Annotated in this window: 60 protein-coding genes (2 of these 60 running past the window's edge); 24 read left to right on the top strand and 36 right to left on the bottom strand. The window is 65.5% G+C overall.

Features of this window, described 5'->3' with window-relative positions:
* On the top strand, window positions 1-291 hold the 3' portion of the coding sequence (locus J0H39_11945) for an AzlD domain-containing protein (protein MBN9497458.1). It extends 12 nt beyond the left edge of the window; the window shows 291 of its 303 coding nt (coding positions 13-303); its start codon lies beyond the left edge, outside the window; the stop codon is at window positions 289-291.
* Here J0H39_11945 and J0H39_11950 read toward each other — a convergent pair.
* Entirely contained in the window at window positions 288-1103 is an 816-nt protein-coding gene (locus J0H39_11950; protein MBN9497459.1) for a hypothetical protein, read from the bottom strand. The two genes, J0H39_11945 and J0H39_11950, sit on opposite strands and share 4 nt — an antisense overlap.
* Before the next feature lie 158 nt (window positions 1104-1261).
* Between J0H39_11950 and phaC the strand changes: the two genes are divergently transcribed.
* From phaC to J0H39_11975, 5 genes are all read left to right on the top strand, one after another.
* Window positions 1262-3052, top strand: coding sequence for a class I poly(R)-hydroxyalkanoic acid synthase (phaC, locus tag J0H39_11955; protein ID MBN9497460.1), 1791 nt, complete (start codon window positions 1262-1264; stop codon window positions 3050-3052).
* A gap of 136 nt (window positions 3053-3188) precedes the next feature.
* Complete coding sequence (locus J0H39_11960; protein ID MBN9497461.1) at window positions 3189-5171, top strand: DUF1800 family protein; 1983 nt, start codon at window positions 3189-3191, stop codon at window positions 5169-5171.
* 14 nt (window positions 5172-5185) lie between these two features.
* A complete protein-coding gene (locus J0H39_11965; protein ID MBN9497462.1) occupies window positions 5186-6481 on the top strand; it encodes a DUF1501 domain-containing protein in 1296 nt (431 codons plus the stop codon).
* 36 nt (window positions 6482-6517) lie between these two features.
* Window positions 6518-7549, top strand: a complete 1032-nt coding sequence (locus J0H39_11970; protein MBN9497463.1) for an aspartate-semialdehyde dehydrogenase — start codon at window positions 6518-6520, stop codon at window positions 7547-7549.
* Window positions 7550-7594: 45 nt separating this feature from the next.
* Window positions 7595-8083 carry a hypothetical protein gene (locus J0H39_11975; protein ID MBN9497464.1) on the top strand — a complete coding sequence of 163 codons (489 nt, stop codon included), beginning with the start codon at window positions 7595-7597 and terminating at the stop codon, window positions 8081-8083.
* Here J0H39_11975 and J0H39_11980 read toward each other — a convergent pair.
* The 6 genes from J0H39_11980 to J0H39_12005 all read right to left on the bottom strand — a co-directional run bounded on the left by J0H39_11980 (window position 8080) and on the right by J0H39_12005 (window position 11700).
* Window positions 8080-8589, bottom strand: a complete 510-nt coding sequence (locus J0H39_11980) for a gamma carbonic anhydrase family protein (GenBank protein ID MBN9497465.1) — start codon at window positions 8587-8589, stop codon at window positions 8080-8082. The genes J0H39_11975 and J0H39_11980 overlap by 4 nt on opposite strands.
* Window position 8590: 1 nt before the next feature.
* Window positions 8591-9526 carry an N-acetyl-gamma-glutamyl-phosphate reductase gene (gene argC, locus J0H39_11985; protein ID MBN9497466.1) on the bottom strand — a complete coding sequence of 312 codons (936 nt, stop codon included), beginning with the start codon at window positions 9524-9526 and terminating at the stop codon, window positions 8591-8593.
* 30 nt (window positions 9527-9556) lie between these two features.
* Window positions 9557-10045: a GNAT family N-acetyltransferase gene (locus J0H39_11990; GenBank protein ID MBN9497467.1), complete on the bottom strand. Its 489-nt coding sequence runs from the start codon at window positions 10043-10045 to the stop codon at window positions 9557-9559.
* 71 nt (window positions 10046-10116) lie between these two features.
* A complete protein-coding gene (gene rpsI, locus J0H39_11995; protein ID MBN9497468.1) occupies window positions 10117-10566 on the bottom strand; it encodes a 30S ribosomal protein S9 in 450 nt (149 codons plus the stop codon).
* A gap of 74 nt (window positions 10567-10640) precedes the next feature.
* Window positions 10641-11111 carry a 50S ribosomal protein L13 gene (gene rplM / locus J0H39_12000; protein ID MBN9497469.1) on the bottom strand — a complete coding sequence of 157 codons (471 nt, stop codon included), beginning with the start codon at window positions 11109-11111 and terminating at the stop codon, window positions 10641-10643.
* A gap of 130 nt (window positions 11112-11241) precedes the next feature.
* Complete coding sequence (locus J0H39_12005; protein MBN9497470.1) at window positions 11242-11700, bottom strand: PaaI family thioesterase; 459 nt, start codon at window positions 11698-11700, stop codon at window positions 11242-11244.
* 80 nt (window positions 11701-11780) lie between these two features.
* Between J0H39_12005 and J0H39_12010 the strand changes: the two genes are divergently transcribed.
* Both J0H39_12010 and J0H39_12015 read left to right on the top strand, forming a co-directional pair.
* Window positions 11781-12575 carry an enoyl-CoA hydratase gene (locus J0H39_12010; GenBank protein MBN9497471.1) on the top strand — a complete coding sequence of 265 codons (795 nt, stop codon included), beginning with the start codon at window positions 11781-11783 and terminating at the stop codon, window positions 12573-12575.
* Between the two features lies 1 nt (window position 12576).
* The gene (locus J0H39_12015; protein MBN9497472.1) at window positions 12577-13068 is read left to right on the top strand and encodes a CoA-binding protein; all 492 of its coding nucleotides are present in this window, start codon (window positions 12577-12579) and stop codon (window positions 13066-13068) included.
* Window position 13069: 1 nt separating this feature from the next.
* Here J0H39_12015 and alaS read toward each other — a convergent pair whose 3' ends face one another.
* The 10 genes from alaS to J0H39_12065 form a co-directional block, all read right to left on the bottom strand.
* Window positions 13070-15736, bottom strand: coding sequence for an alanine--tRNA ligase (gene alaS / locus J0H39_12020; protein ID MBN9497473.1), 2667 nt, complete (start codon window positions 15734-15736; stop codon window positions 13070-13072).
* 257 nt (window positions 15737-15993) lie between these two features.
* Window positions 15994-17016: a recombinase RecA gene (gene recA / locus J0H39_12025; GenBank protein ID MBN9497474.1), complete on the bottom strand. Its 1023-nt coding sequence runs from the start codon at window positions 17014-17016 to the stop codon at window positions 15994-15996.
* A 384-nt stretch (window positions 17017-17400) separates the two neighbouring features.
* Window positions 17401-20658 carry a hypothetical protein gene (locus tag J0H39_12030; protein ID MBN9497475.1) on the bottom strand — a complete coding sequence of 1086 codons (3258 nt, stop codon included), beginning with the start codon at window positions 20656-20658 and terminating at the stop codon, window positions 17401-17403.
* Window positions 20659-20775: 117 nt separating this feature from the next.
* A complete protein-coding gene (locus tag J0H39_12035; GenBank protein MBN9497476.1) occupies window positions 20776-21396 on the bottom strand; it encodes a protein phosphatase CheZ in 621 nt (206 codons plus the stop codon).
* Window positions 21397-21420: 24 nt separating this feature from the next.
* Window positions 21421-21807 (bottom strand): response regulator, encoded by a 387-nt coding sequence (locus tag J0H39_12040; protein ID MBN9497477.1) that lies wholly within the window; start codon window positions 21805-21807, stop codon window positions 21421-21423.
* Between the two features lie 148 nt (window positions 21808-21955).
* Entirely contained in the window at window positions 21956-22660 is a 705-nt protein-coding gene (locus J0H39_12045; protein MBN9497478.1) for a hypothetical protein, read from the bottom strand.
* A complete protein-coding gene (locus J0H39_12050; protein MBN9497479.1) occupies window positions 22660-23283 on the bottom strand; it encodes a hypothetical protein in 624 nt (207 codons plus the stop codon). The genes J0H39_12045 and J0H39_12050 overlap by 1 nt, the downstream gene beginning before the upstream one ends.
* Complete coding sequence (gene fliM, locus J0H39_12055; GenBank protein MBN9497480.1) at window positions 23283-24350, bottom strand: flagellar motor switch protein FliM; 1068 nt, start codon at window positions 24348-24350, stop codon at window positions 23283-23285. Before fliM ends, J0H39_12050 begins: the two co-directional genes overlap by 1 nt.
* Window positions 24351-24360: 10 nt before the next feature.
* Window positions 24361-24903 carry a flagellar basal body-associated FliL family protein gene (locus tag J0H39_12060; protein MBN9497481.1) on the bottom strand — a complete coding sequence of 181 codons (543 nt, stop codon included), beginning with the start codon at window positions 24901-24903 and terminating at the stop codon, window positions 24361-24363.
* 171 nt (window positions 24904-25074) lie between these two features.
* Complete coding sequence (locus J0H39_12065; protein ID MBN9497482.1) at window positions 25075-25581, bottom strand: flagellar basal body-associated FliL family protein; 507 nt, start codon at window positions 25579-25581, stop codon at window positions 25075-25077.
* A 114-nt stretch (window positions 25582-25695) separates the two neighbouring features.
* Between J0H39_12065 and dctP the strand changes: the two genes are divergently transcribed.
* The 3 genes from dctP to J0H39_12080 are packed head-to-tail and all read left to right on the top strand — an operon-like array spanning window position 25696 to window position 28527.
* Entirely contained in the window at window positions 25696-26751 is a 1056-nt protein-coding gene (gene dctP, locus J0H39_12070; GenBank protein ID MBN9497483.1) for a TRAP transporter substrate-binding protein DctP, read from the top strand.
* The gene (locus J0H39_12075; GenBank protein ID MBN9497484.1) at window positions 26732-27217 is read left to right on the top strand and encodes a TRAP transporter small permease; all 486 of its coding nucleotides are present in this window, start codon (window positions 26732-26734) and stop codon (window positions 27215-27217) included. The genes dctP and J0H39_12075 overlap by 20 nt, the downstream gene beginning before the upstream one ends.
* Entirely contained in the window at window positions 27214-28527 is a 1314-nt protein-coding gene (locus tag J0H39_12080; protein MBN9497485.1) for a TRAP transporter large permease subunit, read from the top strand. The genes J0H39_12075 and J0H39_12080 overlap by 4 nt, the downstream gene beginning before the upstream one ends.
* Here the strand turns inward: J0H39_12080 and J0H39_12085 are convergent.
* The 13 genes from J0H39_12085 to J0H39_12145 form a co-directional block, all read right to left on the bottom strand.
* Complete coding sequence (locus tag J0H39_12085) at window positions 28511-29719, bottom strand: MFS transporter (GenBank protein ID MBN9497486.1); 1209 nt, start codon at window positions 29717-29719, stop codon at window positions 28511-28513. The genes J0H39_12080 and J0H39_12085 overlap by 17 nt on opposite strands.
* An 8-nt stretch (window positions 29720-29727) precedes the next feature.
* Entirely contained in the window at window positions 29728-30141 is a 414-nt protein-coding gene (locus J0H39_12090; protein MBN9497487.1) for a hypothetical protein, read from the bottom strand.
* Between the two features lie 21 nt (window positions 30142-30162).
* Window positions 30163-31107: a thiamine-phosphate kinase gene (gene thiL / locus J0H39_12095; protein ID MBN9497488.1), complete on the bottom strand. Its 945-nt coding sequence runs from the start codon at window positions 31105-31107 to the stop codon at window positions 30163-30165.
* A gap of 6 nt (window positions 31108-31113) precedes the next feature.
* The gene (gene nusB / locus J0H39_12100) at window positions 31114-31599 is read right to left on the bottom strand and encodes a transcription antitermination factor NusB (GenBank protein ID MBN9497489.1); all 486 of its coding nucleotides are present in this window, start codon (window positions 31597-31599) and stop codon (window positions 31114-31116) included.
* The gene (locus tag J0H39_12105; protein MBN9497490.1) at window positions 31596-32102 is read right to left on the bottom strand and encodes a 6,7-dimethyl-8-ribityllumazine synthase; all 507 of its coding nucleotides are present in this window, start codon (window positions 32100-32102) and stop codon (window positions 31596-31598) included. The genes nusB and J0H39_12105 overlap by 4 nt, the downstream gene beginning before the upstream one ends.
* On the bottom strand, window positions 32102-33175 hold the full coding sequence (ribB, locus tag J0H39_12110; GenBank protein ID MBN9497491.1) for a 3,4-dihydroxy-2-butanone-4-phosphate synthase: 1074 nt from the start codon (window positions 33173-33175) through the stop codon (window positions 32102-32104). The genes J0H39_12105 and ribB overlap by 1 nt, the downstream gene beginning before the upstream one ends.
* Window positions 33176-33294: 119 nt before the next feature.
* Window positions 33295-33903: a riboflavin synthase gene (locus J0H39_12115; GenBank protein ID MBN9497492.1), complete on the bottom strand. Its 609-nt coding sequence runs from the start codon at window positions 33901-33903 to the stop codon at window positions 33295-33297.
* Window positions 33904-33913: 10 nt separating this feature from the next.
* Entirely contained in the window at window positions 33914-34993 is a 1080-nt protein-coding gene (gene ribD, locus J0H39_12120; protein MBN9497493.1) for a bifunctional diaminohydroxyphosphoribosylaminopyrimidine deaminase/5-amino-6-(5-phosphoribosylamino)uracil reductase RibD, read from the bottom strand.
* Window positions 34994-35012: 19 nt separating this feature from the next.
* Window positions 35013-35480: a transcriptional repressor NrdR gene (gene nrdR, locus J0H39_12125; protein ID MBN9497494.1), complete on the bottom strand. Its 468-nt coding sequence runs from the start codon at window positions 35478-35480 to the stop codon at window positions 35013-35015.
* A 27-nt stretch (window positions 35481-35507) separates the two neighbouring features.
* Window positions 35508-36812, bottom strand: a complete 1305-nt coding sequence (locus J0H39_12130; protein ID MBN9497495.1) for a serine hydroxymethyltransferase — start codon at window positions 36810-36812, stop codon at window positions 35508-35510.
* Between the two features lie 15 nt (window positions 36813-36827).
* The gene (gene rpiB, locus J0H39_12135; protein MBN9497496.1) at window positions 36828-37259 is read right to left on the bottom strand and encodes a ribose 5-phosphate isomerase B; all 432 of its coding nucleotides are present in this window, start codon (window positions 37257-37259) and stop codon (window positions 36828-36830) included.
* Between the two features lie 79 nt (window positions 37260-37338).
* A complete protein-coding gene (locus J0H39_12140) occupies window positions 37339-37536 on the bottom strand; it encodes a hypothetical protein (GenBank protein MBN9497497.1) in 198 nt (65 codons plus the stop codon).
* On the bottom strand, window positions 37533-38417 hold the full coding sequence (locus J0H39_12145; GenBank protein ID MBN9497498.1) for a hypothetical protein: 885 nt from the start codon (window positions 38415-38417) through the stop codon (window positions 37533-37535). The genes J0H39_12140 and J0H39_12145 overlap by 4 nt, the downstream gene beginning before the upstream one ends.
* An 89-nt stretch (window positions 38418-38506) precedes the next feature.
* Here J0H39_12145 and J0H39_12150 point away from each other — a divergent pair, with 89 nt between their 5' ends.
* The 6 genes from J0H39_12150 (at window position 38507) to J0H39_12175 (ending at window position 42503) form a co-directional block, all read left to right on the top strand.
* Window positions 38507-39250, top strand: a complete 744-nt coding sequence (locus J0H39_12150; GenBank protein ID MBN9497499.1) for a class I SAM-dependent methyltransferase — start codon at window positions 38507-38509, stop codon at window positions 39248-39250.
* Window positions 39251-39316: 66 nt separating this feature from the next.
* Window positions 39317-39757, top strand: coding sequence for an acyl-CoA thioesterase (locus J0H39_12155; protein MBN9497500.1), 441 nt, complete (start codon window positions 39317-39319; stop codon window positions 39755-39757).
* Window positions 39754-40158, top strand: a complete 405-nt coding sequence (locus J0H39_12160) for a RidA family protein (protein ID MBN9497501.1) — start codon at window positions 39754-39756, stop codon at window positions 40156-40158. Before J0H39_12155 ends, J0H39_12160 begins: the two co-directional genes overlap by 4 nt.
* A gap of 41 nt (window positions 40159-40199) precedes the next feature.
* Complete coding sequence (locus tag J0H39_12165; GenBank protein ID MBN9497502.1) at window positions 40200-41402, top strand: acyl-CoA dehydrogenase; 1203 nt, start codon at window positions 40200-40202, stop codon at window positions 41400-41402.
* Window positions 41403-41421: 19 nt separating this feature from the next.
* Window positions 41422-41775 carry a CidA/LrgA family protein gene (locus J0H39_12170; GenBank protein ID MBN9497503.1) on the top strand — a complete coding sequence of 118 codons (354 nt, stop codon included), beginning with the start codon at window positions 41422-41424 and terminating at the stop codon, window positions 41773-41775.
* Complete coding sequence (locus tag J0H39_12175; protein MBN9497504.1) at window positions 41772-42503, top strand: LrgB family protein; 732 nt, start codon at window positions 41772-41774, stop codon at window positions 42501-42503. Before J0H39_12170 ends, J0H39_12175 begins: the two co-directional genes overlap by 4 nt.
* On the opposite strand, the gene J0H39_12180 is transcribed toward J0H39_12175, so the two are convergent.
* The 3 genes from J0H39_12180 to J0H39_12190 form a co-directional block, all read right to left on the bottom strand.
* On the bottom strand, window positions 42481-42975 hold the full coding sequence (locus J0H39_12180) for a winged helix DNA-binding protein (GenBank protein ID MBN9497505.1): 495 nt from the start codon (window positions 42973-42975) through the stop codon (window positions 42481-42483). The two genes, J0H39_12175 and J0H39_12180, sit on opposite strands and share 23 nt — an antisense overlap.
* Before the next feature lie 68 nt (window positions 42976-43043).
* Window positions 43044-43922: a 3-hydroxyisobutyrate dehydrogenase gene (mmsB, locus tag J0H39_12185; protein ID MBN9497506.1), complete on the bottom strand. Its 879-nt coding sequence runs from the start codon at window positions 43920-43922 to the stop codon at window positions 43044-43046.
* 22 nt (window positions 43923-43944) lie between these two features.
* Complete coding sequence (locus J0H39_12190; protein MBN9497507.1) at window positions 43945-45012, bottom strand: enoyl-CoA hydratase/isomerase family protein; 1068 nt, start codon at window positions 45010-45012, stop codon at window positions 43945-43947.
* A gap of 68 nt (window positions 45013-45080) precedes the next feature.
* Here J0H39_12190 and hemB point away from each other — a divergent pair, with 68 nt between their 5' ends.
* Complete coding sequence (hemB, locus tag J0H39_12195) at window positions 45081-46076, top strand: porphobilinogen synthase (GenBank protein MBN9497508.1); 996 nt, start codon at window positions 45081-45083, stop codon at window positions 46074-46076.
* A gap of 91 nt (window positions 46077-46167) precedes the next feature.
* Here hemB and J0H39_12200 read toward each other — a convergent pair whose 3' ends face one another.
* The 3 genes from J0H39_12200 to J0H39_12210 are packed head-to-tail and all read right to left on the bottom strand — an operon-like array spanning window position 46168 to window position 48632.
* Window positions 46168-47064, bottom strand: a complete 897-nt coding sequence (locus J0H39_12200; GenBank protein ID MBN9497509.1) for an alpha/beta fold hydrolase — start codon at window positions 47062-47064, stop codon at window positions 46168-46170.
* On the bottom strand, window positions 47061-47762 hold the full coding sequence (locus tag J0H39_12205; GenBank protein ID MBN9497510.1) for a rhomboid family intramembrane serine protease: 702 nt from the start codon (window positions 47760-47762) through the stop codon (window positions 47061-47063). The genes J0H39_12200 and J0H39_12205 overlap by 4 nt, the downstream gene beginning before the upstream one ends.
* Before the next feature lie 12 nt (window positions 47763-47774).
* Window positions 47775-48632, bottom strand: a complete 858-nt coding sequence (locus J0H39_12210) for an alpha/beta hydrolase (GenBank protein ID MBN9497511.1) — start codon at window positions 48630-48632, stop codon at window positions 47775-47777.
* A gap of 89 nt (window positions 48633-48721) precedes the next feature.
* Between J0H39_12210 and J0H39_12215 the strand changes: the two genes are divergently transcribed.
* The 6 genes from J0H39_12215 to J0H39_12240 all read left to right on the top strand — a co-directional run.
* Complete coding sequence (locus J0H39_12215; protein ID MBN9497512.1) at window positions 48722-49591, top strand: DMT family transporter; 870 nt, start codon at window positions 48722-48724, stop codon at window positions 49589-49591.
* Entirely contained in the window at window positions 49588-50466 is an 879-nt protein-coding gene (locus tag J0H39_12220; GenBank protein MBN9497513.1) for a DMT family transporter, read from the top strand. Before J0H39_12215 ends, J0H39_12220 begins: the two co-directional genes overlap by 4 nt.
* Window positions 50467-50511: 45 nt before the next feature.
* Complete coding sequence (locus tag J0H39_12225) at window positions 50512-52872, top strand: penicillin acylase family protein (protein ID MBN9497514.1); 2361 nt, start codon at window positions 50512-50514, stop codon at window positions 52870-52872.
* Window positions 52873-53014: 142 nt separating this feature from the next.
* A complete protein-coding gene (locus J0H39_12230) occupies window positions 53015-54076 on the top strand; it encodes an OmpA family protein (GenBank protein ID MBN9497515.1) in 1062 nt (353 codons plus the stop codon).
* A gap of 62 nt (window positions 54077-54138) precedes the next feature.
* Entirely contained in the window at window positions 54139-54615 is a 477-nt protein-coding gene (locus tag J0H39_12235) for an RDD family protein (GenBank protein MBN9497516.1), read from the top strand.
* Window positions 54612-55030, top strand: partial view of an arginyltransferase gene (locus J0H39_12240; protein MBN9497517.1) — the 5' portion only. Its footprint extends 337 nt past the window's final position; only the first 419 of its 756 coding nucleotides appear in the window; it begins with the start codon at window positions 54612-54614; the stop codon falls past the right edge of the window. The genes J0H39_12235 and J0H39_12240 overlap by 4 nt, the downstream gene beginning before the upstream one ends.

The raw sequence follows: 55030 nt of genomic DNA on the forward strand, positions 1-55030 counted from the left end.
GAATTCCTGCCCGCACTGGCGGCGATGGCGGCGGCGTCGCTGTTCTGCCGCGTGGGCGGCTATATGCTGATGCGCTTCATTCCGGTGACGCCGCGCGTCGAAGCGGCGTTGAAGGGCACGCCGCTCGCCGTGATGATCGGCATCGTCGCGCCGGTCGCGATGAAGGGCAATATCCCGGAGTTGATCGCGCTCGCGGCCGTGGCGCTGGCGATGCGCTTCGCGCGCGACGACATGATCGCCGCGATGATCGGCGTTTTCGTCGTCGCCATCGGGCGCTGGTTGGTGGGCTAATACTCGACCGAAATGCGGGCCGCGCGCAGCCAGCCTTGATCGACGACGATGCGCGAGCGATCGAGGCCGAGCGTTTCAAGCTCGATCGCGATCGCCGCCATGCGCCGCGACGTCAGGCTTTGATCGACGGGCGATAGCGACATGTTCGTCGCGGGCGTCACGCGCACGATGCCATTGCGCGATTGCGCCGCAATCACCGCCGCGCGCAGATCGTTCTTGGCCTGCGCGGTCAATTGAACCGTGCCTTCAACGAAATCGACGCTGCCCACGATGGCGCCGGTCGATGGTGTTGCGCGCGCCGAGGGCGCGGCCGCGATTTGCGGCGGCGTGACTTGGGCGGGGGCGACTGGCGGCGGGACGACCACAGGGGCCGGTGCCACGCTCGGCCGGAGAACCGGTGCGACGGCTTGCGGTGCGGGCGCAGGTACGGCGACCGGTGCCGGGGCCGGCGGCACAACGACAGGGACCGGGGCCGCGACGGGTGCGGGCGCCGTCGGCGCTTCGATCGCGGCCGCAATCGCCGGCGGCTCGGGCGGGCGGGCACCGGGATCAAGGACCGGATCGATCGCGCGCAGCTTGGCGTCGAACTCCAGGGCGGCGTCGCGCTGCTGTTCCAGGCTGCGAACTTCGGCCGCGCGCGCCTCCTGCCCGCCGCGCGGCGGGCGCACCGGGAACGTGCCGAGATTGGGATAAGGCGTGTTACCGGGGTCGGGCGCATCGACCGCTTCGCGCCGTTCGGGCACCGGCGTGCCGGTCACCGACGCGATCCCGTCGCCCACCGCGCGCCCCGCGGCGACCACATTGCGCGTCACGACCTGGTCGGATCCGCACCCCGCCAGGAACGTAACCCCCAGCAAAATCGACGCGAATCGGGTTTTAGGAGATTGAAACATTCCCCGAGTTATAATCAGATCAAGCTCAAGACGCTAGTGCAGGGCCCGAAGCCGGGGCCAAGCGGGAGAACACGCCGATGGCCGACAAACCCGATCGCGACGCAAAACTTCCCGATCCGGTCGAGATGTCGAAGATGATGACCGACATCGCCGAGCGCAGCCAGCGCGTGGTGACCGATTTCCTGTCGCGGCAAAGCCCGCTCGCGTTCGGCAATCCCGATCCGCTGAATCTCGGTCAGGCGTTCTTCGACATGACCGCGCGGATGATGCAGAACCCCGCGAAGCTGGTGCAGGCGCAGATCACGCTGTGGCAGGACTACATGTCCTTGTGGCAGTCGACGACGCGCAAGATGCTGGGCGAGCAATCGGAACCCGTCGCCACGCCCAACGCCGACGACCGGCGCTTCAAAGACGCGCTGTGGGACGAGAACTACGTCTTCGATTTCATCAAGCAGTCGTATCTGCTGTCGGCGCGCTGGCTGCAAAGCCGCGTGCGCGAGGTCGACGGGCTGGACGACAAAACGGCGCGCAAGGTGGATTTCTACACGCGCCAATTCGTCGACGCGATGGCGCCGTCGAATTTCGCGATGACCAATCCCGAGGTGCTGCGCGAGACGCTGGAAAGCGGCGGCGAGAATCTCGTGAAGGGTTTGCAGAACCTGCTCGCGGATTTGGAGCGCGGCCACGGCAAGCTGCAAATCCGCATGACGGATATGGACGCGTTCCGCGTCGGCGAGAATATCGGCGTGACGCCGGGGGCGGTCGTCTTCCGCAACGATCTGATGGAATTGATCCAGTACACGCCGACGACCGAGACGGTGGCCAAGACGCCGCTGCTGATCGTCCCGCCCTGGATCAACAAGTTCTACATCCTGGATCTGCGCGAGAAGAACAGCTTCATCAAATGGGCGGTGGGCCAAGGCCACACGGTGTTCGTCGTGTCCTGGGTCAATCCCGATTCCGAACTCGCCGAGAAAAGCTTCGACGACTACATGGTCGAAGGGCCGCTCGCCGCGATGGACGCGATCGAGAAGGCGACGGGCGAGCGCGAGATCAATCTGATCGGCTATTGCCTGGGCGGCACGCTGACCGCGTGCACCCTCGCCTATCTCGCGGCGAAGGGCGAGAAGCGCGTCGCGTCGGCGACGTTCTTCACCACGATGGTCGATTTCGCGGAAGCGGGCGAATTGTCGGTGTTCATCGACGAGGAGCAACTCGCCGCCCTCGAGGAGAAGATGAACGAGCGCGGCTTCCTCGACGGGGCCGACATGGCGAACACGTTCAACATGCTGCGCGCCAACGACCTGATCTGGTCGTTCGTCGTGAACAATTATCTGCTGGGCAAGGAGCCCTTCCCGTTCGACCTGCTCTACTGGAATTCCGATTCCACGCGCATGCCGGCGGCGATGCATTCCTTCTATCTGCGCCAGATGTATCAGGAGAACCGGCTGTCGCGCGGCAAGATCAAGCTGCTCGGCACCAAGATCGACCTGACCAAGATCGATCTGCCGGTGTTCATCCTGTCGACGCGCGAAGATCACATCGCGCCGTGGAAATCGACCTATCTCGCCACGCAGCTTTACACGGGGCCGACGAAATTCTGCCTCGCCGCGTCGGGCCATATCGCGGGCGTGGTCAATCCGCCCGCGTCGGGCAAATACGGCCATTGGGTCAACGACAAGCTGCCCAAGCGGGCCGAGCAGTGGCTCGAAACCGCCACGCAGCGCCAAGGCTCGTGGTGGCCGACATGGGACGAATGGGTGAAAGCCTATGCCGGCGAACAGATCCCGGCGCGCAAACCCGGCGACGGCGCCTTGAAAGTCCTGGGTCCCGCCCCCGGCACCTATGTGAAGGTGAAGGCGCAATAACAAACGAGATGCGTGTAATCCAATCCGAAATATGCTAGTGGAATCCGAAAGGCGCCCCGCGACGTAATGTGGCGCCGCCAGCGGAGTCCAGAATGCCCTCGCCATTGGCCGAGGGCATTTGCATTCGGAGGCTTGAATGGCGCGGTTTTGGGCAGGGTTGGGTTTTTCGGTCACACTTCTTGCGACGGGCGCGGCCAGCGCCTTGACACTGGAAGATTCCCGCCATCTTTTGAGCCGCACCGGCTTTGGCGCCACGGCCGCGGAAATTGCGGAACTCGCCCCGCTCGACCGCGCACAGGCCGTCGACCTGTTGCTTTCGCGCATGCGCCGCGAACCGTCGGTGCCGCCGCCCGAATTCCTGTCCAAGCCCTGGCCCGCCTATCGCGACTGGCCGAAGATGACGCAGGAGGATCGCGACAAATTCATCCCCGCGCGAAGGCAGGAGCTGCAGCAGCTCAAAGCCTGGTGGTACGCCGAAATGATCTCGACGCCATCGCCGCTGACCGAGCGGATGACGCTGTTCTGGCATAACCACTTCGTCTCGGCGTTCGAAGCGGTGACCTATAACGTGCATCGCATGGCGGATCAGAACGCGCTGTTCCGCCGCGAAGCGGGCGGCAATTTCGCCGTGCTGGTCTACGAGATTCTGCGCGAGCCGATCATGCTGCGCTATCTCGACAACAACACCAACCGCAAAGGCCGCCCGAACGAAAACCTCGCGCGCGAATTGCTGGAGCTGTTCACGCTGGGCGAAGGCCATTACAGCGAGCGCGACATCAAGGAAATCGCGCGCGCGTTGACCGGCCGCGGCATCGAGGTGACGACGGATTTCGGCTATCGCTTCTTCCGCGGCAATTTCGACGACGGCACGAAGGAATTCCTGGGCCGCAAGGGCCAGTTCGACGCCGACGACGTCGCGCGCATCGTTCTCGAACAGAAGCGCACGGCACAATTCATCGCCGAGAAGATGTGGCGCGAATTCGTCTCGCCGCAATTGCCGCCGGAAGCCGAAATCGAACGCGTCGCCGCCGCGATGCGCGGTTCCCGCTACGAGATCCGCCCCGCCTTGCGCGCGCTGTTCACGTCGAACGCGTTCTGGGCCAAGGAAAATCGCGGCGCCATCGTCAAATCGCCCGCCGTGCTGATCGCCGGCCTGCATCGCGATCTGGGCTTGCCGGTCGTCGATCTGCAAGCCTTGCCGGTCTACGGCAAGCGTCTGGGCCAGGATTTGTTCGAGCCGCCGAACGTCAAAGGCTGGCCCGGCGACACGATCTGGATCACGCCCGCGTTGCTGGTGAACCGCAACGACGTGCTCACGCGCCTGCTCGCCAATCGCGATCTGGTGCCGTCGTCCAAAGGCCGGGCGCTCGCCGTGCGCGTCGCGGGCGATGCGTGGCAAGGCCCGCCGCGCATGGTCGTCACGGTCGACGATGGCGCCTTGAAGGAAACGCGCGACATCGAGTTCGCCAACGATTCGGAGAAATTCGGCGCGCTGGCCGACCGCACCGACTGGGCCTGGGGCGTGGTGCGCTTGCCCTATGACGGGCCGGTTTCGAAGGTGAAGATCGAATTCGTCAACGACGGCGCGGCCCCGGTCGTCAATGGCGTGCGCAAGGGCGACCGCAATCTGTTCGTCGACTGGATCGAGATCGACGGCGAAACATTCCCCGCGATCGCCGCGCAACAGACCTTGAACAATCCCCAATGCGGCAAGGCGCGCGCGGGCGATCTTTATTGCGGCGGCAAGCTCGAATTCGATCTCGCCGACATGCGCAAATCGGGCGTGTCCTACACCGATCAGCTCGCCGCCGGCGGGATGATGGGCGGCGAAATGATGATGATGGCCACGCCCGCGTCCACGCGCCCCGCCCCCGCGATGCAGATGATGAACGCCAACGAGCGTCCGTCGCAAGCCGCCATGGCCGGGATCGCGCGCGCGCGGCGCAACGTCTATCTCGATGCCGGGGCGTGGCGCGCGTCGTTGCCCGCGCCCTGGCGCGACGCGGGCCAAACATGGCGCGCCCTCGCCCCGCTCCCGCCGGTTGCCGGGCCCCTGCCCGCCGATTTCGAAGCGGCGTTGCGCGCCGTTGTGCTCGACCCCGTCTATCAGGTTCAGTGAGGAAGGAGTTCCCTATGGATCGCCGTCATTTCCTCTCCGCCGGTTCGTCCTTCGCGCTCGCGGGTTTTCTGGGCGCCTGCGCCGATCAGGGCCAACGCCCCGCAACCGGTGGCGCCCCGACCGCCGCCGCCGCGGCGAACAACGCGCCGCGCGCGGCCGTGCCGCGTTCGACCGGTGCGGCCGGTGCGGTCGACAAACGCATTCTGCTGATGGTCGAGCTGCATGGCGGCAATGACGGACTCAACACCGTCATTCCGATCGAGCAGCCGGCCTATAAGCGCTTGCGGCCGGGTCTCGCGATCGATCGTGCCGCCGCTCTCGACATCGATCACGGCTTCGCGCTGCATCCCGCGTTGAAGCCGATCGCCGAGATCTACGATCGCGGCGAGCTCGCCATTGTGAACGGCGTGGGCTACCCGAAGCCCAACCGTTCGCATTTCCGCTCGATCGAGATTTGGGAACAGGCGACGGCGAGCGACCAGTACGGCAGCGAAGGCTGGCTGGCGCAGGCGCTGCGCGAACATCCGATCTGGTCGAAGCGCGGCGGCGACGCCGATGCGCTGGCGATCGGTCAGGGCAATATCGGCCCGCTCGCCGGGATCGACGTGCGCCTCGTCACGATGCGCGACCCGCGCCAATTCCTCGCGCAGTCCGAACGCTTGCGCGCCATGCCGGCGAACGCGGCTCCCACCGCGGCGCTGGCGCATGTCGTGCGCACGCAAAACGAGGCGGTCGCCGCGGCCGATGCCGTGCGCCGCAAGCAAACCGGCCGCGAGCGTTTCAACCGCAACTTCGCGGGCGACCAATTCAACCGCGCGCTCGCCACGACCGCCGATCTGATCGCCGATGGCGTCGACGTGCCGGTGTGGAAGGTGCAACTCGCCGGCTTCGACACCCATGCCGATCAGCTCGGCCGTCATCAGCGTTTGATGACGCAACTCGCCCAAGGCCTGTCGGGCTTCCGCAAATCGATGATCGATCTGGGCCGCTGGAACGACGTGCTGATCGTCACCTATTCCGAATTCGGCCGGCGCGCGGCCGAGAACCTGTCGCGCGGGACCGATCATGGCGCGGCGGCGCCGTTGTTCGCGATGGGCGGTTCGGTCGAGGGTGGGTTCAAGGGCACGGCGCCCGATCTGGAGAAATTGGTCGAGGGCGACGTGGACGCCACGACCGATTTCCGGTCGATCTACGCCGGTATCGTCGCCGATTGGTGGGCCCAGCCCGCCAATTTCCTGGCCAAGCAAGGGCATACGCCGCTGCGCCTCGCCCGCGCGCGCTCTGGTGTTGCGCCGCAAAAAGCCGTATAAGGACGTCCCCTTTTTTATAGGAAGGAGACGGGGACAATGAGCGACGTACGCGGCTACTCGGTCGCGATCGTCGGCGCCACGGGCGCCGTCGGGATCGAGATGGTGAAGGTTCTCCACGATCGGAAGTTTCCGGTCGCGGCGCTGAAACTTCTTGCCTCCGCGCGCTCGGCGTCCAAAAAAGTCACGACGCCCTATGGCGAGAAAACGATCGAGGAATTCTCGCTCGCCGCCACGAAGGGCGTGGACTTCGCGCTGCTCGCCGTCTCGGGCGAATTCGCCAAGGAATGGGCGCCCAAGATCGCGGCGCAGGGCACGACCGTCATCGACAATTCGTCGGCCTGGCGCTACGACCCCGCGATTCCGCTGGTGGTGCCGGAAATCAACGCGGCGGCCGCGCAAGGCCATCGCCTGATCGCCAATCCGAACTGCACGACCGCGATCCTGGTCATGCCGCTCGCCCCGCTGCACAAGGCGTTCGGGCTGAAGAAGGTCATCGTGTCGACCTATCAGGCCGCGTCGGGTGCGGGTGCCGAAGGCATGGCGGAGCTCGAGGACGGGTATCGCGCCTGGGCGCAGGGCGGGAAGATCGAGAACAAGGTCTTCGCGCATCCCCTGCCCTTCAACGTGATCCCGCATATCGATAGCTTCCAGGAGAACGGCTACACGAAGGAAGAGATGAAGGTCGTGTGGGAGACCCGCAAGATCATGGGCATCCCCGATCTGCTGGCGAGCTGCACGGCCGTGCGCATCCCGACCTCGCGCACGCATTCCGAAGCGGTGACGATCGAAACCGAGAAGCCCGTGACGGTGGAAGCCGCGCGCGCGGCGCTCGCGAACGTCCCCGGCGTGAAGCTGGTCGACGATCCGGCGAACAAGCTCTACCCGATGCCGGTGACGGCGACGGGCAAATACGACGTCGAGGTCGGCCGTATCCGCCAAAGCCTCGTTTTCGGTTCGCACGGTCTGGACTTCTTCTGTGCTGGCGATCAGTTGTTGAAGGGCGCCGCCCTCAACGCCGTCCAGATCGCCGAATGCGTGCTGCCGGGCTTCAAGAAGCAAGCCGCCTAAGCACGCCATATTGACGCCACAGCGCCGGCGCATAGTCTTGCGGCTATGCGCCGGTTTCTTTTTGCCCTGATTTTGTCTTTCGCCGCGTCCGGCACTTCCGCGCAGGACGCCAACACGCTCGTCCAGCGCGATCTGGGCGAACCGCTCGCTTTGCTGACGCAAGATGCCGGTCGCTCGGCGGTCGAGCGCCAATTCGGCACCGCCTATGCGCGCGATTGGTGGAATGCGACGGGTACGATTCTCGACGACGCCAAGCGCTGGGCCGCGTATCTCGGCGAACAGGGCCCGGCTTGTGCCGCGATCCGCGAGCGCGAGGGCGATGCCTCGTCCGCCTGGGTCACCTGCCAGACCGGCATGAAAGAAGCGGCCGACGCGCTCGCCGCCAATCTCGCCCAACTCGAAACCGCTTTGCCGGAATGGGAGCGCATGGTGCGCCAGATCGATACGGCGAACACGGCCGTCTCGCCGCGCGTCGATCGGGCCCTCGCCGCGATCCGCGCCATCCGCGCGCGCCTCGCCGATCCGGGCTACTAGGCTTTGCGATATTCCCGGCCGAGACCGACGTAACGGCGCATTGCCGTTTCGGCCCCTTCGAGTTCGGCCGGCGTCACGTTGCGGAAGAACTTGGCCGGGCTGCCGGCCCAAAGTTCGCCGGTCTTCACGCGTTTGCCGGGTGTGACCAGCGCACCGGCGGCAACCCAGCCGCCTTTTTCGACGACCACGCCGTCCATCACGCAGGCCTTCATGCCGATGAAGGCGTCGTCCTCGACGACGCAGCCGTGCAGCAGGGCGAGGTGCCCGATCGTCACGCGGTCGCCGATATAAGTGCCGTATTTCTCGTACGAGCAATGGATGATCGTGCCGTCCTGCACGTTCGTGTCGGCGCCGATGCGGATCTCATGCACGTCGCCGCGCACGACGACGCCGTACCAGATCGTCGCGCGTGCGCCGATTTCCACGTTGCCGATCACGCGCGCCGTATCGGCGACGAAGGCCGAGCCATCGATCTTCGGCGTCCAGTCGCGATACTTGATCGTCACGTCAGGCGAGGCCCAGCATCGTGCGGATATTCTGGACGGCCGCGCCCGAGGCACCCTTGCCCAGATTATCGAGCTTGGCGACCAGCACGGCGTGGCCGCGCTTGTCGTTGCCGAACACGCGCAGTTCCAGATTATTCGTGTCGTTCAGCGATTCCGCTTCGATCTTGCCGTTGGCTTCGGCCGGAACGACCTTCACGTATTCCGCACCCGCGTAATACTTGGCAAGGATCGCTTCGAGATCCTTGGCCGTCGGCTTGCCGCCCAACGTGTCCAGGTGCAGCGGAACGCTGACCAGCATGCCCTGGCGGAAATTGCCGACCGACGGCACGAAGATTGGCCGCCGCGTCAGACCCGTATAGGCGACGAGTTCGGGCACGTGCTTGTGCTCGAGGCCCAGGCCGTAAAGCTCGAAATTCGGCGCGGTGCCGGCATCGTAGGCTTCGATCATCGACTTGCCGCCGCCCGAATAGCCCGACACGGCGTTGACCGTTAGCGGATAATCCTTCGCGATCACGCCCGCATCGACCAGCGGCCGGATCAGCGCGATGGCGCCGGTCGGATAGCAGCCGGGATTGGCGACGCGCGTTGCCGCCGCCACGGCGGCTTTGTGACCGGGCGAAAGTTCCGGGAAACCATAGACCCAGCCGGGGGCCACGCGATGCGCGGTCGACGCGTCGACGATGCGCGGGCCCTTCTCGCAAAGCGAGTCGATCAGCGCGACCGATTCCTTCGCCGCGTCGTCGGGCAGGCACAGCACGACGAGATCGACCGATTCGAACATCGCCTTGCGCGCGGCGGGATCCTTGCGCAACGCCGGATCGATCTGGCGCAGCGTCACACCGCCCAAAGCTTCCAAACGCTGGCGGATGCCGAGGCCGGTCGTGCCGGCTTCGCCGTCGATGAAGATGGTCCGCGTGGTGGTCGTGCTGCCGTCCATTTCCGTCGCTCCTTATGGGCGGATGATAACCTAAAGATCGATCCGGTAAAAATGCGTGTCGACTTTCATGCGCGGAAATTCCGGCGGCAACTCGGCGGCGGCGATCTCGCGAAAGCCGTTGCGTTCGTAAAAACGCCTTGCCGCCTTGAGGTTTTCGACGGTGCCGAGCCGGATCGTCGAAATCCCTGCGCGCCGCGCATGGGCGATCAGCCTGTCGAGCAGGGATTGCGCGACCCCGAATTCGCGCCCGCGCCGGTCGGCGCGCACGAACATTTTGCGGATGACGCCTTGCCCCGGCGGCGCTTCCAGCAAGCCGATTGAGCCGATCGGCGCGCCGTCCGGATCGCGTGCGACCCAAAACTCCCCCGCCCCTTTGCGGAAGAAGGCATCGGGGGCCAGCAGATCGGGTTGGCCTTCGAAAGTGACGCCCACGCCGAACTCGCCGTTTTGAATGGCGAGAATCATCGCGGCGAGCGCGTCGCGATCCTTCGCTTCGTATGGGCCGATGTCGAACGCCATGCGTATCCCCGAAAAAACGAAGGGCGCCGTTTCCGGCGCCCTTCGCAGTCGATCCAATCTTCGGAAGCGGATTAGCGCTTCGAGAACTGGTGGCTGCGGCGCGCCTTGTGGCGGCCGTACTTCTTACGCTCGACCACGCGGCTGTCGCGGGTGAGGAAGCCGTGGCTCTTCAGCACGGGGCGCAGCTCGGGTTCGTAATACGTCATGGCCTTCGAGATGCCGTGACGAACCGCACCCGCTTGGCCCGACAGACCGCCGCCGGCGACCGTGCACCAAATATCGAACTGGCCGGCGCGGTTGGAGACCTGGAACGGCTGGTTGATCATCATGCGCAGGGCCGGACGCGCGAAATACACGGTCAGCTCGCGGCCGTTGACGATCATCTTGCCGGTGCCGGACTTGATCCAGACGCGGGCGACGGCGTTCTTACGCTTGCCGGTCGCATAGGCGCGGCCGAACTTGTCGCGCTGCGGCGCGGCCGGGGTCGTGGAAGTCTGCACGGCGGCCGAAGCGGCGGCCATGGACAAATCGGCGAGCGTGCGGCTCGCGGTCTTCGGCTTGGCGGCCTTCTCGGTCGAACGGGGTTCGGCCATGTTCAGGCGCTCCTCTTGTTCTTCGGGTTCAGCGCGGCGAAGTCGATCGTCTTCGGGTTCTGGGCCGCGTGCGGATGATCGGTGCCGGCATAGACCTTCAAGTGGGTCAGCTGGCGGCGGGCGAGCGGGCTGTCCTTCTTGAGCATACGCTCGACGGCGCGCACGATCAGACGCTCGGGATGCTGCGACGACAGCGTGTTTTTCGCCGAGATCTCCTTGATGCCGCCCGGATGGCCGGTGTGCCAGTGGAACACCTTCTGGTCCATCTTGCGGCCCGTGAGGCGGACTTTCTCCGCGTTCACGACGACGACGAAGTCGCCGAGATCGAGATGGGGCGAGAAGCTGGGCTTGTGCTTGCCCTTGAGGCGAAGCGCAATGAACGACGCCAGACGGCCCAGCACGACGCCTTCGGCGTCGACCAGGATCCAGCTCTTGCTCTTTTGCGCCTCGGCGACGGTCAGATTCGGCGTCATCGGGGTTTCCAAAAATCAGAGTGAGGGCCCGGCGCAAACCGGGTCCGAAGGTCGCGGGAATATGCTGATCGCGACGCGCAGCGTCAACGCGAAAGACGCAAGCTATTTCAATAGGTTTGCAGATGCCGTATTATTTTACCGCACGCGAACGCGCTGATTTACCGGATTTATCGGCGACGGGTGGAATCGAATAGGTTCCCGTCACATGCGCGACCGGCTCGCGCTCGCCCTTCGAATAGATCGCGACTTCCATCACCGCCAGACGCTTGCCGAGTTTCAAAATACGCCCGTCGGCGATCAGATCCTTCGGGGCGGGCTTGCGCAGAAAGTTGATGTTGAGATTGGTCGTGACCGCCAGCTCGACGCGGCCGATCAGGCTCAGCACCACCACGTACATCGTGAAATCGGCGAGCGCCATCATCGTGGGCCCCGAAATCGTGCCGCCGGGCCGCACGAAATCGGGCTTATACGGCATACGTACAATTGCCTGTCCCGCCTTCAACTTGTCGATCTTCGGCGACAAAGATGCGGCCACCGGCAGCGAGTCCGCGACGATGTCGAAGATTTCGGTTTTGGTGATGCGGCTCATGCGACCCAGGGCGTCGTGCGACGCGCTTGCGTTGGCGTTTCGACGCGCCCAAATTGCCGTAAATAGACGCGGAGGAACAGATGCCCGATTCCGCTCTCGAAACGCCGGTTTTGCTGCGCAGCGACAAAAACGGCGCCGCGACCCTCACCCTCAACCGGCCCGATGCGCGTAACGCCCTGTCGGTGGCGTTGATGACCGCGCTGGAAGACGCGTTCGCGAAACTTGGCGCCGACAAATCGGTGAAGGTGATCGTGCTCGCCGGGGCCGGTCCCGCCTTCTGCGCGGGCCACGACCTGAAAGAGGTGCGCGCCAATCCGCACCGCGAATTCTACGAAGCCCTGTTCGCGCAATGCTCGCGGCTGATGACGGCGATCGTACATTGCCCCAAGCCCGTCATCGCGCGCGTGCATGGCGTGGCGACCGCCGCGGGTTGCCAATTGGTCGCAAGCTGCGATCTGGCCGTCGCCGCGTCCGATACGCGCTTCGCGACACCGGGTGTCAATATCGGCTTGTTCTGCTCGACGCCGATGGTGGCGCTGTCGCGCAACGTGGGCCGCAAGGCGGCGATGGAAATGCTGCTGACCGGCGATATGATTTCGGCCGAACGCGCCGTCGCGATCGGCCTGATCAACCGCGCGGTGGTCAAGGCCGAGCTGTGCGACACGGTCGATCGGCTGGCGGCGCTGATCGCAAGCAAATCGCCGCTGACGCTGAAGATCGGCAAGGAAGCCTTCTATCGCCAGGCGGAGATGAGCCTCGACGACGCCTACGCCTATGCCAGCCGCACGATGACGGAGAACATGCTCGCCCGCGACGCGGAGGAAGGCATCGACGCCTTCATCCAGAAGCGCCCGCCGGTGTGGGAAGGACGCTGAAATGGACCATAGCGATTACGCCGATTCCTATATCCGCGAGATCCTGCGCGACACGAAGACCATCGCGATGGTCGGCGCTTCGACCAATTGGGCGCGGCCCAGCTTCTTTGCGATGAAGTATCTCCAGGCCAAGGGCTTTCGCGTTATCCCCGTCAATCCGGGGGCCGCCGGTCAGGATTTGCTGGGCGAGAAAGTCTACGCGACGCTCAAGGACATTCCGGTGAAGATCGACATGGTCGACGTGTTCCGCGCGTCCGAGCATGTCGGGCCGATCTCCGACGAAGCGATCGCGATCGGCGCCAAGGTGCTGTGGCTTCAGTTGGGCGTCGTCAACGAGGACGCCGCGCGCAAAGCCGAAGCGGCCGGAATCAAAGTCGTGATGAATCGCTGCCCCAAGATCGAGTTCGGCCGTTTGTCGGGCGAACTCTCCTGGGGCGGCATCAATTCCGGCGTCATCACGGCCAAGCGGCCGCGCGTCGAACGCCGGGTTTGACTTAAGCCGCCGCCTTCGCGGCGAGCGCCGCTTTGATCGCAGCGAGCGCCGCGTCCGCCTTGTCCGCGTCCGGCCCGCCGCCTTGCGCCATGTCGGGGCGCCCACCGCCGCCCTTCCCGCCCAACTCGGCGACGCCGATCTTCACGAGATCGACCGCGCTGACGGTCTTGGCGAGATCTTCGGTCACCGCGACGACGATCGAGGCTTTGCCTTCGTCGATCGCGACCAGCGCGATGACGCCCGAGCCGATCTGTTTCTTGATCTCGTCGGCCGTGGCTTTGAGTTCGCGCGCGGGCGTGTTGTCGAGCTTGCGGCCCGCCCAGTTGAAGGCGCCGACCTTTTCCGGACCCGCCGCCGAAGCGCCGCCGCCGCCGACCGCAAGGGCACGGCGCGCTTCGGACAATTCGCGCTCCAGCTTGCGCTTGTCTTCGATGAGCGCGCCGACGCGCGCGGGCAATTCGGCGGGCGACGCCTTGGCGATCATCGCGGCTTCGAGCAGCAGATCGGATTGCTGGGCGAGATAGGCGCGAGCCCCTTCGCCCGTCACCGCTTCGATCCGGCGCACGCCGGCGGCGACGGCCCCTTCCGACACGATCTTGAACAGGCCGATATCACCCGTGCGGCGCACATGCGTGCCGCCGCAAAGCTCGGTCGAGAAAGGTTGGGCCTCGAGATTGCCGCGCGCATAGCCCATCGAGACGACGCGCACTTCCTCGCCGTATTTCTCGCCGAACAGCGCGAGCGCCCCCGCTTCGACGGCGGCGTCGGGCGTCATCAGACGCGTGGTGACATCCTGGTTTTCCAGGATGCGCTTGTTCACGTCGTCCTCGACCGCGTGGATATCGTCGAGCGACAGCGGCGTGGGCTGCGAGATATCGAAGCGCAGACGATCGGGCGACACCAGCGAGCCCTTCTGCGTGACGTGGTCGCCCAGACGGCGGCGCAGCGCTTCGTGCAGAAGATGCGTCGCCGAGTGGTTGGCGCGCGTACGGTCGCGGCGCGCCACATCGATGCGCAGTTCGGCGAAATCGCCGACCTTGATCGTGCCGCGCGTCACTTCGCCGATATGGACATGGACGTCGCCGGCTTCCTTCTGCGTGTCCGAAATCGCGATCTCGGCGCCGCCCGCGGTGAAGATCGCACCCGCATCACCGGTCTGGCCGCCGCTTTCGCCGTAAAACGGGGTCTGGTTGAAGACGAGTTGCACCTTCGTGCCGGCCGATGCGCTGTCGATCGGCTTGCCGTCGGCGACGATGGCGACGAGCTGGCCTTCGGCCGCTTCGGTTTCGTAGCCGAGGAATTCGGTGGCGCCGACCTTCTCGCGTGTTTCGAGCCAGATGCGGTCGCCGGCCTGTTCGCCCGAGCCCGCCCAGGATTTGCGCGCTTCGTCCTTGGCCTTGGCCATCGCCGCGTCGAAACCGGCGGTATCGACGGCGATGCCGCGCGCGCGCAGCACGTCCTGCGTGAGGTCGAGCGGGAAGCCGTAGGTGTCGTAAAGCTTGAACGCGACATCGCCCGCGAGCGAGCCGCCCTTCGTCAGACCCGACGTGCTTTCGTCGAGCAGCTTCAAGCCGCGATCGAGTGTGGCCTTGAAGCGCGTCTCCTCCAGCTTCAGCGTTTCGGTGATCAGTGCCTGGGCGCGCAGCAATTCGGGATAGGCCTGGCCCATCAGATCCGCGAGCGTGGGCACGAGGCGGAACATCAGCGGGTCCTTGCACCCGATGATGTGCGCATGGCGCATCGCGCGGCGCATGATCCGACGCAGCACGTAGCCGCGGCCTTCGTTGGATGGCAACACGCCATCCGCGATCAGGAAGCAGGCCGACCGCAGATGGTCCGCGATCACGCGATGCGACACCGCATGCGGGCCGTCGGCCGCGACGTTCGACGCGGCGGCCGAGGCTTCGATGATCCGGCGCATCAGGTCGATGTCGTAATTGTCGTGCTTGCCTTGCAGCACGGCCGTGATGCGCTCCAGCCCCATGCCCGTATCGATCGAGGGCTTGGGCAGCGGCACGCGATCGCCGGGGCCGCGCTGCTCGAACTGCATGAACACGAGATTCCAAATCTCGATGAATCGGTCGCCGTCGGCGTCCGCCGAGCCCGGCGGGCCGCCCGGGATCTTGGCGCCGTGATCGTAGAAGATCTCCGAGCAGGGCCCGCAGGGGCCTGTATCGCCCATCGCCCAGAAATTGTCGGAGGTCGGGATGCGGATGATCTTCTCGTCCGGCAGGCCGGCGATCTTGCGCCAATGGCCGGCGGCTTCGTCGTCGGTGTGATAGACGGTGACGAGCAGCTTTTCCTTCGGCAGCCCGTATTCCTTGGTGATCAGGTTCCACGCGAGTTCGATCGCGCGTTCCTTGAAATAATCGCCGAAGGAGAAATTCCCCAACATCTCAAAGAACGTGTGATGGCGCGCGGTGTAGCCGACGTTCTCGAGATCGTTGTGCTTGCCGCCGGCGCGCACGCATTTCTGCGAGGTCGCGGCCGTGGAATAGGCGCGCTTCTCGGCGCCCGTGAACACGTTCTTGAACTGCACCATGCCCGCATTGGTGAACATCAACGTGGGATCGTTGCGCGGCACCAGCGGCGAGGACGCGACCACCTGGTGGCCGTTCTTCGCGTAATAATCGAGGAAGGTTTTACGGACGTCGCTGGCGGAGGTCATGGGGCGGCGGCACTCGGAATAGCTGCGGGACCGCCACATTTAACGGTCGCACCCGCCCCCGTCAAACCCCCGGGGCCGGGCCTAACCCCCGGCGCATAAACGAAAACCGGGCCGGCGGGGCGCACCACATGGGATTTACCGCCCGGCCGACCCGGTATGGGGCCCGGACCGTCCCCCGGGATCGGAAAGATCAGGGGACGTGCGGGGCCAAATTCATCGGAAACGGGAAGTCCGCGCCGGCGAACCGACGGTGGGGATCAGTTATCCCCGCCGCCCGATTCCACCATCATCGCGGTGGCGACGAGACCCGAATTGGCGCGGATGGCCTTTTCGATCGCGTCGGCGACTTCCGGATGTTCCTTGAGGTAGTTGCGCGCGTTTTCGCGCCCCTGCCCGATCCGGTCGCCGTCATAGGAGAACCAGGCGCCCGATTTCTCGACCACGCCGGCTTTGACGCCGAGATCGATGATCTCGCCCATCTTCGACACGCCTTCGCCGTACATGATGTCGAATTCGACGACCTTGAACGGCGGGGCCATCTTGTTCTTCACGACCTTGACGCGCGTCTGGTTGCCCACGACCTCGTCCTTGTCCTTCAGAGCGCCGATGCGGCGGATGTCGAGACGCACCGAGGCGTAGAATTTGAGCGCGTTGCCGCCCGTCGTCGTCTCGGGGTTGCCGAACATCACGCCGATCTTCATCCGGATCTGGTTGATGAAAATGACCAGCGTGTTGGAGCGCGAAATCGAACCGGTGAGCTTGCGCAACGCCTGGCTCATCAGGCGCGCATGCAGGCCCATATGGCTGTCGCCCATTTCGCCTTCGAGCTCGGCGCGCGGCACCAGGGCGGCGACGGAGTCGACGACCAGCACATCGAGCGCGCCGGAGCGAACCAGCGTATCGGCGATCTCGAGGGCCTGTTCGCCGGCGTCGGGCTGCGAGATCAGCAGATTGTCGACGTCGCAGCCGAGCTTGCGGGCATAGGCCGGGTCGAGCGCATGTTCGGCGTCCACGAAGGCGCAAGTACCGCCGGCCTTTTGGGCCTCGGCGATGGCATGGAGGGCGAGCGTCGTCTTGCCCGAGCTTTCCGGCCCGTAGATCTCGACGATGCGCCCCTTGGGCAAGCCGCCGATGCCGAGCGCGATATCGAGCGACAGCGAACCCGTCGAAATGACTTCCGCCTGCACCGCATCGCGGCTGCCGAGCTTCATGATCGAGCCCTTGCCGAAGGCGCGCTCGATCTGACCCAGGGCGGCTTCCAACGCCTTGTTCTTATCCATGTTGTCCTTAGTGTCCTTGCTGTCTTTTTCGGCGCCGTCCCGGGAGGCGGCGCGCAACGCGGTGGCTGAAGACATGTACTCTCTCCTTATGGCAGGCCGGGTGCGCGGGCGAAATCCCCACGGGACCGGCTTGGTTGACCATTGTCGAAGTAACGTCGCCTGAAATACGGCCCGGACCGGGGCCCTGTTTTGTTCCCTTAGTGGTTCCGGCGCAAAACCCATTGGTCCCGCGCCGTGAATCGAACTGTACCAGACTTGTTCTCATCCGCAAGCGAAAAGTGAACATCCGGGAACGGGCGTTCTGTGGATAGCTCGAAAGCCCCCTGCCCGGCCGCCCTAGATCGGCACCGGTTGCGCCGTTTCAAATACGACTCGGGAAGAAATTCAGCTCGACGCCGGGCGTTGCGGCGCCGGGCCCGACAGGCGCTGGCGATAGCCCTGCATGAAGCTTTCGAACGGCGCCAGCGAGGAAACGCGCGCCGCGATCGACGCGATATCGGGTGTGGCGCCCGCCCGATCGGCGGTCAGCACGCGAAAGACTTCGGCGTAAGGCGAGCGGCCCATTGCCGCGCCGAAACGATCGCGCAACCGCGCCGTGCCCGCATCGTCGCCGGCCAGCGCCAGCGCCACCGCGAGATGCAGCGCCTGACGCGCGCGGTTATCGGCGAGTTGCGCGTTGCCCGACGGCGGTTCGCCGACCAGACGATCGAAGGCTTGGGCGGCGGCGGGCCAGGCGCGCGTGCGCATCGCGATTTCGGCGCGCAGCAAGTCTGCGTCGGCCCCCGTATCGCCGTTCATGCGCGCGAGCGCTTCGTCGGGCCGGCCGAGATCGGCCAATGCCCGCGCGGCGAGGCGCGCGCGTTCGCGCTGCAACTCGGGCGATTGCGCGGGCTCGGATGCGTCGATCGCGTCGAGCGCCAGCTGCGGCTTGCGGTCGAGCAACCGGATCGCGGCCAAGCGCGTGCCGACTTGCGCACGCGTTTCGCCGGTCACGCGGTTGCGGACCTGATAGTCGAGCAGCCCGCCGGCACGGTCGAGCAGATCGACGGAGACGAGACGTTCGGCGAGCTTGCGCACCATCTCGTCGCCCTCGGGCCCTTGCGGCACGAGATCGCGATAATCCTCGAACAAGCCGATCGCGGCGACGGGGGTGAGCTTGTCGGCCCCGCCTTCCAGGAACAGCTTCTTGAACTCGGCCGAAATATCGCCGGGCAGTTGATCGCGCCCGCGCGCCTCGGGGAAACGTTGCGCCGCGTCGCGCAGCGTGGCCGTACCGCCGCGGAAATCGCCGGCGGCGAGTTGCGCGCGACCCAATCGGCGCTGGATGTCGAATTCCAATTCGTCGCCGCGCCAGGCGAAGCGCAAACGCTCCAACGCCGCGACCGTTTCCTCGGGCGTCATCTCGCCCTTGCGCGACTGGACTTCGATACGCGCAAGCTCGGCCTGAACGCGCGCCTTGGTGACGGTGCCGAAATCGAGCTCGCGCCACGCGGCCAACGCCGCGCGTTCGTCGCCGCGCTCCAGCGCGATGCGGCCCTTGAGATAATCGGCGCGCGCCTTGTCGCCGACCGAAGGCTGGTTGGCGAGCACGCGATCGAGCCGGCGTTCGGCGGGATCGAGTTCGCCCGCGACGATGCGCGCCTCGGTCATCGCCAGGCCCAGCTTGTTGGCGAAGAAGCGCGGGAAGCGTTCGGACACGTCGGCCGCGCGATCGAATTGCATGATCGCGGCTTGCGGATCGTTCTGCGCCATGGCGAGCGTGCCGCGCCACAACGCGCCCTCGGCCTCGGTATCGAGGCTCGAATGGTTGAGCCAACGCGCGGCCTCGTCGAGATTGCCGGAGAACAATTCGCCGATGCCGCGCATCAGGCGGATCTGCGGCCCGTCGAGCAATTGCGGGCGTTCCTCGCCGATCAGACGCAATTCGGCGTTGGCTTCCTGGAACAGCGCGTTGGCGAACAGGAAACGCGCGAGTTCCAAACGGGCGGCGTTGCGCGGATCGCCTTCGCGCGAATTGGCGACGGCGCGCTGCAATTGCGCGCGATCTTCGTTGAACTTGCCGGGCGTGCGCGCCCAGGCGGCGTAGTCGATCAAAGCCGCATTGCGCAGCTGCGCCGCGCCCGGCATGCCGGGCGCGGTTGGCGCCGTGACAAACAGCCCGCGCGTCGAGGCGACTTCGACGCCCGTCCCCAGCGGGCGCACCGACACGCTGTCGTCGTCGGGACGCACGACCGCCCCTTGCGCGGACGCCAAAATCTGGAACTGCGCGAAGCGGCGCATCTCGGCAAGGCCGACACCCGCCACCGCTGTCGGCACGATCGCAAGCTCGTCGCCGATTTCCGGATCGCGCAAGCGCAGCACGTTCGACGCCCCCGGCAATTCGATCGCCACGCGCGCATCGGCGGGCTGGTCGGGATTGCGGATGACGATCGACAACGGCGTTTCGGGCCGGCGCGGCAAGCGGCCGAGTTCGACGACCCAGGCCGTGCCGTCGCGACGCACCAACGCGTTGGCACCGCCGCGCGGCGCCAAACGCAGCACCGTGCCTTCGCTTTGCAACTGGTCGACATCGCCGACCAAATCGCGCGTCTCGGCATCCGCACGCAAAGGCGCGAGATCGATCGCCGTGCGCTTGTCGAACGCGATCCACAAATGCGTGCCGCGCCCGAACACGGCGGCCCCCACGGGTTCGCCGAAATTGAATCGCAGGACGGAGAAATTCTCCTCCCGCTGCACTTCCACGCCCACGCGGCCCGACAGGCTGCCCGTCGGCACCGAAGGCTGGTTGAGGCCCAAAGCCTGCGCTTGCTGCGCGAGTGCGGGGAAATCCGGCACGGTGTTGCGGGGGCCCCCGGTTAACGGTGCGCCCGGCGTGATCGGCGAAGCGGCACCTTGCGCCGCCGGCGGCGCCGGGGCCTGACCAGCGGGTTGTGCGGCTTGCTGCGGCACCTGCATTTGCTGGCCGGTCGGCCGATCGGCGGCGACCGAACCGTCGCGCACGAGATCGAGCACCAAGCGGGGCCCCGCGCGCAGATGGCGCAGACCGACATTCTCGTTCATCGCCAGTGTCAGCGTCGTGCGATCGCCATCGCGCGCCACGCGCGCCGACGACACGGAATTGCGCATCGATTGCTGCAAACGGTTGGTGTCGATGCCCACCGGCGCGCCGAAGGTGATCGTCGCGTTGCGGCCTTGCTGTTCGACGCGGAAATCGACGTCCTCGGGCCAATCGACGATCGCGCGATCGAAACCGTCCTGCTGGCTGTAGCGGATATTGAGCGCACGCGCGGGCGCGCCGTTCGTCGCTGGCGTCGCGGCCGGTGCGGGCGGCGGCGCGACTTGGGCCGCCGCCGGCGCGGCCGGGGTCGCCGGCGTCGCGGGGGCGGCTTGCGGCGTGGGCGCCGGTGCGAGGGGAACAACGGGTGTTGCGGGCGCCGTGGCCCACGGTACGCCGGGCGATGCCGGTGCTGCGAACGGCGCCGCTTGGGTGGGTGTCACTTCCGGGGCCGGGGCCGGCGGCGGCGACGCGGGGAAATTCTGCCACGGCCGGGTTTGCGCGACGCCCTCGAACGCCAAAGCCCCGGTCAGCGCGATCGCTGCCAGGGTCGCCGTCGAAACCTGAATCCGCTTGCCAAAGCCCATTTAAATCGCCAGCCCGGGTCGTTGCGACTCGAGAGCCAGAGTGTACCTTAAATCCGAGTCGGGGTCGCCTAACTAATTGAGATTCAAACGAACAGAAAACATATCCACAAGGCGAATTCAGCTATCGCCGAACAATGCGTCGATCGCGGCTTGGTCTTGCGCCGCCCCGGCCAATTGGGGCCCATTCAGCAACGCCGCCTCCCCCGTTTTGACGGGGGCGGCCGACGGGGCGGCTTGCGCGTCCAGCACGATGCCGAACGCCTCCATCAGCCCCAGCACGGTTTTGTCGACGTCCTTCAAAACGCCGACGACCTTGGCGATGCGCTGACCGGTAATGTCCTGGAAATTGCAGGCTTCGTAGATGCGCGTAACGCTGTCGCGGATCGCGTCGCCCTGTGCGGCGGCCACTTCACCCGCGATCTTTTCGATCCCTTCGACCGCATCCAAAATCGAATGCGTCGCATCCTCCGTCGCGGCGACAACGGCGCTCAGCTCGTCCGTCGCCCCCGGCAGATCGCGCAGGCGCATGTCGTTGGCCTGCAACGCCGCCAGATCGCGGCGCGCGTTTTCCATGATGCGCGCGAGCGTGGCGATGCCGTCGCGCAAACCCTGATCGATCGCGGGCTTGGGCGCGGCGGCTTTCTTCGCGGGTTTGGCGGAAATTTTGCGGGTGCGTTTCGGAGGCGATTTGGGCTTGGGCTTGCTCTTCGCTTTCGCGCGCGACTTTGCCTTCGCCATGGTTCGTCCCCTCGCCGTTCGGGATTAGAAGTCGCCCAGCACCGTGGCGATCTTGCCCTTCAGAACGGCCGCATTGAACGGCTTGACGATGTAGTTGTTCACGCCCGCCTGCTTGGCGGCGATCACGTTCTCGGTCTTGGATTCCGCCGTCACCATGATGAACGGCACGCCCTTCAGGCGCGCATCGGCGCGCACGGCCTGGAGCAGCTGCAAACCAGTCATCGGTTGCATGTTCCAGTCCGAAATAATCAGGCCGTAGTCCTTTTGCTGCGCTTTGGCGAGCGCTTCGGACCCGTCGCTGGCTTCGTCGACATTCGTGAACCCGATCTGGTTGAGCAGGTTCTTCACGATCCGCAACATCGTCTTGTAGTCGTCGACGATGAGCACGTTCATTTTAAGATCGACAGCCATAATCCCCATCTCCTGCGGCATTCCGCCACGGCCGGCACGGTTCCAACGCGCGCGCGACGCTACCCTTGTTACTGCTGAAGAGCTCGGCGCGCGTCAACAAGTAACTGGAAGCTGCTTACGGGAAGATTAAGACCGGCGGATTTTCGGATTAACCCTGGCGCGGGGCCGGTATGCGGCTGGGGGAAGCTTCCGGCTGGCGGCGGCGGGCGAGTTCCGTCGTCACCTGCTGGGCGCGGATCGGGTTCATCTGGGCCAAAATCGGCGCGGCGCGGCGCTCGTTCATCGCTTCGACGATTTCGAGCAGAACGGGCAATTCCATCTGCTCGAAGATGCGCGCGGCTTCGGCCGGTTTCATGTTCTGGAACATGCGCACCAGCGAGTTGCGGCGCGCCTGCTCGGTCTCGTCGTAGCTCTTGATCGCGGTATCGATCTTGGCCTGAAGCCCCTTCAATTCCTCGATCTGCTGCTGCACGCGCTTTTCGGCGGCTTGGAGCAGCGCTTCGCGCGTGTCGATTTCGGCCTGGCGCTTGTCGAGTTCTTCGCGCCGGCGCACGAGATCGCCCAGCGCTTCGAGTTCGCCAGGGCTGAACGCGCGGTCGGGATCGGCGGCGGCGGCAGGTGCGGCGGCGGGTTCCGCCGCCGGTGCGGGCGCTTGCTGCGCCGGGGCCGGGGCCTGGGCGAGTTGCTGAACGGGACGCGGTGCGGGTGCGGGTGCGGCCGCGCGCGGCTGGGCGGCGGAAGGCGGATTATTCTGCGCGACGGCGGTGCCGAGCGTGCCCACTCGGATCGCGAGCATCAGGAAGGCGACCGCGACCAGAACGGGCAGAAGACGGATTTTGTTGAGCGCGTTCATCAGCGTGCGCCCGCGCGCGTCGCGGGCGGCGCACCCCGGCGGCGTTCGGCGATCGCCTTCAGCAATTCCTGTTCGGCCGTGCTGCGCGGGGCCGCGGGACGATCGTTGTTCTCGCGCGCCCCGCCTTCGCGTTCGGCGAAACGGATCGCGTCGCGCAGCAAGCGGTCTTCCTCGTCCGACACCGGGGCCGGCGGCGCTTCGCGTTCGTAACGCTCGTCGCGGGCGTAACGTTCCTCGCGCTCGTAACGTTCGGCGCGCTCGGCACGGCGCGCGACTTGCGGGCGCTCGCGTTCACGTTCGCGTTCGCGTTCGCGCACATTCTCCGCCGCGCGATCGGCGACCGGTTCGGCGCGCGATACGATGTATTCGAGATCGTCTTTGAGCGAGATCGCCTTGCGCGTTTGATCTTCGAGCAGCCGCCCCGCCGCCTCGCCCGCGTTCTTGAGGTCCGCGACCGCCGCTTCCGCGCGCTTGGCCGCTTCGTTGAATTCCTTGATCGTGCGGTCGAGTTCCGCCTTGCCGTCGCGCCACGTGCCCAAGCGCTTGTGCAAGCGCCAGGCATAGACGATCACCGCCGCGAGCAGGACCGCCAGGACGAGATTGAGGGCGACATCGAGACCCATCACGATTCCTCGTACTTGTTGATCTTGCGGTCGATCATGACCGCGACGTTCTGGCCGCGCCGCCCCATGCGCCCTTTGAACAGGCGTTCGGGACCGCACAGCACTTCGATTTCGCTTTCCGGCGTGGCGTTGAGCATCAATCGCGTGCCGACCTTGAAGTCGAGCACGTCCTGCAGCGTCATCACCTGTTCGTCGAGCACGGCGTTGATGTCGACTTCGGTCGACCACAATTCGGTGGCCAAGTGGCCTTCCCAAATCGAGTCACGGCCGAATTTTTCACCCATGAACTGCTGCAGCAGCATTTCGCGGACGGGTTCGAGGGTCGCGTAAGGCAGCAGCAATTCCAGGCGTCCGCCGCGATCTTCCATGTCGATGCGCAGCTTGGCGATGATCGCGGCGTTGGCCGGGCGCGCGATGGTCGCGAAGCGCGGGTTGGTTTCCAAACGCTCGAAGCGGAAATTGACCTTGCTGATCGGGTCGAACGACGCCGACAAATCGCCGAGCACGACGGCGACGAGACGCTCGACCAGGTTGCGTTCGATCGTGGTGTAGGGGCGGCCTTCGATACGCATCGCGGCCGTGCCGCGCCGGCCGCCGAGCAGCACGTCGACGATCGAGTAGATGAGCGCTGAGTCGACCGTCAGCAGGCCGAAATTGTCCCACTGCTCCGCCTTGAACACCGCGAGCATCGCGGGCAGCGGAATGGAGTTCACGTAGTCGCCGAAACGCGTCGAGGTGATGACGTCGAGCGAGACTTCGACGTTATCCGACGTGAAGTTGCGCAAGCTGGTCGTCAGCATTCGAACCAGACGGTCGAATACGATTTCGAGCATCGGCAGGCGTTCGTACGAGACGAGCGCGCTGTTGATGATCGCCTGCATGCCCGAGGTGCCGTCGCCCCCGGCCCCGCCCGCATCGAAGCCGAGCAGGGAGTCGATTTCGTCCTGGTTCAGAACGCGCGCGGTGGCGTCGCCGCCGCCGCCGCCCGCGTCGCCGCCGCCGGAGTCCATGGCCGCCCATTCGGCGGCCATCTTCTCTTCTTCGGACATGTTGTTCGGATCGGACATGGCGGGGCCTCTATTGGACCAGCATTTCGCGGAACAGGATGTCGTTGACGCGGGCGGGTGCGGCGGCGAGCTGAACGCGGGTCAACAGCTCTTCGCGCAGTTTGAGGAAGCCGGACGAGCCGCGCAGATCTTCCGGGCGCAGCTCGCGCAGATAGACTTGGAAATTGTCGACGATGCGCGGCAGGTTCGCTTCGAACTGGGCCGCGTCGTCGATCGAACGCAACTCGACCGACATCGTCAGCTTCAGGAACGACGTGCGCCGCCCCGCCCCGGCGTTCAAATTCACCAGCAGGTCGGGCATGTTGAAATAGACCGATTTGACGGGCCCGGCGGGTTCGGCGGGCTTGGGCGGGCCTTCTTCGGCCACTTGCTCGGGCGGCGGGCCGCCGGCGAAAAACAGGAAGAACACCCCGGCGCCGATCCCCAGCAAAAGCACAAGTCCGCCCGCGGCAACGATGATCAACATCTTGCCGGACAGAAACTTCTTCTTGGGCGCTTCCCCGCCTTCTGGCGAGGCGCCGTCAGCGCCCTCGGTGGGTGGATCGTCCGCCATCGAACCTTACGTTCCGAACCGTTAATCGCCCGACGAATCTCGGGCAGATTTATCTAAACTCCCACATAAATGTGCCAAACCCTGGTTAACAACCCGTTATCACCGCCCAGATTCCGGCTTAATTCCGCCCGGCAAGCCGTTCCGACTCAAAAATGAATCCGGATCAAGGGCTTACTGAACGAGGATCTCCCGGAAAAGCACGTCTTGGACCCGGGCTGGCCGCGCCGCCGCCTGAACCCGGCGCAACATTTCCTCGCGCAGGCGGGTCAACCCCGCCGAACCACGTAGATCTTCGGGCCGCAACTCGCGCAGATAGGTCACGAACGTATCGACGATGCGCGGCATCGCGTCTTCGAATTCGGGCACGTCGGCCTCGACCACTTCCAGCGAGGCGGTCAGCTTGATGAAATTGCCGCGCCCGCGCTGGGCAAGGCTCAGATTTACCAGCAAATCCGGCAAATCGTAGATGATCGTTGGCGGCGGGGGTGGCGGGGGCGCATCGGCCTGCTCGGCCGCGTGTTCCTCTTTGCCGCCGAAAAAGCCAAGGAACCACGCGGCGCCGCCGCCGATGGTCAGCAGCAGCACCGGAACCAGAATGATCAGCAGTTTCTTGCCCGAGAATTTCTTCTTTCCGCCTTCGCCATCGGCGGGGGCGTCGGGTGCTGCGGCGTCGGCCATGGGGCAAGTCTACCCAATTTATCTAAACTTGGCACGATTATGCCGTAGAGGCGTTAACGTCCCATGAAGACAGGCGCTAAACTCCGGCCATCCTTTTCCTCACGGAGTCCGAACATGGATCGCCGCAGCGTTTTGACCGCCGGCCTCGCTGGTGCCCTCGCCGCTCCAACTCTGGCAACCGCGCAGACCGCGCCGATCCGGTTGCGCATGACCACGATCGTGCCCGAGGGCACGTATCTGTTCACCGCCTTCACCAAACGCTTCGTCGATTACGTGCGTTTGCTGACCGACGGGCGGGTGGAGATCCAGGCGTTTCCGGCGGGTGTGCTCGCCCCGCCCTTCGACGTCTATCGCGCGGTCGAAGACGGGCGCGCCGATATGGGTCACGCCCCGCCGGCCCTCATCTATCAGCGCGACGCGACGATGGCGCTGGTCACGTCGTTCCCCGGCGGGCTTGGCATCGAAGCGACGATGCATTGGCTTTACGAGGAAGGCGGCTTGAAGCTGCTGACCGATCATCACCGCGATCGCTTGAAGCTGCAGCCGATCGTCGCGGGCATGGCGACGACGGAAGTCTTCGCGCATTCGTGGAAGCCGATCCGCAATGCCGCCGATATGCGCGGCCTCAAATTCCGCACGCTCGGCGTTTGGGCCGACGTGATGCGCGAATTCGGCGCCGAGCCCGTCGCGACGCCGACGGCCGATGTGGCGACGGCGCTGGAACGGCGCGTGATCGACGCCGCGAAAATGGCGGGCCCGGCCGACAATCTGCAAATGGGCCTCAACCGTATCGCGCCGTACATCGTCGTGCCCGGCGCGCATTTGCCCGGCGGCTATTTCACCGCCTTCATGCGCGGCGAACGCTGGGATCAGATTCCCGCACCGTTGCAGGAACGCATTCTGCTGGCGGGGCGCCTGACGAGTTTCGATTCCTATCTCGAGAAAGGCCGCCTCGATATCGACGCGATGGCCGAATTCCGCAAAGGCCGCGCCGAGATCGTCACGCTCGATCCCCAATTCGTCGCGCAGATCAAAGCGGCGGCGCGCGAATGGGCGCGCAAGGCCGTGGCGGCCGCCAGCGCGCAAGGCAATCCCTGGCCCGAGCGCGTGATGAATTCGACCTTCGCCTTCCAAGACAAGTGGGAGGCGAATGCGGTCTATCGGCTCTAGGCTTTCCGACGCCGGGCTCATCGTCGCGATGGCGGCGGGCGCTTTGGCGCTCGGCCTGATGCTGATCGAAGTGGTCTTGCGCTACGTCTTCGCGTCGCCGACGGTATGGACGCCGGAGATGGTGGGCATCGCCAACGGTGCGGCCTTCGTGTTCGGCGCGGGGCCGGCGTTACGCGGCGGCGCGCATGTCTCGGTCGATGCGGTGTCGCGATTCATGCCCGCGCGGTTGCGCGACGCGATCCTGGCGTTGTTCTTCGTCGCCCTCGCCTTGCCCGTTCTGCTGTGGATCGCGCAAGCCGGGTTCGACCGCGCGCTCAACGCCTATCTCCATGCCGAGGTGAACGACGTCAGCCCCTGGCGGCGCCAGATCTGGCCGCATTACGCGCTGCTGACCTTGGGCACGATTGGCTTGGCGCTCGACGTGCTGCTCAGCGGTTTGCGCCACGCCAAGGCAGTGCAGGCATGATCGGCGATCTCGCGGTCTGGATGTTCCCGGCGCTGTTCGGGCTGATGTTCCTGGGCGTGCCGGTGGGGCTCGGCCTGATCGTGATTTCGGCCGCGTTCGGCTATGCGTTTTTCGGCGACGCGCTCGGCCGCCAGATGTTCGGGCGCTTGATCGAGGTTTCGTCGAATTTCGCCTTCACCGCGATCCCGGCTTTCGTGTTCATGGGCAATATTCTGGAGAAATCCGGGATCGCCGAAAGCCTGTTCGGCGCCATGCGGCTGTGGCTCGGCCGTTTGCCCGGCGGCATGGCGCTGGCGACCATCGCGATGGCGGCGATCTTCTCGGCCGCCACGGGCATCATCGGCGCCGTCGAAGTCACGATCGGCTTGATGGCGATCCCCGCGATGATGGCCGCGCGCTACGACAAGCGCTTGATCGCAGGGACCATATGTGCTGGCGGTTCGCTCGGCACGATCATTCCGCCGTCGCTGACGGCCGTGATCTACGGCCTGGTCGCGCAAGTGCCGATCTCCGATCTGCTCGCCGGGATCTTGATTCCGGGCGCGCTGATGACGGCGCTGTTCATGGCGTGGATCGTGCTGCGCTGCCTGATCGATCCGAGTGCCGGCCCGCCGGTCGAAGAAACCGGCGTAACGTTCGCCGAAAAGCTGCGCGTGACGGCGACGGCGCTTGTTCCCACCCTCGCCCTTGTCGCCTGCGTGCTGGGGGCGATCTTTATGGGCATCGCCTCGCCCACGGAGGCGGCCGCGACGGGGGCCGCCGGTGCGCTCGCCCTTGCCGCATTCCACGGCCGCTTCTCGATCGCCATGGTGATCGACGCCGGCCGGCGCACGGTCATCATCACCGCGATGCTGATGACGATCGTCTATGGCGGCACGCTGTTCTCCAGCATGTTCTACGTGCAAGGCGGCGGCGCCATGGTGCGCGAGATGGTGGGCTTCGCGACCGCCAGCCCCGGATTGCTCGTGCCCCTTCTGCTGACCATCGTGTTCCTGATGGGCTTCGTGCTGGAATGGGTGACGATCGTGCTGCTCGCCGTGCCCGTGTTCGCGCCATTGTTGAAAGCGGCGGGCGTGGATCCGCTGTGGTTCGGCGTCGCCATGCTCGTCTGCATCCAGACGAGCTATCTCACGCCGCCGATGGCGCCCGCGATCTTCTTCCTGCAAAGCGTGGCGCCGCCCGAGATGACCTACGGCGATATCTGCCGGGGCGTCATCCCGTTCGTCGTGTGCCAGGTGCTGACGCTGATCGCGGTCGTCGCGATGCCCTGGACCGCGACCTGGCTGCCCGAACTTATGGGCGGGTTTTAGCGGGCGCTTTGGCGGCGAGCCACGCGATGGCGGCGAAGGCGAGCACGATGAAGGGCAACACGAATTGGTTGATCGTGTCCCAACCGAACGCGTGCTGCATGGCGCCCGCCCCGGCCGCGGTCGCGGCGACCGAGCCGAATATGATGAAATCGTAGGCCGCCTGCATCTTCGCCTTTTCCGACGGGCGATAGGCTTCGGTCAGCAGCGTCGTGCCGCCGATATAGAGGAAGTTCCATCCCACGCCGAGCAGGATCAAGCCGACATAGAAATGCGCGAAGCTGATCCCGGCGAGGTTGACCGCCGCCGACGCCGCCAGCAGCCCCGCCCCCGCCATCATCGTGCGCATGAGGCCGAAACGCGCGACGATCGTGCCGGTGAAGAACGACGGCACGAACATCGCCAGCACATGCGCTTGGATCGTCGTCGCCGCGTCGGCGAAGGCGTGACCGCAAGCGATCATGGCGAGCGGTGTCGCATTCATCACCAGCGACATGCCGCCATAGGCGACCAGCCCCGCGATCAGCGCGACGATCACTTTGGGCTGGGCGAGAAGCTCGAGGATGGGCCGCGTGGCACCATGGCGTTCGTCGCCCTTGGGGGCGGGAATATCGATGAACTGCACGACGATCTGTGCGGCGATCGCAACCAGAATCAGGGCCGCGAACGAGCCCGCGAAGGGGACTGGGTCGAGCAGATGATGCGTCGCCTTGGCGAGCTCGGGCCCGAAAATGCCGGCGAGCACGCCGCCCGCGAGTACGTAGGAGATTGCCTTCCCCTTCCAAGCGCCCGAAGCACCGTCGGCCGCCGCGAAGCGATAGAACAGGCCGAAACCGTTATAGACGCCGTTGAACGCGGCGCCGACGCAGAACAGCGGGAACGAACCGACCAGCACGGCGGCGACGCAGATCGCTTGCGCGACGATGCCGAAGGCAGCGCCGATGGCGAAGCCGAAGCGCCGGCCTTTGATCTTCATGAGATACGACGCGGGAAACGTCGTGAGCATCGCCGCGAGCTGCATGAAGCCCATCGGCAGCGTCGCCAGCGCCTTGTTCTCCGCCAGCATATGGCCGACCAAGGCGGCCTCCGCGATCATCGTCGAGGTGCCGATCATCATCAGCGCCTGCGCGAAGGCCAGCAGCGTCACGTTCCGGCGCGAGCGCGCCGCTTCGTCGATCGTCGTTTCGGGGGTCATTGGAAAACTCAGTTCGCGGGAACTTTGCGTTCGAGGACGCGTTCGAACACGACGTCCTTCACGATATGCGCGTCGCCCAGGATACGCGTGGACGACGCCATCATCCGCCTTTTCGCGCGTTCCTGATCGAACGTGTCGCCGCTGGACGCGACTTCGTTAAGGTCGAGGATGAATGCGTCCTGCAAACGCGGCAGATTGTCCTTGATCTTCGCTTCGTCGGCGGGTGTGGCAAGTTCCAAGCGCATCAACAGCGCGTAATGGCGCAGCACCCGGTCGCCCTGGATCGCCGCGACGATCACGCGCGGCAAAACGAACTTGCCCGTCTCGGGCCCGGTGCCTTCGCCCTTCGGATCCTCGGCATGGGCCGCCCCGCCGAGAACCAGCGCGGCGCACAAGAACAGGAGTCGGGCGAACCGGATCATGGGCGCGATAATGGCCCGCGGTTAGAAGTGCGTAAAGCCCGCGCGTTTAAGTGTGAATTCGGCGCCGGCAACGCGTACCGCACCGCTTTTGCCCTTGGCGATCGTACCGATACAAGTCACGGCGATTTTGGCGCGTGCGGCGGCGCGCATGATTTTCGCCGATGCCGCTTTGGGTGCGGCAAACAGGATCTCGTAATCGTCGCCGCCGGTCAGCGCCCGAGCGAGATCGCCGTGCTTGCGCGCCGACGCCGAACGCGGCACCGCGTTCGCGTCGATCGCCGCCGACACGGCCGAAGCGGCACAGAGATGACCGAGATCGGCGAGCAGCCCGTCCGACACGTCGATCGCCGCATGCGCGATCCCGCGCAGCATCGGCCCGAAACCGACGCGCGGCTCGGGAATGCGATAGCGACGCTTCAAATAAGCGTCGGCGTTACCCTTGCGGATTGCGTCGAGCCCGATCGCCGCATCGCCGACAGTACCGGTCACCCAAAGATCGTCGCCAAGTTTGGCGCCCCCGCGCGGGATCATCTTGCCCTTGGGCGTTTCGCCGATCGCGGTGATCGACACGGAAAACGGCCCCGTCGTCGCCGTCGTATCGCCGCCCAGCAGCGGCAGGCGATAGAATTCGCCGTCCGCCGCCAGCCCCTTGGCGAAGCCTTCGAGCCAGCGATCGGTGATCGTCTTGGGCCGCGCGATCGTCAGGAAATAGCCGAGCGGTTTGGCGCCCTTCGCCGCGAGATCGGAAAGATTGCGGCGCAGCGCCTTCTGCGCGACCGTCGCCGGCGGCTCGTCGCCCAGCGTATGGATGCCGACGACAAGCTGATCCGCCGTAACGATCAGATCCTTGCCCGGCTTGGGTGTGAGGACCGCCACGTCGTCGACGAGATTCAGCGCCGCGCGGTGGCCCCGCGTCAACGGCCGGAACAACGCGGCGATGGTTTCGAATTCGCCGCGCCGTTTCATAGCGCCTTACGCCATTTCGGAGGGGCGGCGCTCGCGCGCGATCCGGTCGAGCACGCCGTTGAGGAAGCCGGCTTCTGCGCCCGCATCGAATGCATAGGCGAGTTCGACGTATTCGCCGATGGTCGTGCGCGCGGGAATATCCGCGCGCGCCAGAATCTCGAACACGCCCGCGCGCAATGCGGCGCGCAGCACCGGATCGATGCGCTGCAACGTCCAGTTCTTGGCCAGTGCCGGCGAAATCAAACCGTCGATCTCGGGCTTGCGCGCCCAAGCGCCCTCGACGATCGCCTTGAAGAACTCGGGATCGGCCGTCGCCCAATCGGGCCCGCCGAGACCGGGCTTCAAACGATAGCGGCGGAATTCGTCGATCGTCGTGGCGGGATCCTCGCCGCGGAATTCGATCTGATAAAGCGCTTGCACCGCCGCGAGGCGCGACGTGGTGCGCGCACCCTTGCGCCCGCCCCCATGGCTGTCGTTCGACGCGTCGGTCATGGTGCTAAACGCAGACGGCGCTTGAACGCGGCCATCGCCAACGCGGCGTTGGCGGCGTCGCGGCCCTTATTGCCCTTGTCGCGCTTGGCGCGCGCCCAGGCCTGTTCCTCGTTCTCGACCGTCAGGATGCCGTAGCCGATGGCAAGGCCGCGCCGTACGGCGAGGTCTTGCAAGCCCCGCGCGCTCTCACCGCAAACATAATCGTAATGCGTGGTCTCGCCGCGAATGACCGCCCCCAAGGCGACGAAGCCTTCATAGGGTTTCGGACCACCGGCTTGATGCGCGGCCAAATCGGCCATCGCGATGGCGCCGGGAATCTCGAAAGCGCCGGGTACGGCGACGCGCTCGGCCGTACCCCCGACCGCTTCGATCGCTTCGATGGCGCCCAGCGCCATTTCGTCTGCGAGATCGGCGTAGAAGCGCGCCTCGACGATCAGGATGACGGGCTTCTCGCCCGTGAAATCGGCCTTCGATGGCGCCGTGAAATCCGCGCGACCAAACATCAGATCGCCCGATGGCCGACGATGTTGAGCCCGTAGCCTTCGAGCCCGACGACCGAACGGCGCGCGTTGGTCAGCAGAACCATGTCCTTCACTCCGAGATCGAGCAGGATTTGCGCGCCGATCCCGTAGTCGCGCAATTGCGGTCCCGCCTCGGGCGGCACCTGTTTGGAAATCGGGGCCGGATTGGCCTTGTCGCCGTAGCGCGCGCGCACGCGGTCGCTGAGGCTGGTGGCACGCGGCTCGCGCAGCAGCACCACGACGCCCCGCCCGCCTTGCGCGATCGACCGCATCGCGGCGTGGAGTTGTTCCGAACGCCCCGCCCCGCGATCGCCGAGCACGTCGTCAAGCACCGACAGCGCGTGCATGCGCACGGGCACCGGTTCGCCGCCGGTCACGTCGCCCTTCACCAGCGCGATATGCTCGGCATAGGACGCGGTGTTGACATAGACGTGCATTTTCCAAGCACCGCCGTATTCGCTGTCGAATTCGGTTTCGATCACGCGTTCGACGATACGGTCGTTCTTGCGGCGATAGGCGATCAGGTCGGCGATCGTGCCCACACGCAAGCCATGGAACTGGGCGAATTTCACCAGATCGGGCAGACGGGCCATCGTCCCGTCGTCGTTCATCACTTCGCAGATCACGCCGGCCGGGATCAAACCCGCCATGCGCGCGATATCGACCGCCGCTTCCGTATGGCCCGCGCGCACCAGCGTGCCGCCGTCGCGCGCCATCAGCGGGAAGACATGGCCGGGCGAGCCGATATCGTCCTTGCCCTTCGACGGATCGATCGCGACCTGCACGGTGCGCGCGCGGTCGGCCGCCGAGATACCGGTGGTGATGCCTTCGCGCGCTTCGATCGACACGGTGAACGCGGTTTGATGGCGCGAAGCGTTGTCCGGGCTCATTGGCTTCAAGCCGAGCTTCGCGCAGCGCTCCGGCGTCATGGCGAGGCAAATAAGACCACGCCCGAACTTGGCCATGAAGTTGATCGCTTCCGGCGTGGCGAATTGCGCGGGGATCACGAGATCGCCCTCGTTCTCGCGGCTTTCGTCGTCCACCAGGATGAACATGCGCCCGTTGCGCGCGTCTTCCACAATGTCCTCGATCGAGGAGAGGAAGGCGAGATCGACCTGGCCGGTGGCCAGGATTTCGCGCTGCTTGCCGGAGATCGGGTTGGCCAAGATCGAACCTATTTTCCGAGGATGCGCGCAACATAGCGCGCAAGGGCGTCGACTTCCATGTTGACGAGGTCGCCGGGCACAAGATCGCCCAATGTCGTCGCCGACCAGGTATGCGGGATGACGTTGATCGCGAAATGGCAGCCGCCCCCCGCGATATCGGTCACGTCGTTGACGGTCAGCGACACGCCGTCCAGCGCCACCGAGCCTTTGGCCGCGATATAGCGCGCAAAGGCCGGCGGCACTTCGAAAACGAGCTTGTGCGACCCGCCGACCGGTTCGGCCGAGACGAGCTTGGCCGTCGCGTCGACATGGCCCGAGACGATATGCCCGCCCAGCTCCTGCCCGACCTTCAGCGACGGTTCGAGATTGACCCGCGTGCCGATCTTCCAAGCGCCCAGCGTGGTCTTGGACAGGGTCTCGGCCGAGGCTTCGGCGGCGAACCAGTCGGGGCCCTTTTCGATCGCGGTCAAGCAGCAGCCCGAACAGGCGATCGACGCCCCGATCTCGGTCGCGGCGAGATCGAGGCCGGTGGAAATGACCAGGCGCGTGTCGCTCGCCTTCGCGGCGGGCTCCAGCGCCTTGACGGTGCCTTTGTCGACGATGATTCCGGTGAACATGTCCGGCAACCTAGTGATCCCGGGTCCAAGTTTCCAGCGTGTCGTCGCCAATCTTTTCAAGGGTTTCCAGGCGGAAACCGGGCGCGTTCGCCAGTTCCGCCACGCCGAAGGCGGCGATCGCGGGCACGCCGTCGCCGCCGATCACCCGCCCGGCCCGGAAAATCGCCAAGCGATCGACCGCGTCGGCGCGCAAAAACGCGCCCGCCAGTTGCGCCCCGCCTTCGATCATCAATCGTGTGATGCCCTTGGCGGCGAGCGCTTTGAGGAGCGCATCGGGGGTCGCATGACCTTCCCGCCCCGGTTCGAGCGCGAGCATCTCGACCCCGCTTTCGGCGAAAGCGGCGACGCGAAATTTGTCGGCGTCGGGGCGATGGACGATCCAGCTCGGCTGGCTTTTCGCGGTGCGCACGAGCTTGGCGGTGAGCGGCGTGCGCAAGCGCCCATCGACGACGATGCGGACCTTTCTCGAATTATCGAACCCCGGCAGACGTACATCGAGCGACGGATCATCGGCCAGCACCGTGCCCGACCCGACCATGATCGCGTCGTGTTGCGCACGGATCAAATGCGCCCGCGCGCGCGAAGCGTCGCCGGTGATCCATTTGCTCTCGCCCGTCTTCGTCGCGATGCGCATATCGAGCGAGCCCGCGAGCTTCAGCGTGACGAGCGGTTTGCCCGCGCGCACGCGTTTGAAGAACCCGGCGTTGAGCGCGTCCGCTTCGGCTTTACATATCCCCTGCTCGACCGCGATGCCGGCCTCGCGCAGCATCGCGATCCCGCGCCCATCGACGCGGTTGTCCGGATCGCCGGTCGCGACGACCACGCGCGCGACTTGCGCGGCGATCAATGCTTCCGCGCAAGGCGGCGTTTTGCCGTGATGGGAACAAGGTTCGAGCGTGACATAGACCGTGGCGCCCTTCGCGGCGGAACCGGCGCGCGCGAGCGCTTGCGTCTCGGCATGCGGGCGTCCGCCGGCTTGCGTCCAGCCCCGCCCGACGACGATGCCGTCTTTGACGATCACGCAGCCGACCGCCGGGTTCGGCCACGTATTGCCAAGCCCCCGCCGCGCCAACGCCAGCGCCGCGTCCATATGGACGCGGTCGATGGCTTCAGAGTTTGTCGTCGTCGTCGCCACCGAGCTTGCCGACGAAATCCTCGAAATCCTTCGCCTCGCGGAAATTCTTATAGACCGACGCGAAGCGGATATAGGCGACATGGTCGAGGGTGCGCAGCGCATCCATCACCATCTCGCCGACGACCGTCGAGGGGATTTCGTTCTCGCCCAGGCTTTCCAGACGACGCTGGATGCCCGACACGATGCGCTCCACGCGCTCGGGCTCCACCGGGCGCTTGCGCACCGCATGCGTCAGCGAGCGCGAAAGCTTGTCGCGCTCGAACGGCTCCTTCACGCCGTTCTTCTTCACGATCACGAGTTCGCGCAGTTGCACGCGCTCGAAGGTCGTGAAGCGCGACCCGCAAGACGGGCAAAAACGCCGGCGCCGGATCGCGCCGCCGTCCTCGGTCGGGCGCGAATCCTTCACCTGGGTATCGTCGTGGCCGCAGAACGGACAGCGCATTGGACCCTGTTCCTTGTTTCTTCGTTATCAGGCGTTCGTATAGACCGGGAACCGTTCGACCAGCTTGGCGACCTTTTCGCGCACGCGCGCTTCGATCGCGGCGTTGTCGCCGGAGTTGGAATTCGACAGCCCGTCGAGCGTTTCGGCGATCAGATCGCCGACCTGCTCGAACTCCGCCGTGCCGAAGCCGCGCGTCGTGCCCGCCGGCGTGCCCAGACGCACGCCCGACGTCACCATCGGCTTTTCCGGATCGAACGGGATGCCGTTCTTGTTGCAGGTCAGGCCCGCACGCTCGAGGCTCTTCTCGGCGTTCGTGCCGGTCAGCTTCTTCGGGCGCAGATCGACCAGCATCAAATGGGAATCCGTGCCGCCCGATACGATCGCGAAGCCGTGCTTCACCAGACGCGCGGCCAGCGCGCGCGCGTTGTCGATCACGCGCTGGGCGTAAATCTTGAACTCGGGGCGCAACGCTTCGCCGAACGACACCGCCTTCGCCGCGATGACATGCATCAGCGGACCGCCTTGCAGGCCGGGGAAAACGGCGGAGTTGATCTTCTTGCCGAGGTCTTCGTCCATCGACAGGATCATGCCGCCGCGCGGACCGCGCAACGTCTTGTGCGTCGTCGTCGTCACGACATGGGCGTGCGGCAGTGGGTTGGGATAGGCCCCGCCCGCGATCAGACCGGCGTAGTGCGCCATGTCGACCATCAGGATCGCGCCGATCTTGTCGGCGACCGCGCGGAAGCGCGCGAAATCGATCTGGCGCGAATAGGCCGAGCCGCCCGCGACGATCAATTTCGGTTTGTGCTCGAGCGCATTCTTTTCCATCTGATCGTAGTCGATCAGCTGCGTGTCGCGCGTGACGCCATAGGACACGGGCTTGAACCATTTGCCCGACTGGTTGGCGGGCGAGCCGTGCGTCAAGTGGCCGCCTTCGGCCAGCGACATGCCCATGAACGTGTCGCCGGGTTGCAGCAGCGCGAAGAACACGGCTTGGTTCGCCTGCGCGCCCGAATGCGGCTGCACATTGGCGAAGTTGCAGCCGAACAGCTTCTTGGCGCGCGCGATCGCCAGCGTTTCCGCCTCGTCCACGTATTCGCAACCGCCGTAATAGCGGCGGCCCGGATAGCCTTCGGCGTATTTGTTGGTCAGCACCGAGCCTTGCGCTTCCAGCACAGCGCGGCTGACGATGTTTTCCGACGCGATCAGCTCGATCTGGCCTTGCTGGCGGCCCAGCTCGCGATCGATGGCGCCCTTAAGATCGGGATCCGCCTTGGCGAGCGGCGTTCCGAAGAAATCCTTGGCGAATTCGGCGTAGGAAGCGGAAGACATCGTGCTTAGACCCTTTCAACCCAGCTTGGCGACGCGCTTTTCGTGGCGCCCGCCTTCGAACGACGTGGACAGAAAAACTTTAAGTGCCGCGCGCGCGACTTCGATCCCGATCAGCCTTGCGCCGAACACGACGACATTCGCGTCGTTGTGCTGGCGGCACAGGCGCGCACCCGTCTCGTCATGAACGAGCGCCGCGCGGATATGGCGATGGCGATTGGCGGCGATCGAAATCCCTATGCCCGAGCCGCAGAGCAACACGCCGCGCGCGGCGCGCCCTTCCTTCAGGGCGACCGCCAGCGCATGCGCGAAATCGGGGTAATCGACGCTGTCGGCGGAGTTCGTGCCGAGATCCAGGACCTTATAGCCAGCCGCTTCCAAATCCTTGACCAACAAGGATTTCATTTCGAATCCGCCATGGTCGGCGGCGATCGCGATCGTCTCTGTCATGTTGAGGTCCCGGGCGCAAAATCTGGGGGAACCTACCATATGTCGTTTGGGCGCTACAATCGGCCCCCAAGCCATTGGGCTATCGCGGTTTTTGAGATTCCAGGCCCTGTTTGCGCAATTGCGCCTCCAGCTTGCGCAAGGCGTTGGCCCGCAGCGTGACCGGGGCCGCGTTCGCCGGGCCCATGATCGAGACTTCCAGGCCGCTCTCGGCGTCGATCGCCGAAACCTTCACGAAATTCCCGACTTGGTGGAATTCGAAGAAGACTTCGCGGCTCATCCGCGCAGCTCCGAATAGAGCAACGACGTTTCGATCTTGCCGCCGTCGGGCGTGGCGAATTCGCGGCGCTGGTTCATGCCGACGAGATGCACGACATGGACGGGATCGTGCGGATATTTCGGATCGAGCACGAGCTTCGCTTCGCGGTCGATCATCGGCAGCGCCAAGCCGCAGCAGAAATTATATTCGGGCGGCAGGAACTGCACGCTGTCGGAATCCGAGCGCCCGAGCACCGTGTAGCAGGCGAGGTTGAGGGCGATCTGCTCGGTGTATTTATTCGCGGCGTTGGAAATGCCGGCGGTCGCGAATTCCTGCCACTTCGCCCAAACGGGGCTGTCGCGCCGCCCGGCGAACAGGCCGGAATTCAACACCGGATTGGCGGCGAGTACGCTGGCGATGCCTTCGCCGAACGACGCGGCGGCGGCCTCGCGATGCATGGCTTGGGTCGCCTGCCCGCCGGAATAGAGATGCGCGTAAGCGCGATGAAGCTCGGGCACGATCGCGAAGCCGTAGCGGCGCGCGGCTTCCATCGGCACGGTCACACCTTCGGCCGATTGCACCCAGGCGTCGGCGTCGATCCATTGGATGACGTTGGCCTGCGGAAAATAGCGCGGCAGGAAGGGCCGCGACGTCATCGCGCGATAGCCGTCGCCCATGCGCGCGACTTCCGCGTCCTTGTTGCGCGGCTCGATATCCCAGCCGACGGGCACGCGGACGATCTTTTCCGCCGCCAGCCATTCGCATTGTTCGCCGTCCAGACCGAAATCGAGAATGGCGAGCCCTACGCCGCCCAAGCGCAAGGCTTGCAGCGAGCGCAACGTATCGCGCGCATAACGGAAATACTTCGCGTCGGACCCGGTGACGATAACGGAATCGGCCATGGCGTTAAGAATATCACCGAACGCGCGCAGCGTTGACCCTGGCCGAAAGATCAACCGAGAATGGGTCACGCGTAACTTCGAGTCGCTGCATGCCCGTCATCCCCGATTTGATCGCCCTTTACGAGGCCGAAGGCATCGAGATTTCGACCGGTCTCAATTCCTGGCATTTGAAGAACAGCGCCGAGGCGCCGTTCACCTGGTTCATGCGCGCCGGCAAATCGCTGACGCCGGGCCTGGGCATCGCGATGCAGGAAGTCTATCTGCTCGAATGCATGTTCGCGACATGGCGGCCCAAGCGTTCGCTGGTGATCGGCAATTCCTATGGCTGGAGCACGATCGCGCTCGCCCTCGCCAATCGCGAGGGACGCACGCTGGGCCTCGACACCGGGGCCGATGTGCAATCGGTCTCGGGCATTCACCTCACCAACAAGATCGCCAAGCGCAACGCGCTGGATTGCTACGCGGTCGGCGCGCCCTCGCCCGGCGGCGTCGCCCCCACCGTCGCGCGCGAATTGAAGGGGCCGGTCGAATTCGCCCTCATCGACGGCGAACATACCCGCGAAGCCTTGGCCCGCGATTTGGATGCGGTGCGCGCGGTGGCCACACAAGATTGCGTCTATCTGTGCCACGACGTGTTGAATTTCGACATGCGACCGACCGCCGCCGAGTTCGCCGAACGCCACGGCATGAAACTCGACATTCTGACGCGCACGCCCTCGGGCATGGCGGTGATCCGTCCGGCGGAAGTGGAGCCGGGCCTCGCGCGCGCGATCCACGCATTCGCGGGATCGGAAGAGCTTTTCCGCCGTTGGGTGGCCCAGCCGCCGGGCTGATCCGGGGCGCCTTGCCGGGAAGATGCTTTAAGTCTAAAGTATTTCCCGATGGATGCGCCCTTCACCCTGAAACTGCCGATCCGCTTCAGCCATACCGACCCGGCGGGGATCGTCTATTTCCCGAACTATTTCGACTTCTGCAACGCGGCGGTCGAAGACCTCTATACGCGCGCACTCGGCGTGGACTACGCCAAGCTGATCTTCGAAACGCGGCGCGGCACGCCCATCGTGCACGCCAGCTGCGATTTCTTCGTGCCGTCGAAAATGGGCGACACGCTCGACGCCACGGTGCTGCTGGGCGAAATCGGCCGCTCGTCGATCCCGATCGACATCTATTTCCACGCCGACAACGTGCTGCGCTTGAAAGCCAAGCTCGTGACGGTGCATATGGACCTCGACACGCGCAAATCGGCGCCGATCCCGGAAGGCTTGCGCGCCCGCTTCGACGCCTACAAGGCCGCGTCCGCGCATTGGACGCCGCCCGCCAAACCCGGAGACACGAAATGAATCGCGCGCTGCTGCCCGAAGGCTGGGACAAGCCCAAAGGCTACGCCAACGCCGTGGCCGCGAAGGGCACGCAAATCTACGTCGCCGGCCAGATCGGCTGGAACCCCGCGACCTCTGCGTTCGAGACCGACGATTTCGTGGCGCAAATCCGCCAAGCGTTGTCGAACATCGCCGCCTTGCTGAAGGAAGGCGGGGCCGGTCCCGAGCATCTTGTGCGGCTCACCTGGTTCGTGACCGACAAGGCCGAATACGCCGCGAACTTGCGTGAAATCGGCGGCGCCTATCGCGACGTTTTGGGCCGCAATTTCCCGGCCATGACCCTGGTCGAAGTGAAGTCGCTGCTCGAGCCGCGCGCCAAGGTGGAGATCGAAGCGACGGCGGTTGTCCCGGACCGCGCCTGACCTATAATCACGCCCGCCTAGTCTATCGAACGGAGTTGCAGATGAACGCGTCCCCCTCGCCCAAGACGTCGAAACTCGATTTCCAGTGGGAGGACCCGTTCCTGATCGACGCGGATCTGTCGGAAGAAGAACGCATGATCCGCGACGCGGCGCGCGACTATTGCCAAGGCAAGCTCGCCCCGCGCGTGAAGGAAGCCTTCCGCAACGAAACGACCGATCCCGCGATCTTCCGCGAAATGGGCGAGATGGGTTTCCTCGGCTCGACGATCGAAGGCTATGGCTGTGCCGGCACGTCCTATGTCGCCTATGGCCTGATCGCGCGCGAAGTGGAGCGCGTGGATAGCGGCTATCGCTCGATGATGAGCGTGCAGTCGTCGCTCGTTATGCACCCGATCAACGCCTACGGCACCGAAGCGCAGAAGCAGAAATATCTGCCCAAGCTCGCGACCGGCGAATGGATCGGCTGCTTCGGCCTGACCGAGCCCGATGCCGGTTCCGATCCCGGCGGCATGAAGACGCGCGCCCGCAAGGACGGCAACGGCTATGTCATCTCGGGCACCAAGATGTGGATTTCGAACGCGCCGATCGCCGACGTGTTCGTCGTCTGGGCGAAGGACGATGCCGGCGACATTCGCGGCTTCGTGCTCGAAAAGGGCATGAAGGGCCTGTCGGCGCCGAAGATCGAAGGCAAGTTCTCGCTTCGCGCCTCCATCACCGGCGAAATCGTCATGGACGAAGTGCGCGTGGGCGAAGACGCGCTGCTGCCCAACGTGAAGGGCCTCAAGGGGCCGTTCGGCTGCCTCAACCGCGCGCGCTACGGCATCGCGTGGGGCGTGATCGGTGCGGGCGAAGCCTGCTGGCACGGGGCGCGCACCTATACGCTGGAGCGTAAGATGTTCGGCCGCCCGCTGGCCGCCAACCAGCTGATCCAAAAGAAGCTCGCCGACATGCAGACCGAATTGTCGATCGGCCTGCTCGCCGCGCTGCGCGCCGGGCGCCTGATGGACGAAGGCAAGCTGTCGCCGGAAACGATCAGCCTGATTAAGCGCAACAATTGCGGCAAGGCGCTGGACGTCGCCCGCCAAGCGCGCGACATGCATGGCGGCAACGGCATCATGGACGAGTATCCGATCATCCGGCACATGATGAACCTCGAAACCGTCAACACCTACGAAGGCACGCACGACGTGCACGCGCTGATCCTGGGCCGCGCCCAGACCGGCATCCAGGCCTTCGGGCCGTAGACGGAGAAGCGGCAGGGCGATGCTCGAAACCCTCACCCTTCTGCTGGTCTGCCAGCTGATCGGCGAGGCGATCGTCCGCTACCTCGCCTTGCCGGTCCCCGGCCCCGTCCTGGGCATGGTGCTGCTGTTCGCGCTCCTGATGGCGCGCGGCAAAGTCGCCGACGATCTCGCCAAGACGACCGGCACGCTGCTCGACAATCTGTCGCTGCTGTTCGTGCCGGCGGGTGTGGGCGTGATCCTTTACGCCGATCTCATCGCCGCGGAATGGAAAGCGATCGCCGCGGCGCTGGTCGTCTCGACCCTCGCCGCCATCGCCGTCACGGCGCTGCTGATGAAGAAGCTCGCCAAGCCCTTGCCGAAAGACGGCGAATGAAAAGCGGCGGCGGCGATCTGTTCGAGCTGTGGGTCTATCTCTCGACCACGCCGCTGCTGGGACTCACGGTAACGCTCGTCGCCTATCTGATCGGAAGGCGCATCTACGAGTATTTCGACCGTACGCCGATCGCCAATCCGGTGCTGATCGCGGTGATCCTGCTGGTGGCGCTGCTGTGGATCGCGGACGTGCCCTATCGGCGTTATTTCGAAGGCGCGCAATTCGTCCATTTCCTGTTGGGGCCCGCAACCGTGGCGCTGGCCGTCCCGCTCTATCGCCACTTCGCCGAGATCAAGCGCAACGCCGTGGCGATCTTCGTGTCGATCGTCGCGGGATCGACCACCGCCATCGTCTCGGCCGTCGGCACGGCGTGGCTGTTCGGCGCCACCGAACGCACGCTGCTCAGCCTCGCCCCCAAATCGGTGACCACGCCGGTCGCGATGGGCATTTCGGAATCGATCGGCGGCTTCCCCGCCCTCACCGCCGTGCTGGTGATCCTCACCGGCATTCTCGGCGCGATGTTCGGCACCTGGACGATGAACGCGCTGCGCCTCAAAGATTGGCGCGCGCGGGGCCTGGGCATGGGCACGGCCGCGCACGGGATCGGTACGGCGCGCGCGTTTCAGGTGAACGAATTGGCGGGTGCCTTCTCCAGCCTCGCGTTGGGCCTCAACGCGCTGGCGACGGCGATCTTGGTGCCGCTGATTATTCGGCTGCTGTCGTCGTGACCTGCGGCGCGTAGCCGCCCTGCCCGATCGCGCCGATCCAGAACTGCTCCATGCGGCGCAGCGTTTGCTCGAGCTGGGTGAGATCGCCCGGCTTCACCAGCGTGCGCGTCAACTCGTCGGCATGGCGCGCGAAGACCTGATCGAGACGCTCGTGCAGCTTCAGGCCCTGCGCCGTCAGCTTGACGCGCACCGAGCGGCGGTCATGCGGGCTGCGCGCCTGCGAGATGTATTCGTTGTCGATCAGTTTCTTCAGATTGTAGGAAACGTTCGAGCCCAGGTAATAGCCGCGCTGGGTCAGTTCGCCGACCGTCAGCTCGTCCTTGCCGATATTGTAGAGGATCAGCGCCTGGACGTTGTTGATGTCGCGCACGCTCATCCGATCGAGTTCCAGTTTCACGACTTCGAGGAACTGGCGATGCAGCCGCTCGACGAGCGAAACGGAATCGAGATAGTCGCGCTTGAGGTCCGACATCAGGTGAGGTCCCGGAAAAAATACCGAAAAGTTTTAACATAAATACGGGACGAATGGTTAAGGACCTCTTACCTGCCCTGCAACATCTTGATAATACCGGAAAAGTCGAGCGGCCCGTCGCCCTTCGCGGCCATCAAAGCATACAAAGATTCGGCCGCGGCCCCCAAAGGTGTCGCCTGCCCGGTCGTTTGCGCGGCCGCTTGGGCAAGCTTCAAATCCTTCAACATCATGTCGGCGGTGAAGCCAGGCTTGTAGTCGCGGTTGGCCGGCGACGCGGGCACCGGGCCGGGTACTGGGCAATAGCTCGTCATCGACCAGCACTGGCCCGAGCTTTTCGACGAGATGTCGAAAAGCTTCTGCGCGTCGAGACCGAGCTTGGCGGCGAGGCTGAAACCTTCCGCCACCGCGATCATCGAAATGCCGAGGATCATGTTGTTGCAGATCTTCGCCGCCTGGCCGTTGCCGGGCCCGCCGGCATGGACGATCGTCTTCCCCATTTTGGATAGGATCGGCTGCGCGCGCGCGAATGCCGCTTCGCCGCCGCCGACCATGAAGGTGAGCGTGGCGTTCGCCGCCCCGACCGTGCCGCCGGAAACGGGCGCATCGACCATTTCGAACCCCGCATCGCTCGCCTTCTTGGCGATGGCGCGGGCGCTGTCGACGTCGATGGTCGAGCAATCGATCAGCAAGGCGCCCTTCTCGGCCGCCGGGATCACGGCGTCGTAAACGGCGCGCGACTGCGGCCCGGCGGGCAGCATCGTCACGACGATCGACGCACCTTTGACGGCCTCGGCGATCGATGCGGCCGCCGCAACGCCGTTGGCCACCGCCGCATCGAGATTGGCTTTCGCCAGATCGAAGCCGCGCACACTCTCGCCCGCCTTGGCGAGATTGCCGGCCATCGGGCCGCCCATGTTACCGAGGCCGATGAATGCGATCGTCGCCATGTTTTCCTCCCGGTTTTATTTTTCAATCGACGAAGACGAGTTCGTCCCCGTCCGGCATCGGCGCGAAATAGCGTTGCACGGCGGCGTCGGAGACTTCCGCCAGAGTCGCCGGTTTCCATTTGGGCGCATGATCCTTGTCGATCAGCACGGCGCGAATACCTTCGTAGAAATCGTCGGCTTCCATGGCGCGGCGCACCATGCGGAATTCCATCCGCAGCGCGTCCTCGATCGACAACGCCGCCCCCTTCTCGATCTGCAACAGCGAAACCTTCAAGCTGGTCGGGCTCATCTTGCGCAAGCGGTCGGCGAGCTTCGCCGTCCATTCCAGGCCCTCCTTGTCCAGCGCCGCGAGAATGCCCTCCACGCTCGACGGCGCGAAGCAGCGATCGATGGCCGCCTCGCGCGCCACGATCGGCGCGGGACCGGGATCGGTGTGGAAACGCGCCAGCACGACATCGGCCGCTTCCGTCTCCAGCGCCTTGATCAGGTCGGGCATGCGCGCACTGTCGACGTAATGCGTCGCGATCCCCAGATGCAGCAGGTCGGCCGCTTTCAAACGTTCGCCGGTCAAACCGAGGAACGCGCCCATGCGACCTTTCAGGCGCGGCAGGAAATAGCCGCCGCCGACATCGGGGAACAGACCGATGGCGCTTTCGGGCATGGCGAACAACGTGCGCTCCGTCGCCACGCGATAGCGGCCATGGATCGACAAGCCGACACCGCCGCCCATCGTGATGCCGTCGATGATCGAGACGATGGGCTTGGGGAAACGCGCGATCTGCCGGTTGAGCCGGTACTCGGCGAAGAAAAAGTCGCGCGTCAGCGGATCGGCCTTGCCGCCTTTCTTCGCGGCGAGCCCCGCTTCGCACACCGCGCGCACGTCGCCGCCCGCACAGAACGCCTTGCCGCCGTCGCCCCATTGCACGATCTGGCGCACGGCATTGTCCTTCGCCCAATCGGCGAGCGTGGGGGCGAGCGCTTGGATCATGCCCAGGGTCAGCGCGTTCAGCGCCTTCGGGCGCGTGAACACCACTTGGCCGGCGATCCCGACGCGTTTGAACGCGATTTCGTCGAAGCTGCGATCGGTCATGTTCTTCCCGGCGATTGGAATTCGGCGTCTTGTCGGCTAGTTTTGTTGTCTGGAGCCGAGGGAGCAAGATGCAAGTCCACGGAAGTTATCCGCGAACCCGTTTACGCCGCAACCGGCGCGACGCTTGGTCGCGCGCAATGGTGGCCGAGAACAAGCTGACCGTCGCCGATCTGATCTGGCCGTTGTTCGTGCAGGAAGGCAAAGCACGGCGCGACGCCGTCCCTTCGATGCCCGGTGTGGCGCGGCTCAGCGTCGACGAAATCGTGAAGGATGCGCGCCGGGCCGCGAAGCTCGGCATTCCCGCGATCGCGCTGTTCCCCCACACGCCCGGCGACGCGAAGACCGAGGACGGCGACGAAAGCTTCAACCCGGACAATCTGGTCTGCCGCGCCGTGCGCGCGATCAAGAAGGACGTGCCGGAGATCGGCATCGTCTGCGACGTCGCCCTCGATCCCTATACGACGCATGGCCAAGATGGCTTGGTGCGCGACAATTACGTCGTCAACGATGCGACGATCGACGTGCTGATCAAGCAAACGCTCGTCCAGGCGCAGGCCGGTTGCGACGTGATCGCGCCCTCCGAGATGATGGATGGGCGCATCGGCGCCTTGCGCGACGCGCTCGACAAGGCCGGGTTCGAACATGTGCGGCTGATGAGCTACGCCGCCAAATACGCCTCGGCCTTCTACGGGCCGTTCCGCGATGCGGTCGGTTCGTCGTCGAGCCTCGGCAAGGGCGACAAGCGCACCTATCAGATGGACCCTGCCAACACCGACGAAGCCTTGCGCGAGGTCGCCTTCGATCTCGCCGAGGGGGCCGACATGGTGATGGTCAAACCCGGCATGCCCTATCTCGATATCGTCGCGCGGGTGAAAGCCGAGTTCAAAGTCCCGACCTATGTCTATCAAGTGTCGGGCGAGTATTCGATGCTGGCGGGCGCGGTCGAGCGCGGCTGGCTCGACAAGAAAGTGGCGCTCGAAACGCTGCTCGGCTTCAAACGTGCCGGCGCGGACGGAATTTTGACATACTTCGCGCTCGAAGCGGCGGAAGCACTGAAAGCCTAACCGTCATCCCGGCCGAGCATTTAGCGAGAGCCGGGATCTCGTGAGACCCCGGGTCGCGCCGGCGAAACCACCGGCTTGCCCGGGGTGACGATTATTCTTCGAAGAATTTCAGCGCCGCGCGGTCGTGCAGCGGCAGGCGGTGGCCGGCCTCGTGGAAGCCGACATGGCCGCCGCCGGATGCGAGCAGCGGCGTCACGCGCGGATTGCGTGACCAATCGCGATCCAAATAGGCGTCGGGCGGAATCCACGGATCGTCGAGCGCGTGGACGATCAGCGTGGGCACGGCGATCGCGTCGAGAAACCCGGCGGCCGAGCAGCGCGCGTAGTAATCCGCCGCGTTCTTGAAGCCGTTGCGCGGGGCGACGATCCGGTCGTCGAACTCCCAGATGCTGCGAATGCCCGACGGCGGTTCGTGCGCATCCGCCAGCATCTGGCGCAGCAGATGATCGTGGTAAACGCGATTGCGTCGCGACCCCATGCGCAAGCTCGTGCCCGCTAGATCGAGAGGTGCGGACACCGCGACGGCTTTGACGATCGTCCCCGCCCCCTCGCCCAAATGCTTCAGCAGCATATTGGCGCCCAGCGAATAGCCGACCGCGTGAATGCCGTGCGGCACGTCGAGAGATCGCAACGCCTGTGCGAGGTCTTCACTGCGCCCGGCGTGATACATCGCCTTCCCGCCGCCCCCCGCCCCGCGCAAGTTCAAGCGCAGCACGTTCGATCCGGCGGCGAGATGGGCGGCCGCGCTGACGCGCATATAGGTCGAGTTCGCGTTGCCGGTCAGGCCGTGGATCAACACGATCAGCGGCTTCGCGTCGCCGCCCGGCACGCGATTGAGTTCGCCGGTCAGCGTGTCGCCGTCGTCGAGCGGCAGCGTCACGGGTTCGGCGCGCGGCAGATCGGCGCGCGGGGGCGACATGAAATTCCGCAGCGTTTGCAGATCGGCGCCGAACCACGGGAAACGCGGCCGGAATTTCTCGACGTTCATCCCCACGGGCCCGTGCGGTTGCGGCCTTCGAACAACGCCACGCCCCGGCGCTTGAAGATCGGGATCAATGCCATTCCGGCGAGGAAGCCGCCGATATGCGCCCACCACGCCACGCCGCCTTCGTCCGGATCGGCGAGGAATGCGTTGGCGAATTGCACGACGATCCAGAAGCCGAGCACCGCCCAAGCCGGCAGCCAGGCAAAGCGGAAAAAGGCGAAGCTCCACACATGCGCGTGCGGGTGGAGCAGCAAATACGCGCCGAGCACACCGGACACGGCGCCCGACGCGCCGATCATCGGCGTGGTCGACGACGGATCGACCGCACCTTGCGCGAAAGCGGCGGCGAGACCGCACAGCGCGTAGAACACGAGGAAGCGAAACCGCCCCATCGAATCCTCGATGTTGTTTCCGAAGGTCCACAGGTAAAGCATGTTGCCCGCGACATGCATCAGCGAGCCGTGCAGGAACATGGCACTGAAGACCGTCGTCCAGGCGGGCGGTGGGGCCAACGCTTCGTCGATATAGGCCTCGCCGGTCAATACCGCCGGGATCATCCCGAAGCGCAGGATGAATTCCTCCGACGCCGCCGGGGCGAGCGTGGCCTGATGGACGAACACGGCGGCGTTGATCGCCACGAAGATCGCCGTCAGAACGGCGAAGCTGCGCGTCGGGTTGTCGTCCTTGAGCGGGACGAGGATCAAGGCGGCGCCTTAATTCGCGCCGGACAGGAACTCGACGATCGTGCCGATCTGATCCTGCGTCATCAACGCGGGCGCATGGCCGCAACCGGCGACTTCGACCGCGCGGCAATTCGGGCGCTTGACCATGCGCAGCAGCGTTTCGCGCAGCAGCAGGTCGGAGGTTTCGCCGCGCATCGCCAGCACCGGCACGCGCAACTGGTCCCAGAACGGCCACAGCACGACGTCGTCGGCCGTGCGGCCCGCGAAGGGTTTGCCGATCGCGGGGTCGTAGCGCAGGCGCAGATCGCCCTCGCCCGATTCCTCGGCCGCGTGGAAGGCGAGATGCATCCATTCCGCGTCGGTCAATTCGCCGAAGGGTTTGTGGACTTCGCGCAGATAGGCTTCGACTTCCTCGAAATCCTGGAAGCGCGGATCGCGCCCGCAATACTCGCCGATGCGCTGGAGCGCTTGGGCCGGCACGAAGGGCCCGATATCGTTGAGCACCAGCTTGCGGATGAAATGGCCGCGCTGCGCGGCAAGCAACATGCCGATCAAGCCGCCCATCGACGTGCCGACCCAGTCGAGCTTGGCGACGTCGAGCCGCGCATAAAGTGCGGCGACCGTCTGCGTATAGACCGGGTAGGAATAATCGTCGGCGCGGTGCAGCCAATCAGACGCGCCGCGCCCGGGCATATCCGGGCACACGACGCGCCAGCCGTCATGCGCCAGCGCGCGGGCCAGCGCGTCGAAATCGCGGCCGTTGCGCGTCAAGCCATGGACGCAGATCACGGTGCGGTCGGGCGCGCGTTCGGGGCCCCATTCCGTCCAAGCGAGACGGAAAAAGCCGCCGGGGCCGAGCACGGGCATTTTGTGGTCGCGCGGAGTCATGGGCGATTTGTACCGCGACGCCCCGCCTATGGACAACTCATGCCGCGCCGCCTACAACGCGGCGGCCCTCACAAACGCCCCAAAAAATCTTGTTTTCCGCGCTTTCGCAACGCACCCAGGGATACCTGTTCGCCATCGCCGCACCTTTGTGCTGGAGCGTGGGCGGCGTGGTCATGCGTTTGGTCGAGGCGGGCCCGTGGGACATCGTGTTCTGGCGTGCGCTGGCCCATGCGCTGATTTTCCCGCTGATGCTGCGCGCGATGACCGGAAATTGGGGATTGTCGGTCTTCCGGGACCATACGCGCCTCGTGTTGATTTCCGCCGCTTGCGTTTGCGTGACGCTGACCATGCATGTCATCGGCATGACATCGACGACCGTGGCCAACGCGCTGCTCTTGCAATCGACCTCGCCGATCATGGTCGCGTTCCTGGCGCTGTTCTTCCTGAAGGAGAAGGTGCCGGCGGCGAGCTGGGCCGCTATCGCCGTCGCGATGGGCGGTTTGGGTCTCGTCATGGGCGCGTCGATCGCGGAGGGCGCGTTGCTCGGCAAGCTCGCCGCGCTGTCTGTGGCGCTCGGTTCGGCGATCAACGTGACGCTGATCCGCGGCCAACGCGCGGTCGATCTGCGCCCCGGCACCACCCTCGCCGCGATCGCCGCGGTCGCGATGGCGTGGGCGATCGGCAATCCCTTCGCGGTGCCCGCACAATCGGCGATCGCGCTGTTCGTCCTCGGCTTCGTGCAGATGTCGGTGGGCCTCACCTTCTTCTACGCCGCCATCCGCCGCTTGCCGGTCGTGCAGGTCGTGCTGATCGCCCTGCTCGAACCCGTCCTGGGGCCGATCTGGACATGGATCGGTGTGGGCGAAACGCCGTCGCTGGGCACGATCATCGGCGGCGCGATTCTGCTGGCGGCGCTGGCCGGCAACGCGATCGTCACCGCGCGCGGCGGGGCGAAATGAGCGGGGCAAACACCTCCGCGCGCGGCATCGCGCTGATGCTCTGCGCCACGCTGTTCTGGAGCACGTCGGGGCTGTTCGTGCGCATGCTCGATGGGACGGGCGCGCCGTCGATGGTGTTCTGGCGCTCGATGGGCATGCTCGCGCTCGTCGGTATCTATCTCGTGTGGCGCTACGGGCGCGATGCGGCCGCGTCGATCAAGGCGCTGGGGATCGGCGGCGCCGCCGCCGCCTTCATGCTGTCGCTGCAATTCCTATTCTTCCTGATCGCGGTCGCCAATACCACGGTCGCGACGGCGCTGTTTTTGATGAGCACGTCGCCCTTCTGGGCAGCCATCGTCGCGCGCCTGTTCTTGGGCGAAAACATCGCCACGCGCACCTGGATCGCGATGGCGTTCTGCTCGACCGGTGTCGCGATCATGGTGTGGGATGCGCTGGAATTCGGCTCGATCATCGGGCCGCTGGCCGCTTTGGGCGTGTCGATTTCCTTCGCCTTCCAAATCCTGATGTTGCGCAAGTTGAAGGCCGGCATCGATCCCGCGCCCAGCGTGTTCCTGGCGGGCATCATGTCGGTCGCGACGATGCTGCCCTTCATCTTCGCCGACGCCACGTCGCTGCGCGACATCGCCATTCTGATGGCGATGGGGGCCGTGCAGCTCGGCTGCGGTTGCTTGCTGATGACCATCGCGTCGCGCGAAGTGCGCGCGGCCGATATCGGCCTGATCGCGATTCTGGAAATCGTGCTCGCCCCGCTATGGGTGTGGCTCGCCTTCGGCGAAACGCCCAGTGCCCGCGCGATGGTCGGTGCGGCGATCGTGCTGTCCTGCCTTGTCGCGAACGAAGCGCTGCCCCGCCTGATCGGCCGCAAAAAACCCTGATGCGGCTCGGGTTGCGCGGCACGCGCAATCCGATAAAACAGACTTATGCGAGCTTTGAAATGGATCGGTGCTAGCGTTCTGGCACTCGGGTTATTGACCGGAATCATCGGCGGCGCGGCGGTGCTTTATCTGCGCACCGGCCTTGCCGATACGCGCGGCGAGATCCGCATCGCCGGATTGGAAGGCGAGATCGAGATCGTCCGCGACGAATTCGGCGTGCCGCATGTCTGGGCGCGGAACGAACGCGATCTATGGCTCGCCCTCGGCTTTCTGCACGCCCAGGATCGCGGCGTGCAACTCGAACTCGTGCGCCTGCTCGGCCAAGGCCGCGTGGCGGAGATCGTCGGTCCCCGCGCGCTGCCGCTCGACCGGTTCTATCGCGCACTCGGCCTGTCGCGCGCCGCGCGCGACGCCTATATCGCCGCCACCCCCGAATTGCGCCAACGCGCCGATGCGTATGCGGCGGGTGTGAACGCGGCATTGGCCGCACGCGACGGTGCGCCGCCGCCCGAATTCCTCGCCACCGGTTATAAGCCCGAGCGTTGGGAATCCTGGCAGACGCTGCTGTGGGGCCAGTTGATGGCGCTGCAATTGACCGGCGATTGGCGCGACGAATTGTTCCGCCTGCGTCTGGGCGATCGCTACACCGCCGCGCTCGAAGCCGCGTTGTGGCCGCAATGGGGAACTGGCGACGCCGCGATCGTCGCGCACACCGATCCCGCGCTTGCGACATGGGCGAACGCGATCGCCAAGGCCTTGCCCCGCCCCATCGGTCCCGATCAAGCGTCGAACACCTGGATCGCCGGCGGTGCGAAGACCGCATCGGGCAAACCGATCTTGGCGAGCGATCCGCATCTGGGCTTGGGCGCGCCGGGCCAATGGTATCTCGCCCGGCTCGCGGTGACGGGCACGGATATCGTCTATGCCGGCGCCACCGCACCCGGCGCGCCCGCTTTGGTGCTGGGCCATAACGGGCGCATCGCCTGGGGCTTCACCACCACCAACGCCGACACGGCCGATCTGACGATCGAGCGCGTCGATCCGTCGAGCCCGGCGATGTATCTCACACCGGAAGGCCCGCGCGCGTTCGAGCTGCGCGAGGAAGTGTTCCAAGCGCGTGGCGCCGCGCCGGTCACGCTAACGCTGCGCCGCACGCGCAACGGCATCGTGATTTCCGATTTCGACGCGGCTGCCGCATCCGTCGCGCCCAACGGCGAGTTGCTGGCGCTGATGCTGCCGGTGATCGCGGCCCCCGACACGACCGCCGATGCGATCGTGCGCCTCAATCGCGCGAACAACGTCGCCGAAGCCTTCGACGCGACGCGCCAATGGCTCGCCCCCGTGCAGAACATGTCGGTCGCAGATCGCGACGGCGCCATCGGAATGCGCGTGGTCGGCGCGATCCCGCTGCGCAACGGCGGCGACTCCCCCTTGCCCAAGCGCGGCTGGACGGGCGCTTCGGGCTGGCAAGGCTTCGTGCCGTTCGAGCGGATGCCCGCGCGCGTCGATCCCGCCAATGCGCGTTTGTCGAACGGCAACGACCGCGTCGTCGGTCCCGAATGGCCGTTCTATCTGGGCCGCGGCTTCGATGCGCCGTTCCGCCAAAAGCGCATCGTCGAAATGCTCGATCTGCGGGAAGGTCAAACGCCCGCCTATCACGAGGCGATGCTGGCCGACGCCGTGTCGATCTTCGCGCGCGATGCGATCGCGGCGGCTTCGTGGCTGTCGCCGGTCGAGCCGCGCGCGCACGCGGCGATGGAACGCTTGCGTGGCTGGGACGCGTCGGTGCGCGCGGACAAACCCGAAGGCTTGATCTTCAACGTTTGGGTCCGCGAGATGACGCGGCGTTTGACGCAAAACGCGCTGGGCGATCTCGCGGCCGATTTCGGGCGCGAACGGCCGCGCATGGTGCTCGACGCGTTGAACCGCAACTCGCCCTATTGCGCCGGCGATTGTCCGAAGCTCGTGTCGGACTCCCTCGTCGCCGCGATCGAATGGATCGAAACGCGCCACGGCCGCACGCCCGACCGCTGGCGCTGGGGCGACGAACATATGGCGCCGTTCGACAATCCCGTCCTGTCGCGCCTGCCGCTGATCGGCTGGTTCCTGTCGGTCGATATCCCGACCGACGGCGATTACTTCACCGTCAATCGCGGGGCGAATTCGGCGCGCGATCCGGACCGGCCCTTCGCCCATATCCATGGTGCGGGCTATCGTGCGGTCTACGATCTTGCCGATCTGGATGCGTCGCTGTTCGTCGTCGCCCCCGGCCAGTCGGGCCATCCGTTGTCCGCGCATTGGGCCGATCTCGCCCCGATCTGGGCGAGCGGCCGGCATTTGCGTTTGGCGCGGAATCGGGCCGAGCTGGAGTCGGGTGCCGATATCCTGCGCCTGACCCCGCCCTGAAAAATCAATGCGTTGGCCGGTTTTTCACCCCGCGTTAACGATCCTGATTTAGTATTTAAGACGAATTTTACCGAGCCGGGCGCGGATTGAAGCGTGCGGTGCGGCGACGCATATTGAGCCTGCGTCACACCCAGGAACGACGATGGCGGACGACTCAAACCACCCAGTCATCATCATCAAGCGCGGCAAGAAGGGCCATGACGGCGCCCATGGCGGCGGCTGGAAGGTCGCCTATGCCGACTTCGTGACCGCGATGATGGCGTTCTTCCTGTTGATGTGGCTGCTCAACTCCACCGACCAGGAAAAGCGCCAAGGCATCGCGCAGTATTTCACCGCCTTCGATGCCGTGTCGCGCTCGACCTCGGGTGCCGGCGGCGTGTTGGGCGGCGTGACACTCGGCCCCGGCGATCTGCCGAAGATGACCGGCGGCATCGTGGTCGGCGTGCCGCTCGCCCCGACCGGCGAGGAAGCCGACACCGAAGGCCCCGAATTCGAGCAGACGCGCAATGCCGCCGCCGAAGACACGCCCAACCCGCAACCCAATGCGCGCGGCGCGTCGGGTATCGGGCCCGGCCCGTCGGGCCAGGCGACTGCGGGCAATCAAAGCCCCGGCATGGCCGCGGCGGGGCAGTTGTTCACCGGGTCGCGCCCGCAAGGCCAGCAGAACGAAGGCATGGGTGCGCTCAACGAGCAGATGCAGCGCGAAATGGCGCGGCGCGAGGAACAATCCTTCGCGCGCGCCGAAGCCGATATCCGCCAAGCGATCCAGGAAGTGCCGGAACTGAAGCCGCTGCAGCAGAACCTGATCGTCGATCGCACGCCCGAAGGTTTGCGCATCCAGCTGATCGATCAGGAACGCAACGCGATGTTCGCCTCGGGCTCCGCCACGCCGGCCGACGGCACGCGCCGCTTGCTGCAAACCGTCGCGCGCATCGTGCAGAACCTGCCCAACCCGATCGCCATCACCGGCCACACCGACAGCACGCCCTTCCCGCGTGGCGCCCAATACACGAACTGGGAATTGTCGGCCGACCGCGCCAACGCCGCGCGCCGCGCGCTGCTCGACGCAGGCATGCAGCAGGTGCGCATCGCGCGCGTGATCGGCCGGGCGGATACCGAGCCCTTCATCGCCGACAATCCGTCCGACCCGCGCAACCGGCGCATTTCGATCGTTCTGCTGCGCGACGTGCCGCTGACCAATTAAGCGCGCACGCTTCTTGCCCCTCGGCGGCGTGTCGCCTACGCTTGCCGGCAGGAAACGCAACCGTGAACGACAGCACCAATTTGATGGCCGCGACCATCCTGCCGCCCGACCCCGCCGAGATCGCGGGGCTGCGGCGGCGGCGTATCATTGCGCATCTGATCGATGCGGCGATCGTGATTCTGATCGGCGCGATTCTGGCGATTCCCGCGACGCTGCTGGGCGTGTTGAGCTTCGGCTTGCTGGCGGGGCCGATGGCGCTGCTGCTGGCGCTGGTGCCGCTGCTCTATCACGCGTTTCTCGTGTCGGGCGACAAACGCGGCACGTTCGGCCATCGCTTCGCCGATATCAAAGTCGAAACGCTCGACGGGCGCGCGGCGAATTTCATCCAAGCCGGCGCGCATTGGATTTTGTTCTACGTCACCGTCGCCTTCACCTGGGGCCTCGTGCTGGTGTGGAGCTTCTTCAACCCGCGCAAGCGCCTGCTGCACGACGTGCTGACGGGCCTCACCGTACGCCGCCGAAACGGGGGCGGCGCATGACCGTCTCGGGCAGTTCGTCCGCGCGTTTCTATTATTCGATGCCCTCGCCCTGCCCTTATCTCGAGGGCAAGATGGAGCGGCGCATTTTCGTCGATCTCACCGGCCCGCAAGCCGTGCTGTCCTACGATCTGTTGTCGGAGGCCGGGTTCCGCCGGTCCTTGGGCTTCGCCTATCGGCCGGCCTGCCCCGGCTGCAATGCGTGCGTCGCCGTGCGCATCCCGGTCGATCGCTTCGAAATGACGCGTCAATGGCGCCGCGTGCTCGCCGCGAACGCCGACCTCACGGCGCAGATCCGTCCGGCGATCGCCACGGCCGAGCAATACGCGCTGTTCTCGCGCTACCAAGTCGGCCGCCATCGCGACGGCGAAATGGCGCGGATGGATTTCGAGGATTACCGGACGATGATCGAGGTCGG

Source organism: Alphaproteobacteria bacterium (assembly GCA_017308135.1).
GTDB lineage: Bacteria > Pseudomonadota > Alphaproteobacteria > CACIAM-22H2 > CACIAM-22H2 > Tagaea.

What these genes read in the sequence shown, in the direction of transcription:
- fliM (MBN9497480.1), bottom strand. Translation starts at nt 24,350, where the DNA reads ATGTCCGATCCGAACAACATGTCCGAAGAAGAGAAGATGGCCGCCGAA.
- J0H39_12170 (MBN9497503.1), top strand. Translation starts at nt 41,422, where the DNA reads ATGCTCGAAACCCTCACCCTTCTGCTGGTCTGCCAGCTGATCGGCGAG.
- J0H39_11990 (MBN9497467.1), bottom strand. Translation starts at nt 10,045, where the DNA reads ATGGCGTTCGACATCGGCCCATACGAAGCGAAGGATCGCGACGCGCTC.
- J0H39_12160 (MBN9497501.1), top strand. Translation starts at nt 39,754, where the DNA reads ATGAATCGCGCGCTGCTGCCCGAAGGCTGGGACAAGCCCAAAGGCTAC.
- J0H39_12200 (MBN9497509.1), bottom strand. Translation starts at nt 47,064, where the DNA reads ATGAACGTCGAGAAATTCCGGCCGCGTTTCCCGTGGTTCGGCGCCGAT.
- J0H39_12175 (MBN9497504.1), top strand. Translation starts at nt 41,772, where the DNA reads ATGAAAAGCGGCGGCGGCGATCTGTTCGAGCTGTGGGTCTATCTCTCG.
- J0H39_12230 (MBN9497515.1), top strand. Translation starts at nt 53,015, where the DNA reads ATGGCGGACGACTCAAACCACCCAGTCATCATCATCAAGCGCGGCAAG.
- mmsB (MBN9497506.1), bottom strand. Translation starts at nt 43,922, where the DNA reads ATGGCGACGATCGCATTCATCGGCCTCGGTAACATGGGCGGCCCGATG.
- J0H39_11965 (MBN9497462.1), top strand. Translation starts at nt 5,186, where the DNA reads ATGGATCGCCGTCATTTCCTCTCCGCCGGTTCGTCCTTCGCGCTCGCG.
- J0H39_12210 (MBN9497511.1), bottom strand. Translation starts at nt 48,632, where the DNA reads ATGACTCCGCGCGACCACAAAATGCCCGTGCTCGGCCCCGGCGGCTTT.
- J0H39_12105 (MBN9497490.1), bottom strand. Translation starts at nt 32,102, where the DNA reads ATGTTTGGTCGCGCGGATTTCACGGCGCCATCGAAGGCCGATTTCACG.
- J0H39_11960 (MBN9497461.1), top strand. Translation starts at nt 3,189, where the DNA reads ATGGCGCGGTTTTGGGCAGGGTTGGGTTTTTCGGTCACACTTCTTGCG.
- ribB (MBN9497491.1), bottom strand. Translation starts at nt 33,175, where the DNA reads ATGTTCATCCTGGTGGACGACGAAAGCCGCGAGAACGAGGGCGATCTC.
- J0H39_12220 (MBN9497513.1), top strand. Translation starts at nt 49,588, where the DNA reads ATGAGCGGGGCAAACACCTCCGCGCGCGGCATCGCGCTGATGCTCTGC.
- J0H39_12090 (MBN9497487.1), bottom strand. Translation starts at nt 30,141, where the DNA reads ATGATCCGGTTCGCCCGACTCCTGTTCTTGTGCGCCGCGCTGGTTCTC.
- J0H39_12150 (MBN9497499.1), top strand. Translation starts at nt 38,507, where the DNA reads ATGCCCGTCATCCCCGATTTGATCGCCCTTTACGAGGCCGAAGGCATC.
- J0H39_12040 (MBN9497477.1), bottom strand. Translation starts at nt 21,807, where the DNA reads ATGGCTGTCGATCTTAAAATGAACGTGCTCATCGTCGACGACTACAAG.
- dctP (MBN9497483.1), top strand. Translation starts at nt 25,696, where the DNA reads ATGGATCGCCGCAGCGTTTTGACCGCCGGCCTCGCTGGTGCCCTCGCC.
- J0H39_12165 (MBN9497502.1), top strand. Translation starts at nt 40,200, where the DNA reads ATGAACGCGTCCCCCTCGCCCAAGACGTCGAAACTCGATTTCCAGTGG.
- argC (MBN9497466.1), bottom strand. Translation starts at nt 9,526, where the DNA reads ATGGACGGCAGCACGACCACCACGCGGACCATCTTCATCGACGGCGAA.
- J0H39_12060 (MBN9497481.1), bottom strand. Translation starts at nt 24,903, where the DNA reads ATGGCGGACGATCCACCCACCGAGGGCGCTGACGGCGCCTCGCCAGAA.
- J0H39_12065 (MBN9497482.1), bottom strand. Translation starts at nt 25,581, where the DNA reads ATGGCCGACGCCGCAGCACCCGACGCCCCCGCCGATGGCGAAGGCGGA.
- nusB (MBN9497489.1), bottom strand. Translation starts at nt 31,599, where the DNA reads ATGACCGACGCGTCGAACGACAGCCATGGGGGCGGGCGCAAGGGTGCG.
- J0H39_11970 (MBN9497463.1), top strand. Translation starts at nt 6,518, where the DNA reads ATGAGCGACGTACGCGGCTACTCGGTCGCGATCGTCGGCGCCACGGGC.
- J0H39_12045 (MBN9497478.1), bottom strand. Translation starts at nt 22,660, where the DNA reads ATGAACGCGCTCAACAAAATCCGTCTTCTGCCCGTTCTGGTCGCGGTC.
- J0H39_12140 (MBN9497497.1), bottom strand. Translation starts at nt 37,536, where the DNA reads ATGAGCCGCGAAGTCTTCTTCGAATTCCACCAAGTCGGGAATTTCGTG.
- J0H39_12010 (MBN9497471.1), top strand. Translation starts at nt 11,781, where the DNA reads ATGCCCGATTCCGCTCTCGAAACGCCGGTTTTGCTGCGCAGCGACAAA.
- J0H39_12030 (MBN9497475.1), bottom strand. Translation starts at nt 20,658, where the DNA reads ATGGGCTTTGGCAAGCGGATTCAGGTTTCGACGGCGACCCTGGCAGCG.
- J0H39_12115 (MBN9497492.1), bottom strand. Translation starts at nt 33,903, where the DNA reads ATGTTCACCGGAATCATCGTCGACAAAGGCACCGTCAAGGCGCTGGAG.
- thiL (MBN9497488.1), bottom strand. Translation starts at nt 31,107, where the DNA reads ATGAAACGGCGCGGCGAATTCGAAACCATCGCCGCGTTGTTCCGGCCG.
- J0H39_12015 (MBN9497472.1), top strand. Translation starts at nt 12,577, where the DNA reads ATGGACCATAGCGATTACGCCGATTCCTATATCCGCGAGATCCTGCGC.
- nrdR (MBN9497494.1), bottom strand. Translation starts at nt 35,480, where the DNA reads ATGCGCTGTCCGTTCTGCGGCCACGACGATACCCAGGTGAAGGATTCG.
- J0H39_12075 (MBN9497484.1), top strand. Translation starts at nt 26,732, where the DNA reads ATGCGGTCTATCGGCTCTAGGCTTTCCGACGCCGGGCTCATCGTCGCG.
- J0H39_12145 (MBN9497498.1), bottom strand. Translation starts at nt 38,417, where the DNA reads ATGGCCGATTCCGTTATCGTCACCGGGTCCGACGCGAAGTATTTCCGT.
- J0H39_12130 (MBN9497495.1), bottom strand. Translation starts at nt 36,812, where the DNA reads ATGTCTTCCGCTTCCTACGCCGAATTCGCCAAGGATTTCTTCGGAACG.
- J0H39_12080 (MBN9497485.1), top strand. Translation starts at nt 27,214, where the DNA reads ATGATCGGCGATCTCGCGGTCTGGATGTTCCCGGCGCTGTTCGGGCTG.
- recA (MBN9497474.1), bottom strand. Translation starts at nt 17,016, where the DNA reads ATGGATAAGAACAAGGCGTTGGAAGCCGCCCTGGGTCAGATCGAGCGC.
- J0H39_12225 (MBN9497514.1), top strand. Translation starts at nt 50,512, where the DNA reads ATGCGAGCTTTGAAATGGATCGGTGCTAGCGTTCTGGCACTCGGGTTA.
- phaC (MBN9497460.1), top strand. Translation starts at nt 1,262, where the DNA reads ATGGCCGACAAACCCGATCGCGACGCAAAACTTCCCGATCCGGTCGAG.
- J0H39_12180 (MBN9497505.1), bottom strand. Translation starts at nt 42,975, where the DNA reads ATGTCGGACCTCAAGCGCGACTATCTCGATTCCGTTTCGCTCGTCGAG.
- rpsI (MBN9497468.1), bottom strand. Translation starts at nt 10,566, where the DNA reads ATGGCCGCCGCTTCGGCCGCCGTGCAGACTTCCACGACCCCGGCCGCG.
- ribD (MBN9497493.1), bottom strand. Translation starts at nt 34,993, where the DNA reads ATGGACGCGGCGCTGGCGTTGGCGCGGCGGGGGCTTGGCAATACGTGG.
- J0H39_12035 (MBN9497476.1), bottom strand. Translation starts at nt 21,396, where the DNA reads ATGGCGAAGGCAAAGTCGCGCGCGAAAGCGAAGAGCAAGCCCAAGCCC.
- J0H39_11975 (MBN9497464.1), top strand. Translation starts at nt 7,595, where the DNA reads ATGCGCCGGTTTCTTTTTGCCCTGATTTTGTCTTTCGCCGCGTCCGGC.
- J0H39_12050 (MBN9497479.1), bottom strand. Translation starts at nt 23,283, where the DNA reads ATGGGTCTCGATGTCGCCCTCAATCTCGTCCTGGCGGTCCTGCTCGCG.
- rpiB (MBN9497496.1), bottom strand. Translation starts at nt 37,259, where the DNA reads ATGACAGAGACGATCGCGATCGCCGCCGACCATGGCGGATTCGAAATG.
- alaS (MBN9497473.1), bottom strand. Translation starts at nt 15,736, where the DNA reads ATGACCTCCGCCAGCGACGTCCGTAAAACCTTCCTCGATTATTACGCG.
- J0H39_12190 (MBN9497507.1), bottom strand. Translation starts at nt 45,012, where the DNA reads ATGACCGATCGCAGCTTCGACGAAATCGCGTTCAAACGCGTCGGGATC.
- rplM (MBN9497469.1), bottom strand. Translation starts at nt 11,111, where the DNA reads ATGACGCCGAATCTGACCGTCGCCGAGGCGCAAAAGAGCAAGAGCTGG.
- hemB (MBN9497508.1), top strand. Translation starts at nt 45,081, where the DNA reads ATGCAAGTCCACGGAAGTTATCCGCGAACCCGTTTACGCCGCAACCGG.
- J0H39_12005 (MBN9497470.1), bottom strand. Translation starts at nt 11,700, where the DNA reads ATGAGCCGCATCACCAAAACCGAAATCTTCGACATCGTCGCGGACTCG.
- J0H39_12085 (MBN9497486.1), bottom strand. Translation starts at nt 29,719, where the DNA reads ATGACCCCCGAAACGACGATCGACGAAGCGGCGCGCTCGCGCCGGAAC.